General features: G+C 64.9%; 51 protein-coding genes and 4 tRNA genes (2 of these 55 only partly in view). 29 read left to right on the top strand and 26 right to left on the bottom strand.

Annotation, left to right across the window (positions count from 1 at the left end; genetic code table 11):
• Both GVL61_RS01515 and GVL61_RS01520 read left to right on the top strand, forming a co-directional pair.
• Positions 1-215, top strand: partial view of a nuclear transport factor 2 family protein gene (locus tag GVL61_RS01515; RefSeq protein WP_159976135.1) — the 3' end only. It extends 313 nt beyond the left edge of the window; the window shows 215 of its 528 coding nt (coding positions 314-528); its start codon lies off the left edge, out of view; its stop codon occupies positions 213-215.
• A 125-nt stretch (positions 216-340) separates the two neighbouring features.
• Positions 341-1,408 (top strand): ABC transporter substrate-binding protein, encoded by a 1,068-nt coding sequence (locus GVL61_RS01520; protein ID WP_159976138.1) that lies wholly within the window; start codon positions 341-343, stop codon positions 1,406-1,408.
• A 117-nt stretch (positions 1,409-1,525) separates the two neighbouring features.
• On the opposite strand, the gene GVL61_RS01525 is transcribed toward GVL61_RS01520, so the two are convergent.
• Positions 1,526-2,329 (bottom strand): SDR family NAD(P)-dependent oxidoreductase, encoded by an 804-nt coding sequence (locus GVL61_RS01525; RefSeq protein WP_159976141.1) that lies wholly within the window; start codon positions 2,327-2,329, stop codon positions 1,526-1,528.
• 239 nt (positions 2,330-2,568) lie between these two features.
• On the opposite strand from GVL61_RS01525, the gene GVL61_RS01530 reads away from it, so the two are divergent.
• Positions 2,569-3,357, top strand: a complete 789-nt coding sequence (locus GVL61_RS01530; protein WP_159976144.1) for an SDR family NAD(P)-dependent oxidoreductase — start codon at positions 2,569-2,571, stop codon at positions 3,355-3,357.
• A 56-nt stretch (positions 3,358-3,413) separates the two neighbouring features.
• On the opposite strand, the gene GVL61_RS01535 is transcribed toward GVL61_RS01530, so the two are convergent.
• Genes GVL61_RS01535 through GVL61_RS01545 form a run of 3 tightly spaced genes read right to left on the bottom strand, consistent with a single transcriptional unit; the run spans position 3,414 to position 6,505 of the window.
• Positions 3,414-4,661, bottom strand: coding sequence for an MBL fold metallo-hydrolase (locus tag GVL61_RS01535; RefSeq protein WP_159976147.1), 1,248 nt, complete (start codon positions 4,659-4,661; stop codon positions 3,414-3,416).
• 1 nt (position 4,662) lies between these two features.
• Entirely contained in the window at positions 4,663-5,676 is a 1,014-nt protein-coding gene (locus tag GVL61_RS01540) for a zinc-binding dehydrogenase (RefSeq protein WP_159976150.1), read from the bottom strand.
• Positions 5,677-5,713: 37 nt separating this feature from the next.
• The gene (locus GVL61_RS01545) at positions 5,714-6,505 is read right to left on the bottom strand and encodes an SDR family NAD(P)-dependent oxidoreductase (protein ID WP_159976153.1); all 792 of its coding nucleotides are present in this window, start codon (positions 6,503-6,505) and stop codon (positions 5,714-5,716) included.
• Positions 6,506-6,670: 165 nt separating this feature from the next.
• Here GVL61_RS01545 and GVL61_RS01550 point away from each other — a divergent pair, with 165 nt between their 5' ends.
• The 3 genes from GVL61_RS01550 to GVL61_RS01560 all read left to right on the top strand — a co-directional run bounded on the left by GVL61_RS01550 (position 6,671) and on the right by GVL61_RS01560 (position 9,371).
• Positions 6,671-7,543: an AraC family transcriptional regulator gene (locus tag GVL61_RS01550; protein WP_159976156.1), complete on the top strand. Its 873-nt coding sequence runs from the start codon at positions 6,671-6,673 to the stop codon at positions 7,541-7,543.
• 171 nt (positions 7,544-7,714) lie between these two features.
• Positions 7,715-8,893: a sulfotransferase gene (locus GVL61_RS01555; protein WP_159976159.1), complete on the top strand. Its 1,179-nt coding sequence runs from the start codon at positions 7,715-7,717 to the stop codon at positions 8,891-8,893.
• 1 nt (position 8,894) lies between these two features.
• Positions 8,895-9,371 (top strand): VOC family protein, encoded by a 477-nt coding sequence (locus GVL61_RS01560; RefSeq protein WP_159976162.1) that lies wholly within the window; start codon positions 8,895-8,897, stop codon positions 9,369-9,371.
• 140 nt (positions 9,372-9,511) lie between these two features.
• On the opposite strand, the gene cofH is transcribed toward GVL61_RS01560, so the two are convergent.
• From cofH to cofE, 3 genes are read right to left on the bottom strand one after another with little or no spacing between them, the layout of a single operon-like run.
• A complete protein-coding gene (gene cofH / locus GVL61_RS01565; RefSeq protein ID WP_159976165.1) occupies positions 9,512-11,836 on the bottom strand; it encodes a 5-amino-6-(D-ribitylamino)uracil--L-tyrosine 4-hydroxyphenyl transferase CofH in 2,325 nt (774 codons plus the stop codon).
• A gap of 2 nt (positions 11,837-11,838) precedes the next feature.
• Positions 11,839-12,792 (bottom strand): 2-phospho-L-lactate transferase, encoded by a 954-nt coding sequence (gene cofD / locus GVL61_RS01570; protein WP_159976168.1) that lies wholly within the window; start codon positions 12,790-12,792, stop codon positions 11,839-11,841.
• Complete coding sequence (gene cofE / locus GVL61_RS01575) at positions 12,789-13,574, bottom strand: coenzyme F420-0:L-glutamate ligase (protein WP_159976171.1); 786 nt, start codon at positions 13,572-13,574, stop codon at positions 12,789-12,791. Before cofE ends, cofD begins: the two co-directional genes overlap by 4 nt.
• Positions 13,575-13,657: 83 nt before the next feature.
• On the opposite strand from cofE, the gene npdG reads away from it, so the two are divergent.
• From npdG to GVL61_RS01600, 5 genes are read left to right on the top strand one after another with little or no spacing between them, the layout of a single operon-like run.
• A complete protein-coding gene (gene npdG / locus GVL61_RS01580; RefSeq protein WP_159976174.1) occupies positions 13,658-14,308 on the top strand; it encodes an NADPH-dependent F420 reductase in 651 nt (216 codons plus the stop codon).
• Positions 14,305-14,913 (top strand): 2-phospho-L-lactate guanylyltransferase, encoded by a 609-nt coding sequence (cofC, locus tag GVL61_RS01585; RefSeq protein WP_159976177.1) that lies wholly within the window; start codon positions 14,305-14,307, stop codon positions 14,911-14,913. The genes npdG and cofC overlap by 4 nt, the downstream gene beginning before the upstream one ends.
• Positions 14,914-14,958: 45 nt before the next feature.
• Positions 14,959-15,816 (top strand): SDR family NAD(P)-dependent oxidoreductase, encoded by an 858-nt coding sequence (locus GVL61_RS01590; RefSeq protein WP_235037492.1) that lies wholly within the window; start codon positions 14,959-14,961, stop codon positions 15,814-15,816.
• A 12-nt stretch (positions 15,817-15,828) separates the two neighbouring features.
• The gene (locus tag GVL61_RS01595; protein WP_159976183.1) at positions 15,829-16,749 is read left to right on the top strand and encodes a TIGR03619 family F420-dependent LLM class oxidoreductase; all 921 of its coding nucleotides are present in this window, start codon (positions 15,829-15,831) and stop codon (positions 16,747-16,749) included.
• The gene (locus GVL61_RS01600) at positions 16,749-17,555 is read left to right on the top strand and encodes a sugar phosphate isomerase/epimerase (RefSeq protein ID WP_159976186.1); all 807 of its coding nucleotides are present in this window, start codon (positions 16,749-16,751) and stop codon (positions 17,553-17,555) included. The genes GVL61_RS01595 and GVL61_RS01600 overlap by 1 nt, the downstream gene beginning before the upstream one ends.
• A gap of 83 nt (positions 17,556-17,638) precedes the next feature.
• On the opposite strand, the gene thiE is transcribed toward GVL61_RS01600, so the two are convergent.
• A complete protein-coding gene (thiE, locus tag GVL61_RS01605; protein WP_159976189.1) occupies positions 17,639-18,277 on the bottom strand; it encodes a thiamine phosphate synthase in 639 nt (212 codons plus the stop codon).
• Between the two features lie 102 nt (positions 18,278-18,379).
• Between thiE and GVL61_RS01610 the strand changes: the two genes are divergently transcribed.
• Entirely contained in the window at positions 18,380-19,003 is a 624-nt protein-coding gene (locus tag GVL61_RS01610; RefSeq protein WP_235037493.1) for a hypothetical protein, read from the top strand.
• Positions 19,004-19,067: 64 nt separating this feature from the next.
• On the opposite strand, the gene GVL61_RS01615 is transcribed toward GVL61_RS01610, so the two are convergent.
• The 5 genes from GVL61_RS01615 to tkt all read right to left on the bottom strand — a co-directional run bounded on the left by GVL61_RS01615 (position 19,068) and on the right by tkt (position 25,580).
• A complete protein-coding gene (locus GVL61_RS01615; RefSeq protein WP_159976192.1) occupies positions 19,068-19,979 on the bottom strand; it encodes a fructose bisphosphate aldolase in 912 nt (303 codons plus the stop codon).
• Positions 19,980-20,056: 77 nt separating this feature from the next.
• Positions 20,057-21,160, bottom strand: coding sequence for an acyltransferase (locus tag GVL61_RS01620; protein WP_159976195.1), 1,104 nt, complete (start codon positions 21,158-21,160; stop codon positions 20,057-20,059).
• A 36-nt stretch (positions 21,161-21,196) separates the two neighbouring features.
• Positions 21,197-22,396, bottom strand: coding sequence for a phosphoglycerate kinase (pgk, locus tag GVL61_RS01625; RefSeq protein WP_159976198.1), 1,200 nt, complete (start codon positions 22,394-22,396; stop codon positions 21,197-21,199).
• Between the two features lie 172 nt (positions 22,397-22,568).
• A complete protein-coding gene (gap, locus tag GVL61_RS01630) occupies positions 22,569-23,576 on the bottom strand; it encodes a type I glyceraldehyde-3-phosphate dehydrogenase (RefSeq protein ID WP_159976201.1) in 1,008 nt (335 codons plus the stop codon).
• A 15-nt stretch (positions 23,577-23,591) separates the two neighbouring features.
• Entirely contained in the window at positions 23,592-25,580 is a 1,989-nt protein-coding gene (tkt, locus tag GVL61_RS01635; RefSeq protein WP_159976204.1) for a transketolase, read from the bottom strand.
• Positions 25,581-25,838: 258 nt separating this feature from the next.
• Between tkt and GVL61_RS01640 the strand changes: the two genes are divergently transcribed.
• The 4 genes from GVL61_RS01640 (at position 25,839) to GVL61_RS01655 (ending at position 27,368) form a co-directional block, all read left to right on the top strand.
• Complete coding sequence (locus GVL61_RS01640) at positions 25,839-26,030, top strand: hypothetical protein (RefSeq protein ID WP_159976207.1); 192 nt, start codon at positions 25,839-25,841, stop codon at positions 26,028-26,030.
• Between the two features lies 1 nt (position 26,031).
• Positions 26,032-26,340, top strand: coding sequence for a cell division protein ZapA (locus GVL61_RS01645; RefSeq protein WP_159976210.1), 309 nt, complete (start codon positions 26,032-26,034; stop codon positions 26,338-26,340).
• Positions 26,341-26,496: 156 nt separating this feature from the next.
• Positions 26,497-27,129 (top strand): 5-formyltetrahydrofolate cyclo-ligase, encoded by a 633-nt coding sequence (locus tag GVL61_RS01650; RefSeq protein ID WP_159976213.1) that lies wholly within the window; start codon positions 26,497-26,499, stop codon positions 27,127-27,129.
• The gene (locus GVL61_RS01655; protein ID WP_159976216.1) at positions 27,129-27,368 is read left to right on the top strand and encodes a DUF2842 domain-containing protein; all 240 of its coding nucleotides are present in this window, start codon (positions 27,129-27,131) and stop codon (positions 27,366-27,368) included. Before GVL61_RS01650 ends, GVL61_RS01655 begins: the two co-directional genes overlap by 1 nt.
• Positions 27,369-27,602: 234 nt before the next feature.
• Here the strand turns inward: GVL61_RS01655 and GVL61_RS01660 are convergent.
• Both GVL61_RS01660 and GVL61_RS01665 read right to left on the bottom strand, forming a co-directional pair.
• Positions 27,603-27,679: transfer RNA gene (locus tag GVL61_RS01660), tRNA-Asp, on the bottom strand.
• Between the two features lie 116 nt (positions 27,680-27,795).
• Positions 27,796-27,872, bottom strand: a tRNA-Asp gene (locus tag GVL61_RS01665).
• A 221-nt stretch (positions 27,873-28,093) separates the two neighbouring features.
• Here GVL61_RS01665 and GVL61_RS01670 point away from each other — a divergent pair.
• Positions 28,094-28,552 (top strand): hypothetical protein, encoded by a 459-nt coding sequence (locus GVL61_RS01670; RefSeq protein WP_159976219.1) that lies wholly within the window; start codon positions 28,094-28,096, stop codon positions 28,550-28,552.
• Positions 28,553-28,569: 17 nt separating this feature from the next.
• On the opposite strand, the gene GVL61_RS01675 is transcribed toward GVL61_RS01670, so the two are convergent.
• From GVL61_RS01675 to thyA, 5 genes are all read right to left on the bottom strand, one after another.
• Complete coding sequence (locus GVL61_RS01675; protein WP_159976222.1) at positions 28,570-29,154, bottom strand: YdeI/OmpD-associated family protein; 585 nt, start codon at positions 29,152-29,154, stop codon at positions 28,570-28,572.
• A 235-nt stretch (positions 29,155-29,389) separates the two neighbouring features.
• The gene (locus GVL61_RS01680) at positions 29,390-30,700 is read right to left on the bottom strand and encodes a dihydrolipoamide acetyltransferase family protein (protein ID WP_159976224.1); all 1,311 of its coding nucleotides are present in this window, start codon (positions 30,698-30,700) and stop codon (positions 29,390-29,392) included.
• A gap of 4 nt (positions 30,701-30,704) precedes the next feature.
• Positions 30,705-31,763, bottom strand: coding sequence for an alpha-ketoacid dehydrogenase subunit beta (locus GVL61_RS01685; protein ID WP_200844789.1), 1,059 nt, complete (start codon positions 31,761-31,763; stop codon positions 30,705-30,707).
• Positions 31,756-33,066 carry a 3-methyl-2-oxobutanoate dehydrogenase (2-methylpropanoyl-transferring) subunit alpha gene (locus GVL61_RS01690; protein ID WP_159976227.1) on the bottom strand — a complete coding sequence of 437 codons (1,311 nt, stop codon included), beginning with the start codon at positions 33,064-33,066 and terminating at the stop codon, positions 31,756-31,758. Before GVL61_RS01690 ends, GVL61_RS01685 begins: the two co-directional genes overlap by 8 nt.
• 94 nt (positions 33,067-33,160) lie before the next feature.
• Positions 33,161-34,129 (bottom strand): thymidylate synthase, encoded by a 969-nt coding sequence (gene thyA / locus GVL61_RS01695; RefSeq protein WP_159976230.1) that lies wholly within the window; start codon positions 34,127-34,129, stop codon positions 33,161-33,163.
• A 309-nt stretch (positions 34,130-34,438) separates the two neighbouring features.
• On the opposite strand from thyA, the gene GVL61_RS01700 reads away from it, so the two are divergent.
• Positions 34,439-34,515 (top strand) — tRNA-Pro (locus GVL61_RS01700).
• 57 nt (positions 34,516-34,572) lie between these two features.
• On the opposite strand, the gene GVL61_RS01705 is transcribed toward GVL61_RS01700, so the two are convergent.
• Together GVL61_RS01705 and recG are read right to left on the bottom strand one after the other, a co-directional pair.
• A complete protein-coding gene (locus GVL61_RS01705; protein ID WP_159976233.1) occupies positions 34,573-35,367 on the bottom strand; it encodes a FadR/GntR family transcriptional regulator in 795 nt (264 codons plus the stop codon).
• 124 nt (positions 35,368-35,491) lie between these two features.
• The gene (gene recG / locus GVL61_RS01710; RefSeq protein WP_159976236.1) at positions 35,492-37,549 is read right to left on the bottom strand and encodes an ATP-dependent DNA helicase RecG; all 2,058 of its coding nucleotides are present in this window, start codon (positions 37,547-37,549) and stop codon (positions 35,492-35,494) included.
• Between the two features lie 110 nt (positions 37,550-37,659).
• Between recG and GVL61_RS01715 the strand changes: the two genes are divergently transcribed.
• The 3 genes from GVL61_RS01715 (at position 37,660) to GVL61_RS01725 (ending at position 38,730) form a co-directional block, all read left to right on the top strand.
• Entirely contained in the window at positions 37,660-38,082 is a 423-nt protein-coding gene (locus tag GVL61_RS01715; protein ID WP_159976239.1) for a host attachment protein, read from the top strand.
• A gap of 59 nt (positions 38,083-38,141) precedes the next feature.
• Complete coding sequence (locus GVL61_RS01720) at positions 38,142-38,414, top strand: succinate dehydrogenase assembly factor 2 (RefSeq protein WP_159976242.1); 273 nt, start codon at positions 38,142-38,144, stop codon at positions 38,412-38,414.
• Between the two features lie 166 nt (positions 38,415-38,580).
• On the top strand, positions 38,581-38,730 hold the full coding sequence (locus GVL61_RS01725) for a hypothetical protein (protein WP_159976245.1): 150 nt from the start codon (positions 38,581-38,583) through the stop codon (positions 38,728-38,730).
• A gap of 37 nt (positions 38,731-38,767) precedes the next feature.
• On the opposite strand, the gene GVL61_RS01730 is transcribed toward GVL61_RS01725, so the two are convergent.
• A complete protein-coding gene (locus GVL61_RS01730; protein ID WP_159976248.1) occupies positions 38,768-39,514 on the bottom strand; it encodes an SDR family oxidoreductase in 747 nt (248 codons plus the stop codon).
• A gap of 212 nt (positions 39,515-39,726) precedes the next feature.
• Here GVL61_RS01730 and mfd point away from each other — a divergent pair, with 212 nt between their 5' ends.
• The gene (gene mfd, locus GVL61_RS01735) at positions 39,727-43,218 is read left to right on the top strand and encodes a transcription-repair coupling factor (RefSeq protein ID WP_159976251.1); all 3,492 of its coding nucleotides are present in this window, start codon (positions 39,727-39,729) and stop codon (positions 43,216-43,218) included.
• Between the two features lie 164 nt (positions 43,219-43,382).
• Here mfd and GVL61_RS01740 read toward each other — a convergent pair whose 3' ends face one another.
• Positions 43,383-44,765 carry an EAL domain-containing protein gene (locus tag GVL61_RS01740; RefSeq protein ID WP_235037494.1) on the bottom strand — a complete coding sequence of 461 codons (1,383 nt, stop codon included), beginning with the start codon at positions 44,763-44,765 and terminating at the stop codon, positions 43,383-43,385.
• A gap of 98 nt (positions 44,766-44,863) precedes the next feature.
• Between GVL61_RS01740 and GVL61_RS01745 the strand changes: the two genes are divergently transcribed.
• Complete coding sequence (locus tag GVL61_RS01745; protein WP_159976640.1) at positions 44,864-45,637, top strand: NAD kinase; 774 nt, start codon at positions 44,864-44,866, stop codon at positions 45,635-45,637.
• A gap of 141 nt (positions 45,638-45,778) precedes the next feature.
• A tRNA-Asn gene (locus GVL61_RS01750) sits at positions 45,779-45,853 on the top strand.
• A gap of 409 nt (positions 45,854-46,262) precedes the next feature.
• On the opposite strand, the gene GVL61_RS01755 is transcribed toward GVL61_RS01750, so the two are convergent.
• A complete protein-coding gene (locus GVL61_RS01755; protein WP_159976254.1) occupies positions 46,263-47,147 on the bottom strand; it encodes a LysR family transcriptional regulator in 885 nt (294 codons plus the stop codon).
• Positions 47,148-47,299: 152 nt separating this feature from the next.
• On the opposite strand from GVL61_RS01755, the gene bla reads away from it, so the two are divergent.
• The 5 genes from bla to GVL61_RS01780 all read left to right on the top strand — a co-directional run bounded on the left by bla (position 47,300) and on the right by GVL61_RS01780 (position 54,700).
• Entirely contained in the window at positions 47,300-48,217 is a 918-nt protein-coding gene (gene bla / locus GVL61_RS01760; RefSeq protein ID WP_159976257.1) for a class A beta-lactamase, read from the top strand.
• A gap of 261 nt (positions 48,218-48,478) precedes the next feature.
• Positions 48,479-50,641, top strand: a complete 2,163-nt coding sequence (locus tag GVL61_RS01765; protein ID WP_159976259.1) for a M3 family metallopeptidase — start codon at positions 48,479-48,481, stop codon at positions 50,639-50,641.
• 198 nt (positions 50,642-50,839) lie between these two features.
• Positions 50,840-52,177 (top strand): anti-phage deoxyguanosine triphosphatase, encoded by a 1,338-nt coding sequence (locus GVL61_RS01770; RefSeq protein WP_159976262.1) that lies wholly within the window; start codon positions 50,840-50,842, stop codon positions 52,175-52,177.
• Positions 52,178-52,244: 67 nt separating this feature from the next.
• Positions 52,245-54,080, top strand: a complete 1,836-nt coding sequence (locus GVL61_RS01775) for a sodium:proton antiporter (protein WP_159976265.1) — start codon at positions 52,245-52,247, stop codon at positions 54,078-54,080.
• On the top strand, positions 54,077-54,700 hold the full coding sequence (locus GVL61_RS01780) for an OmpA family protein (protein WP_159976268.1): 624 nt from the start codon (positions 54,077-54,079) through the stop codon (positions 54,698-54,700). Before GVL61_RS01775 ends, GVL61_RS01780 begins: the two co-directional genes overlap by 4 nt.
• A gap of 115 nt (positions 54,701-54,815) precedes the next feature.
• On the opposite strand, the gene GVL61_RS01785 is transcribed toward GVL61_RS01780, so the two are convergent.
• On the bottom strand, positions 54,816-56,005 hold the 3' portion of the coding sequence (locus GVL61_RS01785; RefSeq protein ID WP_159976271.1) for an indolepyruvate oxidoreductase subunit beta family protein. The gene runs 283 nt beyond the window's last position; 1,190 of the gene's 1,473 nt are visible here — the last part of the coding sequence; its start codon lies beyond the right edge, outside the window; the stop codon is at positions 54,816-54,818.

The following is a 56,005-nucleotide window of genomic DNA, read 5'->3' on the forward strand; positions in this document are numbered from 1 at the left end:
AAGGCAGCAGCGAAGAAGACTTCATGGCGGTGCGCTACGTCGACAACTACCGCCGCAGCCCGGATGGCCGCTGGCGGTTTGCCAAGCGCGTCGTGACCTACGACTTCAAGCTGCGACGGCCCTTCGAAGGCGGCGGACTGCTTGGCCTTGCCGAGCGCGATCCAAGTTACGCGGTCTGTACGCAGAAACTGTTCGCGCGGGGTGTGCGCGGCTGACGGACACGCTCCGCAGCGTTTCACGCTGCCGCCATGCATCCTTTTGCCTGCTGGCTCATTGCTAGGCGCGGGCGCGGTATGCGGCGGCAATCGTGCGCGCCGGGGGCCGCGCCCGGAGGACATCCATGCCAGAAATCGTAAAAGTCGGCATTCTCAACGACATGGCCGACTTCTCCGATCTGGACGACAGTGCCCCTGTTCCCGGCGACGTCACTGGCTGGCTTGAGCGGGAAATAGCAGCCCTGCACGAAGCGGGCCGCTTCCCCGCCGCAGTGGAGTTCATCCACGCCTATGGCCTGGGCCTGCCCTCGGGCACGGCCGAGGCGGTGGAGACCGCCTATCGCCAACTGGCCGACGCGGGCGTCAGCCTCATCGTCGGCCCGGCCATTGGCGACAATGCGCTGGTGGCCACGCCGCTGGCCGAACAGTTGCGCATCCCCACCATCAATTGGGCCGGGGCCGAGCGCGCGCGGGGCCGCTACATGTTCCATCATCAGGTCGGCAGCCATGAGGACGAATCGCTGGTGATCGCGCGGCACATGGCGATACTGGGCTGCCGCCGCCTGGCCGTCGCCTACGACATCTCGCCGATCGGGACACGGCACCTCAAATATCTCGAAAGCGAAGCGCGCATCCTCGGCATCGAGATCATCGCGAAAGAGGGTATGTCCCCCCTCACCGACGATGCCTCTGCGCTGGTTGACGCCCTGCTGGAAGGCGGGCCGGACGGCGTGGTCTATCTCGGCCTTGGCGTCTCTGCGCCCGCAGTGGCGAAGGCACTCTCGTCCTGCGCATGGCCGGGGCCGAACATCATGAACACAGCGGGCCTGCGCGGCTATCATGGCACTTTCGCGCACGACTGCGACGGCTGGTTCTACATCGACATGCATTCAGACTCGAACAGCACCCTGCAGGCGCAGATGGCGCTGCTTGGTGCACCGCGCCAGCAGGCGCTCGCCGTCGCCAAGGGGCATGACCTGGGCCGCCTTGTTGCCGAGGGTCTGGCCCGCGCTACCGACCTTTCGCGCGAAGGCGTCCGCATCGGACTGGAACAGGTGAAGTGGCTCCCCGCCGCCGAGGGCTGCGAAGGCACCCTGCTCGGCTTCGGCATCCAGGATCGCGGAGCGCTCCATGGCCGCTACCTCGTGGTCCGCCAATGGCTGGGGAGCGAGACGCGCGAGGTCACGGCCTGATCGGGCCAGCGACACCATGCCCCGCGAACACCCCGCTCCGCTCATCCCAAGCCTGTCGAACGATGGCCCCCCTCTCGTGACCGCCGACAAGCTCAGGCTGAGCGGGCGGAGGTGTATTTACATCGAAGGCGCGTAGCCGCCGTTGAGCGGGTAAGTCTGCCCGGTGATCCATTCCGCCGCGTCGGAGCACAGGAACGTCACAAGCCCGGCGACATCGGCCGATTTGCCGTAACGGCGGATGGTGTAACGCGCCAACTGCGCCTTGGCGTGATCGCTGGCCATCAGTTCGGCCAGCTTATCCTCGGGCATGTCGGGCATCAACGAAGACAGCGACACCGCGTTCGAGGTCACATTATAGCGCCCCAGTTCCTTGGCGATCGAGCGCACGAAGCCTTGCGCGCCCGCCTTGGCCGAAGCGTAGACCGCCAGCTTCGGTTCACCCACGCGGCCGGAATCCGACACGATGGTCACGATCCGCCCCCGCTTCGCCGCCACCATGTTAGGGATGAATGCGAAGCAGGCGTTGTAGACGCCGTAGAGGTTGGTGCGCAGGTAACGGTCCCAGGCCGCCGGGTCTTCCTCCCAGAAGTTCAGCGTCGGGCGCAGCGAGCCCCCCGGCCCGGCCATGCCGGCGTTGTTCACAAGGATCGTCGCGGCCCCCAGCTTGTCCTTGATCGCGGCATCAGCTGCCTTGATAGCGTCGAGATCGCCCACATCGAAGGGCACCGCTAGCGCGGGAACGCCGGTTGCGCGGATCTCTTCGGCCACCGCCTCTGCACGTTCGGGTACGAAGTCGTTAACGGCAATGCCCCCTGCATTGTGCCGCGCCAGTTCGAGCGCGATGCCGCGCCCCGCGTTCTGTCCCGCGCCGGTGACGACGGCGACTTGTCCGCCAAGGTCCAGAATATCGTGCGTGCTCATTCCATCCGCTCCCATTCGTATCGTTGTGCCGATTATAGATAGCACTTACTATCCAATGCGAGCCTCATCGGGTTAGTCTTCCCGACCATCCCCCAGACGATGCCCGCGCTGATCGGCGCTGCATTCCGGGGCAGTTAGAAACGGCTGCGCGGCGAATTGCCAAGGCTCTTCGCCCGCGGACCGGCGATATCGCGCCGACGCTGCCAGAGCCGGCAAGTACGGTGCAGGAGGAGAGAAAAATGCTCGACGGATTCGACCTAACTGGCCGCATAGCCGTGGTGACCGGCGGCGGCACCGGCATCGGCAAAGCAATCGCGATGCTGATGGCGAAGCGCGGTGCCGACCTTGTGCTGGCGGCGCGGCGCGTAGAGGCGCTTGAAGATGCCGCCGCTTCCATCCGCGCCGAGACGGGGCGCCGGGTGGAAATCCTCCCCACCAACGTCACCGATCCGCAGGCCGCGCAGGCGCTCGTCGACGGGGCGGTCGAACGGTTCGGGCGGCTCGACATCCTCGTCAACAACGCGGGGCGATCGAGCTATTCCGGGTTCGCGAAAATGCCGCCTGCGCTTTGGGACAAAGACATCGCTCTCAATCTCAACGCCGCGTTCTACTGCGCGCACGCGGCCTTTCCGCACCTGAAGGCGAGCGGCAACGGGGCTGTGGTGAACATCTCGTCGCAAGCGGGGCTGACAGGTACGCCGGGCTGCGGCGCCTATTCGGCAGCGAAAGCAGGGTTGCAGATGTTCACCAAGGTCGCGGCGGCGGAATGGGGCGGCGCGGGCGTGCGCGTCAACTGTGTGGCGCCCGGCATGATCGCCACCGAACTCGCGCAGAAAAGCTGGGCCAAGACCGGCTTCGACGCACTAGGCTCGGCGACCACGGCCTTTGCCCTGGGCCGCCCCGGCAAGCCCGAGGAGATCGCCCAGGCCGTAGTCTTCCTCGCCAGCGACGCGGCGAGTTACATCACCGGCGAGACGCTGGCGGTAAGCGGCGGGCCGGGGCAAAAGGGCATGATCGATACCGATTAAGGCTGAGCTGCCCAGCCGATCGTCGCCCCGGACCTGATCCGGGGCGACAGTTCGACTCAGCCGCCCAGCTTCACCTCCATGGCAGCGATTTCGGAACGCAGCCACATCGTCTCGGAGAGGTTCTTGCCCCCGCTGGCCGCGAGCAGCGCTTCATGCGCGGCCTTGCGAACCGTAAGCGCCTGCGCATTACCCGGCTCGGCATTGAGGGCGATGTCGGTCAGGTGAACCGCCTCCAGCGCCGCGCCGGCATCTAGCTTTGCCTGCGCACGCTCGGCCAGTTTCGCCGCGCCGCCCGCCAGTTCGGCCAAGTCCGCATCGACGCTGCTGCGCGGCACCCCGTAGAGCGCGGTAGTGCCGTCCTCGTAGTGCAGCCAGCCCGAATATTCACGCCAGATCGACTTGACCGCCCAGCTGCCCTTGCCGTGGAATTCGCCGATCTGCAGCCCTTCCGGCCACGCGAATTCGCGCATCAGGGCATGCACGTCCTTGCCTGCCTTCATGCCGTCCAGCGTATAGTCGCGCACATAGCTGACGGCGGCGTGCAGCTTGTCGAGATCGTCGCGGATGCGCTCCTTGCCCCGAATTGCCTCGCCGTGCCCAGTAACGATGATCTCAGCCCCGAGCGCGCGCACCGTCTCAAGCGATTTCAGGTAATTGCGCACCAGTCGCGGCTTGTCGCCGCGCAGGGTATTGAGGAATGGCATCGAAAGCCACACCGGCCCGAAGACATTGCCAGTGAAGGCGATCTTTTCCTTCGGCATCCACACCGTGAGGCTGTCGATCGTCTCGCCCTCAGGGGTAGAGATCAGCTCGAAAGTGCGCCCACCCAGTTCCACCGTCAGGCGGCGGTCGACGAGAATATCCGGCTCGACATGCGGCGGTGCCTTGGGCGCGGAGCCGCGCTTGAGGGTGGAGCCCCAGAGCTTTCCGCTCCTGGGCCCGAAGAACGACTGAAGGCCGTTCATGTCCGCCAGCGCTTCGTTGAAGCCGGGTCCGCCGATGACCTGCGTGCCCTCCTCGACGAATTCGGGTAGGCCGCCGTAGTGATCGGCGTGGCTCTGCGTGAGCATCACGAAGGCCAGCGGCCCGGTGCGGTGCGGTGTCAGCAGACGCCGGGTCCGCTCGGCATTGTCCATGAAGCCGGTGTTGATCATCACGTCCCCCTCGCCGGTGGTGACGAGATAGGCGTTGGAGATGTCGTTGGCTTGGAAAATGAAGTCGGTGACGGCGATCGCCTCCACCTGCTCGTCTCCCGAACGAACGAGGTCGGCCAGCTTCGGGGCAGATTCCTTGGTCTCACTCATGTCAGGCTTCCTCGAACTGTATCATGACTTTCGCCGACTGCGGCGTCGCGGCGATTTCCAACCCGTGCAGCACGTCGCCAAAGGGCAGCTTGTGGCTTATCATTGCCGCTATCTGATCCTTGAGGCGCGGCATCGCGGCGATCACGTCGGGCATTTCAGTGGGATAACCGACCGCCGTGGTGATGGTCATCTCGCTGGTCAACATGCGGCCGACCGGGAACTCGATGGGCTTCATGTAGGCCGCCGTAATCACTAGCCGGGCGTGGAACTTGGCCATCATGATGACCTGCGTCAGGATGTGCGGCGCGCCTGCCGCATCGATGAAGGCATCGGTGCCAACGCCCACACGATTGAAGCTGGGCACTTCGCCGTGCAGCCTCGCCAGTTCCGCGCGCAGGTCCACCTTGCTCGGGTCCAGCGCGGCCTGCACGCCGATGGCACGCGCGCGTTCCAGCCGCTCTTCCGAGAGGTCCAGCGCCACGACATCGGTGATGCCCCGGTCTTTCAGCCATAGTAACATGCCGAGGCCAATCGGACCGCAGCCGAACACCACGACCTTGTCGCCCGGCTTCACCTCGGCGCGGTTCACGCCGTGCATGGCGACCGCCAGCGGCTCGCACATCGCGGCGACATCGAAATCGACGCCTTCCGGGATCGGCAGGATCGATATGCCCAGCTGCGCCTCGCGTACCAGCAGTTCCTCGGTGAAGGCGCCTTCCGGGCCGCCCGAGCCGATGTTGCTGGGGGTCATCATCGGATTGACGATCACCGCATCGCCCACGGCAATGCCGCTGACACCGGAGCCGACCTGAAGCACTTCGCCCGCGCCTTCATGGCCCAGCGCCGTCTGCCCGCCCGGCTCGGCAGGCATTCCGCCGATCTTGATATAGGACAGGTCGCTGCCGCAGATGCCCACCGACTTCATCCGCACGACGACGTCGTTGGGACCGGCCTCGGGCCGCTCGTATGTATCGAGGCGGACATCGCCGACGCCGTGAATGTTCAGTCGCTTCATCGCTTCTCTCCTCTCACGTTCTCGTCAATCGGCGCCGTTACGGCCGCACCATGTATCCACCGTCGATCGCGATGGTTTCGCCCGTCATGAAGCTGCTGGCGTCCGAGCACAGGTAAGCGCCGATGCCCTCGAAATCGGCCGGACGGCCGGTGCGCTTCATCGGGATCGTCGGCGCGAAGTGCTGGGCGACGGCATCGGCGCGGGGGCCCTCTCCCATCATCGGCGTGATGATGAGGCCCGGCGCAACCACGTTGGCGCGGATGCCCAGGGGCGCGAGTTCGACTGCAAGACAGCGGATTGCCGCCGCCACGGCCGCCTTGGACGAGGCATACTCCATCTTGCCCGGCAGCCCCTGGAACAGCGAGAGCGAACCGCAGGCGACCAGCGAGCCGCCAGTTTCATCGCCCGCTTCCACGCGCTCCTTCATCAGCCGCGCGCCTTCGCGCAGAGTAAAGAAAGCGCCGTGCAGCGCGGTTTTCTGAAATTCGTACCAGTGCTCTGTCGGCATATCGAAGACCGAGTTGTAGCGCGGGGACGCCCCCGAATTGGCGAAAACGCAGTCGACGCGGCCGAAGTCCGCCATGACCTGCGCGAAGCCGGCCACGATGTTCGCCTCCTCGGAAACGTCGACCTGATAGGCGATCACCTTGCCCGCGCCCGCAGCCTCAAGCTCCGCCTTGGCCTTGGCGCTTTTCTCGGCGTTGCGGGCCCAGATCGCCACGTCGCCGCCCATTTTGGCGACGCCCATGGCGAAGCCGAAGCCGATGCCCCCATTGCCGCCGGTCACTACCGTCACTTTGCCCGTGCAGTCGAAAAGGCCCGTCGCCATCAATTTTTCCCTCGATCCCAGTCGCACGGCTTTTTCGCTATGCTTTCGTGGCCGCGATGTTCCTCGCCGGCGGCTTGTCCGGCAAGGGCGCGGGGCATAGAGTTTCAGCCCTAAGATAGCGTCCGGGACACATTCACCCCATACACGCCGAGGGAGGCAGGAGGCATGACTGCAAACGAGGCTGTGCGCCCAACGATGTGCATCGATGCACATCTCGAAACGGATGGCGTGCGTGCCGAGATCGTGCGCTTCGACATCCCCGAACCGACCGACAGCCGCCATGCAGTGGGCCAGGGATACCATGTCAACATGTGCCTGACGCCGCGCCCGCTGCAATCGCGCGGCGGTTATCGCCACCGCTGGGGCCCTCACCGACTGGAGCGTCTGGGCGACGTCTTCGTGCTCCCTCCCGGCGAAGAACTGTTCGTGAAAGGCGGCAGTGGGCGGCAGGCCTCACTGATCTGTACCATCGACTCCGGGCTGGTGCATGAATTGCTGGGGCGCGAGCTGACCTGGGACGATCCGCACCTTGCCGCCGCGCTCGATATATCCAGCGCGCAAATGCGGGCGCTGCTGTTCCGCATCACCGCCGAAGTGCGCCACCCCGGCCTCGCGGCGCACAAGATGCTGGGGTTCCTGGGGTGCGAACTGGCGATCGAACTGGGCCGTCATTGCCTTGAAGTGGCGGAGCGGCCGATGACGGGCGGCCTTTCCGGCTGGCGTCTCCGGCTGATCGACGAGCGCCTCGCCGACGATCTCAGCGCGCCGGGACTGGAGGAACTGGCGGCGCTTTGCGCACTGTCCGTGCGTCAATTGACGCGCGGCTTCAGGGTCAGCCGCGCCTGCTCGATCGGCGACTATATCGAGCAGCGCCGCATGGAAGCCGCAAAGCGCCTGTTGATGGAGGGCGAAAGCGTAAAGACCATCGCCTTTTCGATGGGCTTCGCCTCGCCTTCCAGCTTCACTTTCGCGTTTCGCCGTTCGGTAGGCGCCAGTCCCAGCACCTTCCGCCAGCGGCAGGGCCGAGTGCTGGCCTGATTTCGGCATTGCTTCGAAGGCAGGGATGACCGCGAGCGTCGGTCTTGACCGGAACTCTACACTACGTCCCGATCTCGCAGGCCATATGCATTGCCAAGCCTTGGCCACGGCGCGCTATCCTTGCCCCATGAACGGCTGCCCAAGCGGCCGCGCCGGGAAGAGGACAACCACATGGCAAGCACCGTAACCGACCAACTCGTCGCCGATGCGCTCATCGAACAGGCGATGGCTGAAACCGGCATCGATGCCTTCGACAGCGACACCTACCGCGAGGGCCTCGATGCCTTCACGGCCTCGTTCAACGAGGGCATCGCCAAGGGCTGGATGAGCGAAGGCGGCATTGCCCGCGCGCGAAACGACACGCTCCACTACCTGCGCGGCCGCCTCAAGGTATCGCAGTATTTGCGCGATAATCCCGAGGTGCTGGACCGCCCGGTGGAACGCCCCGTCTTCGTCATGGGCGTGCCCCGCACCGGCACCACGCTGATGTCGAACCTGCTCGCAGCCGACCCCACGCGTCGTTCGCCGCTGACATGGGAGATCGACGATCCGGTGCCGCCGGTCGCCTCTGACGCGCTGCTCACCACCGATCCGCGCGCAGTGGGCCGTCTGGCGCAGGAGAAAGCCGCACTGGAAGCCAACCCCGGCATGGCCAAGTATTATCGCGGCTCGGCGGTCTATCCCAACGAATGCGTGTTCTTCATGGCGCACGATTTCAAGACGCTGATGATCGAGTCCAAGGGCAAGCTGCCCGCCTACAAGGATTTCATCTTCTCATGCGACATGACCAGCGCCTATGAGTACCACAAGAAGTTCCTGCAGGTGCTGCAGCACCACACCGGCGGCGTCTGGAACGTCAAGAAGCCCAGCCATGCGCTGTGGCTGGAGACGATCTTCAAGGTCTATCCCGACGCCCGCGTGATCTGGACCCACCGCGATCCTTTCACCGCGACCGGCTCGCTGTGCTCGATCATCTCGCTCAGCCATCAGGCGCATATGGGCCGGATCGACGCCGAATGGCTCAAGGCAGACTACCCCTGGCAGGCGGCGGAGCACGCCAACCGCATCATGGATTTCCGCGACAAGTTCGGCGAGGACAAGATCATCGACGTTCACTACGCCGATCTCGTGGCCGACCCGGTAGGCGCGACAAAGAAGGTCTACGCCCAGCTCGGCGACGAATGGACCGCCGGTGCCGAGGCCGGCGTGCAGAAGTGGGTGGACGACAACCCGCAGGACAAGTTCGGCCGCCACGAATACAAGCTGGCGCAATACGGCCTGACCAAGGCAGAGCTGGAGCCGATGTTCGAACGCTACCTGTCGCGCTACGACATCGCGCGGGAGGGCTGAAATGCTCGAAGGCATCCACTACCAGAACGCCTACATGTGCGATGACATCGAAGCGGGCGTAGACCTGTTCCGGGGCCGCGGCATGACCAGGGAACCGGTTATCATCCCCGTCGACCAGACGGTGATGACGCCGTCGGGCCCCAGGCGGCAGAAGGGCCGCATCTGCTTCATCTGGATCGGCGAGCTGCAATACGAGCTGATCGAGAACGAGATCGACGAGGTCGGCATTTACGCCAACTGCCTCTCGAACGGCGGCCCCTTGCGCTTCCACCACATATGCTTCCGCGTGCCCGACTGGGAGGACTTCCGCGCCCGCGTCGACGCACAGGATTTCCCCGTGGCAATGGAGCGCGACCTTACCGGCGAACCGGAGGGCGGGCTGAAGTTCCTGTACCTAGATGCCCGCAAGGTGTTCGGGCACTACATCGAATATACCTGGATGCCTGAGCCGATGTGGCAGCATATCCGGGCGATGTGAGAATACGTTCGACCTGCGAGCTACATCGTCATCCCTGCAAAGGCTGTGACAACTGGCAAGGCGCATGGTTCGCTATCACCTAAAGCATACACCCGTCATCCCGGCCTTCGCTGGGATGACGGGTGTATGCGCGCTTCCAATCAAGCCATCTCGTCGGCAACCACATTCTTGTACAGCGTCGTTCTCTGACGCAGCTTGCGCCCCACGCTTTCCGCTGCGCTGCGCATATCCGCCACGTCTGCCAGTTGCCCATGCGAAGCGCCGGCCGCGCGGCTGATGCTTTCGTCCATCAGCACCCCGCCGAGGTCGTTGGCGCCCGCCGCCAGCACCGCCGCCGCGCCGTCCATGCCCAGCTTGCACCACGACACCTGGATCGACGAAATCGCGCCGTGCAACGCCAGCCGCGCCACTGCGTGCATCATCACCGCCTCGCGCCAGGTCGGCCCCTTGCGGCTCTGCCCCTTGCGGTAGAACGGCGCTTCCATGTGGACCAGCGGCAGCGGCACGAATTCGGTGATCCCGCCGGTATCGAGTTGTAGGCGACGCAGTTCAGCCAGGTGCCGCGCCCAGTGGCGAGGGCTTTCGAGGTGCCCGAACATGATCGTCGATGTGGTCGGCAGCCCCACCCGGTGCGCCGACCCAACCACGTCGAGCCATTCGCCGGTCGTCAGCTTGTCCGGGCAGATTTGCGCGCGGATATCGTCGCACAGGATTTCCGCCGCCGTGCCCGGCAACGAGCCGAGCCCCGCATCACGCAGGCGCGCCAGGTAGTCCGAAACCGGCATTCCCAGCGTGCGCGCGCCTTGGCTCACTTCGAGCGGCGAGAACGCATGGACGTGCAGGTCCGGGCAGGCATCCTTCACTGCGCGCAGGATCGCAAGGTACGTGTCGCCGGTATAGCTGGGGTGGATGCCGCCCTGCAGGCACACCTCGGTCGCTCCGCGTTCCACCGCCTCACGGGCACGGGACGCGATTTCGGAGAGGTCGAGGTTGTAGGGTTTGTCGCGGAAACCGCCCTTGCTGCTGGTCTTGCTGAAGGCGCAGAACGAGCAGGAGTGGGTGCAGATGTTGGTGTAGTTGATGTTGCGATTGACGACGTAAGTCACGACCTCGCCGTTGACCTCTGCCCGTAGCGCATCAGCCGCCTCGACCACCGCCTGCGCCGCGCCGCCACGGGCCGCGAAAAGCGCCGTGATGTCGTCCTCGCCGATCCCGCCGCCGCCCGCAGCACGGTCGAGGATACGGTGGATGCGGCTGGCGACCGGGCCCTCATAACGCCGCCCCAGAGGCGCGTGAACACTGCCGGGCACGGGCTGGGCCATGCCGGGGCTCCAGCGGCTGTCACGGCCCAGCCCTTCGGCGTCGGCAAGACGCAGCACGGCGGGGCGGATCGCCGGGTCCAGCCAACCGTCTTCCGCGATGAAGCGCGGGTAAACGGTCAGCCGCTCCACCAGCGGCATTCCGGCGCGGGCGCAGATGGCTTCGAGGCGCGCGATCTCGGGCCAGGCGGCCTCGGGATTGACGTGATCCTGCGTTACCGGGGAGATGCCGCCCCAGTCGTCGATCCCGGCATCGATCAGTTCGCACAGGCGTTCGTCGTTGAGGTTGGGCGGAGCCTGCACGGAAACATCTGCGGGCAACACGATGCGCGCGGCCGCGATGGTGCGCAGGAAATCCGCCTCGCTCGCCTCCACCGCGCCGGACATCTTCGTGCCGGGCTTGGGGCAGAAATTCTGTACGATCACTTCCTGCAGGTGCCCATGACTCAAGTGCAGGTCACGCAGGGCGAACAGCGCCTCGACGCGTTCCTCCGCCGTTTCACCGATGCCGATGAGGACGCCGCTCGTCGTCGGCACCCCCGCCCGGCCCGCCGCTACCAGCGAGGCCAGGCGCACCGCCGGCACCTTGTCGGGCGAGCCGTGGTGGCACATGCCCTTGTCCATCAGGCGATTTGACGTGCTCTCCAGCATCAGCCCGACAGAAGCCGCAACCGGGCGCAGCATCCGCCAGTCGTCCTCGTCCAGCACACCGGCATTGATGTGCGGCAGCAGGCCGGTTTCCCTGATCACCATTGCCGCGCAGTGGCGCACGTAATCGATGGTGCGGGCAAAACCATGATCGGCCAGCCATTCGCGCGCTGCCGCGTAGCGCCGCTCGGGCGCATCGCCGAGGGTGAACAGGGCCTCCTTGCACCCCGCCGCCGCCCCGGCACGCGCGATCTCCAGCACCTCTTCCTCGGTGAGGTAGGGGGCGGCCAACCGAGAGGGCGTGGTCGCGAAGGTGCAGTAGTGGCACACATCCGCGCAGAGGCGCGTCAGCGGGATGAAGACCTTGGGCGAATACGTCATCCGCGCGGGTGTCAGCGGCCCGGCACGCGTATCGCGCCGGGTGCGGGCCTCAGCCAGCAGATCGTCCAGCGGCGTGGAGAGGAGTCGGGTTTTCAGCGCTTCGTCGTCGCGAGCCATGGTCATCCTGTTTCGATACGGGCTGCGGTCAGTGCTACGCGCGCAAGCCGCTCCCGATCCTCGGCCCCGCACATGACTGTTGGGGTAACGGTGACGCAAAGGCCCCGGGCTCGCAAGCCCCCCTCATCGCCCGCGTCGCCCGCATCGATCACCAGATGGTCGAGAAGATCGCCGTAGTGATCGGCGATCGAGGCATTGCTGACCGGCTTGCCAAGCTCTCCCAGCAGCTTGGCGAGTGGCCCTTTTAGCGAGGTTCCCCCAACCAGTGGCGACACTGCGACGAGCGGCACCCGGCGCTGCGCCAAAGCCTCTCGCACCCCGTCCACGCTAAGGATCGGATCGACGCTGAGGTACGGATTCGAGGGGCAAATGACGATTGCGCCAAGGTCTTCACGCGCCAATGCTGCTGCGAAGGCCGGCGACGGCGTGGCACCGGGCGCACCCTCGAAACGCACCCCCGTAGCGACCGGTCGGCACTGCTCGGCAACGAAGTAGCGCTGAAAGTCCAGCCACCCTTCGTCAGTGCCCACCTGCGTACGCAAAGGCGCGTCACTCATAGGAACTATCGCGTGTGCGATACCGAGGTTGCAAGTCAGACGGGCAGTCACCTGCGAGAGCGTTTCACCTTCGCGCAGCCGCCACGAGCGAGCGATGTGCATCCCCATGTCGCGGTCGCCAAGGTTGAACCAGTCCGCCTCGCCAAGACCGCGAAGCATTGCCATCGTTTGCCACGTTTCGCCTTTCACGCCCCAGCCGCGCACCGTGTCGTTCAGCCCGGCAAGCGCATACGTCACGGAGTCGATATCGGGGCAGATCGTCAGACCCAGATGCTCGAAATCGTCGCCGGTATTGACGATTATTGTCAGGTCCTCCGGCGCGAGTACCGCCGCGAGGCCGGCCGCCAGCTTGGCTCCGCCCACCCCGCCTGAAAGCGCCAGAACGTGCTTCTTCGTCATCGGAACATATCCTGTTCAATGGGCCGCAGCCCCGAGGCTGCGCCGGGTCCGTCTTCCTCGCAGGTCCAGCGCGCCGCGCCGCGCACGAGCGCAACAGGCGTGCCTTCGTCCCCCTCACCCATCGCAAGCGCCGCCATAGCGGCGACCGAATCCGCGACCGCGATCACGGTCGCCTGCAAAGTGCGGCCATAGAGATCCACCGCCCTGCCCCGCCGATCCTCCAGCACAGTGATGCCAGCACATCCGATGGCCGTGCCCACCGTGCCGATGCGCCATGCCCGGCCCATGGAATCTGCGATGACGACGGCCACCTGCACACCGCAGGCTTCCTGCAATTCGCTGCGGATCGCCCGCGCTGAGGCATCGGGATCGACCGGCCAGAGCAGCACTGTGCCGGCATCCCCTCCCTCGACGTTGCTGGCGTCGATCCCGGCATTGGCAAGTACATGCCCGGTCTTGTGCCGCGCGATGATTGCGGCGGGGTGTGGGCGCATGATCTCGGCGCTTTCGTCCAGGATCGCCTGCGCCATCTCAGCTTCCCGCCCGGTGCGCGCGGCTAGTTCCTGCGCTGCCGTACCCGGCGCCAGTGCGGCGAGGTCGATGGTGCGTCCTTCGCTCTTGGACACGATCTTCTGCGCGATCACACAGATATCGCCGCCGCGTAAGCCGTCCCCGGAAGCCGCGAGCGCGGTGCAAATCGCTTGCGCAATCGACTGCCCGGAGGCGAACATGGGCAACCCGGCGAGCGGCCGCACGGTAAGTTCTGGAATTGCGGTGTTCATCGTGTTCTCCCGAACGGCACCTTACGTCCGCCGCCGACAACGACAATCACAAGACCCGAGAATTCGCGGGGGAGATAATCGAAATGGTAGCAATCGCGGTGATTGGCGGCACGGGCGCGCTCGGCAAGGGTCTGGCGCGCAGGCTGGTGGCGGCCGGACACGATGTGACCATAGGCTCGCGCTCGGCGGAAAAGGCCCAGGTCACGGCGCAGGAACTGGGCGCAGCTGGTTTCGCGGCCAACGCCGATGCGGCCGAGGGCAAGGACGTGGTGATCGTCGCCGTACCGCACGCCTCGCAGGCCGATACCCTGGCCCAGATCAGGGACCGCGTGGGGCAGGCTGTAGTGGTCGATACCACCGTGCCCCTGGTTCCGCCCAAGGTCATGCGCGTTCAGCTTCCCTCCGAGGGCAGCGCCGCCTTGCAGGCGCGTGAGCACCTAGGCCCGGATGTGCGGCTGGTCACGGCGTTCCACAACGTTTCTGCGCACCACCTCGATTCCGACCACGCGATCGACTGCGACGTGCTGGTGTTCTCGGACGACGTCGAGGCGCGCAAGACAGTGGTAGAACTGTGCCCCGGCATGGGCATTCGCGGGCTCTCGGGCGGTGCGCTCGCCAATTCGGCGGCGGCTGAGGCGCTGACCTCGATCCTCATCTACATGAACAAGACCTACAAGGCAGACGGTGCCGGCATTCGCTTCACCAACCTTGCTCAGGCCCCCGCGATCCCGTGAGCATCTTGCCCGCCAGCATCTGGGCGCTGATCCCGATCAAGGCGCGCGGCGCGGGCAAGACCCGCCTCGCAGGCGAGCTTCGCGCGGACGAACGCGACAGGCTGGTCGAGGCGATGCTCGGACATGTGGTGCGGGCGGCGGGGGAGACGGTCGGGCGCACGGTGGTCGTAGGACCGCAGCGTTCGGGTGTCGGCGCAAACATCGAACGGATCGAGGAACCGGACGGCGGGCTCAACGCGGCACTGGGCCACGCCCTCGCGGTGATAGCGCAGGTGCCCGGTGCGCCCTCGCGCCTGATCGTGATCGCCGCCGACCTGCCCTGCCTTCAGGCAGAGGAAATCGTCCGGCTGGCAGAACTTCCGCCCGGGACCATCGGCATCGCCCCCGATCGGCACGGAAGCGGCACCAATGCGCTTTCACTGCCCTTGCCCGAGGCGGCAGGGTTTAGCTTCCACTACGGCACGAACAGCGCCGCTCTGCACCGCGAAGCCGCACAAACGCTGGGCCTCAGCGCGGTGACGATCATCGCTGACGGCCTCGCAAAAGACATAGACGAGCCATGCGATCTGGCTAATGCTGCCCACTTGTTCAGCCTCATGACCTGAGGCGAGCGGATGCCGAGAACGGCACCGCACGGGGAAAGAGGGATCGTGCAGGCAAGCGACATCGATCTTACCGGCCAGGTGGCCTTCGTGACCGGCGGCGGCGGCGGCATCGGCCGTGCCACCGCGCTGTGCATGGCCGACATGGGCGCCGATGTCGCCATCATCGAGGCCGTGCCCGAACGCTGCGAACAGGTCGCCCGAATGGTCGAGGAACGTGGCCGCCGCGCCCTGTGCATACCCGGCAACGTCATGGACGTGGAGGCGCTGCAGGCCGCCATCGCAAGCGCCGCGGATACCTTCGGCCGTCTCGACATTCTGGTCAACAACGCCGGCGGCGTCACCCGGCGCAGCTTCCTCGACCTCGCCGAGAAAAACTGGCGGCGGCACATCGACCTCAACCTCGTCAGCAACCTCGCCGCGACGCAGGCCGCCGTGCCGTTTATGATCGCAGGTGGGCGCGGGGGAGCGATCGTCAATGTCACCAGCATAGAAGCCAGCCGCGCCGCGCCCGGATACGCCGTCTACGCCGCGTGCAAGGCGGGTATCAACAATCTGACCCGCACCCTCGCCCTCGAATTCGCCGAACACGGCATCCGCGTGAACGCCATCGCGCCCGACTACACGGTCACGCCCGGCACCCGCGGCCAGTTCACCGGGCCGGTCGATGAAGCCGCATGGCATCAGCCCAGCCCGGCTCAAATCGAAGGCATCCGCAAACGCATCCCCGCAGGCCGCGCCGGGATCGACGAGGAATGCGGCCGTGTCGCGGTGTTCCTCGCCTCGCCCATGGCAAGTTACGTCACCGGCACGATCATCCCCGTCGACGGCGGCTCCTGGGCCTCGGGCGGCTGGGTGCGCGACCGCGGTGACAAGTGGGTCCTTCCCCCGGAAATCACGGAATAACGAGAGAGAGCGATGACCTTCACCCTCAGCACCAGCCTGCCTTTCGACCACATCGACAAGCCTGCCGAGTGGGGCACCATGGAAGCGCTGCACCAGATCGCGAAGGCGGTCGAAGCGGCCGGCTTCTACGCGGGCACCGTCACGGACCATCCGGTGCCGTCCTCGCGCTGGCTCGATAACGGCGGGCACTATGCGCAGGATCCGTTCGTGATGCTCTCGATGCTGGGCGCGGCGACGACCACCTTGCGGCTGCAGACCAATATTCTCGTCCTGCCCTACCGCAACCCGTTCATCACTGCCCGGGCGGTCTCCAGCCTAGACCACTTCACCGGCGGGCGCGTGATCCTCGGCCTGGGGGCGGGCTACATGAAGGCGGAATACAAGGCGCTCGGCGTCGATTTCGACAGCCGCAACGACATCATGGACGAATACATGAAGGCCATGAAACTGGCCTGGACCGGTGAGGATTTCACGTTCGAAGGCAACGGCTACACCGCGCTGGGCAACCGCGTGCTGCCCACCCCGGTCCAGACGCCGCACCCGCCGCTGCTGGTGGGCGGAAACTCGAAGCGCGCCCTGCGCCGGGCGGTGGAACTGGGCGACGCGTGGCATCCCTTCTTCGTCCCCAAGGCCATCACCGACACCGCCCGCACTGCCAATCTCGAAGGCGACGAGGACATCCTTGCCGCCATCGCCTACATGGCCGAACACTGCGTGAAAGTGGGCCGCGAAGTGCCGCCCAAGGTCATCGCCTCTTCCACCTATTCGGTGAAGGCCGGCTGGAACGCACAGGAAGCGCTGGACCACTTCGCCAACCTAAAGTCGCTCGGCGTCGACGGCTCCGGGGCGACGATCTACACCGAGACGCGCACCGAATACCTCGAACAGGCGCAGAAGTTTGGCGAGGAAGTCATCGCCCGAATCGACTTCTGATGCCGGGTCACGCCGATTGCATCGCCATAGAGTTCATCAGCGTCCTCGGACTGCCGCCGGTCGATTTCGTCCGACTGGCGGCGGACCTCGGCGTCACACGCATCGGCCTCGGCCCCCGGCCGATCACCGGGAACCCTCACGGCTATCCCGGCTGGGACCTGCTGGCGGACGCGGCGCTGCGCCGCGAAACGCTGAACGCAATGGCCGATACCGGGGTAAGCGTGGCGCTGGGCGAAGGCTTCCTCGTTCGCGAAGGGCTGGACGGCGATGGTTTCTCGGCCATGCTCGACTTGTTTGCGCAGCTTGGCACGCCGGTGGTCAACGCAGTGAACATGGCCGCTTCGCCCGAACCTTTCGCCCGCTTCGCCGAGATGGCCGGTGAACGCGGAATGCTGGCGACGGTAGAGTTCCTGCCGCTGATGCCGCCTGCCTCGTTCGCGCAGGCACTGGCCTTCGTCGATGAATGCGGAGCGGAAAATGCGCGGGTGCTGGTCGATGCGATGCACTTCTTCCGGGGCGGCAGCACGCTCGGCGAACTGGCCGCTGCCGATCCGTCCCGCATCGGCTATGTGCAGCTATGCGACGTGCCCATGCCGGCGCGCGTCGCGGACTATGGCCTGGAAGCGCGCGAGGAACGGCTGGGACCGGGCGAAGGCGACCTGCCACTGGCCGATTTCCTCGCCGCCATCCCGGCCGGTAGTCTGGTCGGTCTGGAAGTGCCGGAAGTTGCCAAGGCCGCTGCCGGTATCGGCCCGGCAGAACGGCTGGTGCCAATCATCGCAGCGACGCGCGCGTTGCTGGGTTAGGAACGCGATCCGGGACAATTGACCAGACACGCGGGTTCGGGACCACCCCAATTCGGGCGGAGCGGTCACCGATCCCCGGAAACTCAGAACTCGCCCGCGATCGCTGCGTTGAAGGCGCGAACGGCGGCTTCCTCATCGCCATTCCACACGGCGGCCGACACCGCCAGGAAGTCCGCGCCCGCGCGCACCAGGGGCACGCAGTTCTCAGGCGTCACGCCGCCGATGGCGACGCAGGGAATTTCGAAAATGCCCTGCCACCATTCCAGCAGTTCCAGCCCGGCAACATGCTTGGTTTCCTTCGTAGTGGTCGGGTAGAACGCGCCGAACGCCACGTAGTCTGCCCCGGCATCCCCCGCTTCCATAGCGAAGTGGCGGCTGTCGTGGCAGGTGACGCCGATCTGCGCGTCGCGGCCCAGTTCGCCGCGCGCTTCCTCGATTGAATCGTCGTCCTGCCCGAGATGCACGCCGTCCGCCGCGAGGCGCTTGGCCAGGGCAACCGAATCATTGACGATGAAGGCCACGTCGCGGTCGGCGCAGATGCGGCGCAGCGGTTCGCCGAGCCTTGCGGCTTCGTGCTGGTCCACGTCCTTGACGCGAAACTGGAACGCCGCGACAGGCCCGGCATCAAGCGCGCGGGCAAGCCGATCGGCGAAGACCCCGCCGACGTCGAGCGGCGAGATCAGGTAAAGCTGCGTGGGTTCGCGAGGGATTTCATCGGTCATCTGCGCGCTCTAGCCTTGCGCAGCCGCCGCGCCAAGCGTTCTGGCGACATCCCCGCCCGGAACCGTCCATGTTCGGGAACCATTCAGGCAAGGGCGTGTTGCATGGCCGCCATGAAACTTAGCGCCCCGAACTCCCACAGCGTCCCGGCGCGTCTGAAGTCATCGGCCATCAAGCCCTTGGCCGCCGCCCTCACCGCAGCAATGGCGCTTGCCGGCTGCACCGTGATCCCGCCGGCTGACCCATCTCGGGTGCCTGCAGCCTATCCCCAGGTGGCGCCGACAAGCTATCCCCAGCCCGCGCCAAGCAATTACCCCGAGCCCGCCCCGATGGCTCAGGCGCCCACTCAGACCCCGCCTCCGGCGCCCGCACAGCCCTATCCGTCAGAATTGCCCGCAGCGGGAACCGGCGCACCGCTGACGTTTGCCGCGCTGGGCCAGACGGTGACGGTGGACGGGCCTCGCGTGACGCCGCTGGCAGTGCTGGAAGACAGCCGCTGTCCGATGAACGCCCGCTGCGTCTGGGGCGGACAGCTGCGCCTGCGCCTGCGGATCGACAACGGGCGCGGCGGCGAAGTCGAGATCACTTCTGGCAAGCCGATCACCGTGGCTGATGGCACCCTCGAACTGGTCGAGGTGCGCCCGGACAAGGTCGCGGGTGCAGCGAACAACGGCACGGTGAGAGCCTCGGATTACCGCTTCGGATTCCGCTTCATGGGCGGTTATTGACCCCCCCAAAAGAAAAGGCGGCGCCCCCCGGCACCGCCTTTTCCCTTTCATATCAACCTGAAGATCAGGCGGCAGCTGCCGCTTCCGCCTTCTGGGTAGAGCCGGCGTAGATCGCGTCGATCGCTTCGCCGAGCGAGGCGTTGAACTCGGCATCGCTCATCTGCGAGCGCAGGTCCGACAGCAGCGCGCGGCTGAAGCTGGCGATGATGCCCTTGTTCTTCGCCAGTTCTGCGCAAGCCTCGGGACGCGCATAGCCGCCCGACAGCGCGACGACGCGCAGCACCTTGGGATGCGCGACCAGTGCGTCGAACGTACCCGGCACCACCGGCAGCGAGAGCTTGAGCATGACCTGCTTGCCCTCAGGCAGAGCGTCGAGATTCTTGAGGATCTCATCACGCAGGATCGCATCGCACTCAGCGCGCGTCTCGCTCTTGATGTTCACTTCGGGCTCGATGATCGGCATCATCTCGTGGCTCAGGACCTGCAGGCCGATCTCGAACTGCTGCTTGGCGACGGCGGCGATGCCGGCTGCATTGGCCGAGTTGATGACCGAACGCTCCTTGGTGCCGAACACGCCAAGCTTCTTCGAACGCGCAAGCAGTCCGTCGAGCGTGGGATTCGGCTTCATGAGCTGGCAGCCGTCGGCTTCGTCTTCAAGACCCTTGTCGATCTTGATGAAAGGCACGATGCCCTTGGCGAGCAGCGCCTCGGGGGTCGGTACGCCGTTGACAAGGCCGTCCATGGTCCGCTCGAACAGGATGGCACCGATGACCTTTTCGCCGGTGAAGACGGGCGATGAAATGATCCGCGCACGCATTTCGTGGATCAGGCCGAACATCTCCTCCTCGCTCGACCAGGCATCGTCCTCGATCCCGTAACCCTTGAGGGCCTTGGGGGTGGAACCGCCACTCTGGTCGAGCGCGGCGATAAATCCGTCGCCGTCTGCCATCTTGGCGGTCATGTCTGAATACTGCATGGTTTCTCCTCCTGAGTTGTTCAGCACTTGAATTCGAGCCTACGCCGCGACCCCTTATGTCGCAACTGCGGCATGACTTAGTTCGGTGCGGCGCTCCCCTCCAGCGATGGGGCGCGGCTCGCCCTTTCACGCAGCATGGTGCCGATCTTCCGGCGCATCGGCCCGTCGACCCAGCGCACGGCCGCCCAAGCCAGAGCGACGCAACACGCAAGATAAATGGCGCCCATCAACACGGGGTTGTAGCCAAGATCATCCTTGAAGTAGCGCAACGGCTCCATCAGCGCCCAGTGCACCGCGTAGACCGCGTAGGATACCTCCCCCAGAAACCAGGCGATCGGTGCAAGGGCGCGCGGCGGCTCGCAGCGCGCGCCGAACCAGACGAGCAGCGGCGAGACGACAATGCTGCAGGCAAGGTCGTAGTACGCATCGGGAACCCCCTCGATGTCGAGCATCAGCATCGCCGCGATGGCAGCGAGACAGGCGAGGCCCATCCACCCGGCAGGACGGATCGTCGGCACCGGAAACCGTGCCAGCAGGACGCCGGCAGTGAACGACATGGTCGTGCGCACCATCGAAATGCCGAGCTGGTGCCATACCGCGCCGATGTTGCCGCCATCGTTCTCCAGCACGGCCAGCGAGAACCACCACGCCGCCGCAAGCGCTACTGCCAGCAAGGCGATCCGCGGCAGCCGGAACAGCAGCAGCACAAGGCCCAGGTTCGCCACCAGTTCGAAGAACAGCGACCATGCCGGCACGTTGAGCGGAAACAGCGTGTTCGTCACCGGCGAGGGCAGCATAAGCAGGTTGAACGGCAGCGCCCGCGCCATCATCCCATAGCTGTACAAATTGCCCTGCCCGGTAAAATGGTTCGATATCGCCGAAAGCGTGGTGACGACGATGCCGACAAGGAACAGCGGATAGAGCCGGATCACCCGCTGCTTCATGAACGCCCAGGTGGTCAGCCCCGCCTGCCAGCGCGGCAGGTAGGTCTTGCAGAGTACGAAGCCGGACAGCGCGAAGAAGAAGTCCACCGCGACATAACCATGCGGGGCCTCCGAGATGTTGTAGTGAAACAGCGCCACGGCAAGCGCGGCGATCCCGCGCATACCGTCGAGCGTGACGTGGCGCCCTTCCCAGGGCGGAACGGCCGGATGCGGCCTAGCATGGTCACGTTGGGTCATGCGCGCCGCATCCATCGTCGTCCCGTCAGTCCCGGCTCAGGCCGAAAGCGCTGCGACGCCGGGCAGTTCCTTGCCTTCCATCCATTCAAGGAAGGCGCCGCCCGCAGTCGAGATATACGTGAAGTCCTGCGCCGCGCCAGCATGGTTGAGTGCCGCAACGGTATCGCCGCCGCCTGCAACCGAAACCAGCGAACCTTCGGCCGTCAGCGCTGCAGCCGTCTTGGCGAGAGCGACAGTGGCAGCATCGAAAGGCGCCATCTCGAACGCGCCGAGCGGGCCGTTCCACACCAGGGTTCGGCAGTTCTTGAGCACATCGCCCAGCGTTTCGGCAGCGGCCGGTCCAGCGTCGAGGATCATCTCGTCGGCTTCGACTTCGTGAACGTTGCAGGTGCGCAGGGACGGCGGGTTAGCCGCGAATTCCTTCGAGACAACCACGTCGTAGGGAAGGTGCACGGTGCAGCCTGAGGCATCGGCCGTGGCGAGGATTTCGTTGGCGATATCCGTCAGGTCATGCTCGCAAAGCGACTTGCCCACGTCCACGCCCTTGGCGGCGAGGAAAGTGTTGGCCATGCCGCCGCCGATGATGAGGTGATCGACCATGGTGACGAGGTGCTTGAGCACTTCGAGCTTGGAGGAAACCTTGGCGCCGCCGACAACGGCCGCCACCGGCTTCTCGGGGCTGCCCAGCGCCTTGTCGAGCGCTTCCAGTTCGGCCTGCATCGAACGGCCGGCGTAAGCGGGCAGCACGCGGGCAAGGCCTTCGGTCGTGGCGTGAGCGCGGTGAGCGGCGGAGAACGCGTCGTTGACATAGAAGTCGGCGTTGGCGGCAATCGCCTGCGCCAGTTCGGGGTCGTTCTTTTCCTCACCCTTCCAGAAGCGCGTGTTCTCAAGGATGGCGATGTCGCCGGCCCGCAGGATGCCGACCGACTGTGCGACCACCGGACCGGCAATCTCGGGCACGAACATCACTTCCTTGCCAAGCGCTTTCTCGACCGCGCCGACCACCATCGACAGCGACATCGTGGACGAACGCTCGCCCTTGGGACGGCCGAAGTGTGCCAGCAGCAGGACCTTGGCGCCCTTCCCGGACAGTTCGAGGATCGTCGGGAGCGCAGCGCGAATGCGGGTGTCATCGGTGACGGCGCCGTCCTGCATCGGCAGGTTCAGGTCGACGCGCACGAGCGCGACCTTGCCATTTACGTCACCAAGGTCGTCCAAGGTCTTGAAAGCGCTCATCTCTCGATCCTTATCTCGTCGCCCACGGCGATCTTTGCATCTTCACGTCCTGCGCCCGGCGGATCGCGGGCTCCGGACGCACCGCGCCGCGAAAGTCCTTAGAGGACTCCCGCGGCGGCAGGTACAACGGCGGCGTACAGGCCCTTTGTTGGGCCAGTCGCCGCCGGGTTTATCAGAGCAGGCCGCCCATCACGCCGGCCGTGTCGACCATGCGGTTGGAGAAGCCCCACTCGTTGTCGTACCACGAAAGCACGCGCACCAGCTTGCCTTCGAGAACCGAGGTCTCGAGGCTGTCGATGGTCGACGAGTGCGCGTCGTGGTTGAAGTCGATCGAAACCAGCGGCTCGTCGGTGTAGCCGAGAACACCCTTCAGTTCGCCTTCGGCAGCGGCCTTCAGAAGCGAGTTCACTTCTTCAAGCGTGGTGTCGCGGCTCGGCACGAAGGTCAGGTCGACGACCGAGACGTTCGGGGTCGGCACGCGGATCGACGAACCGTCGAGCTTACCGGCCAGATCCGGGAGCACGAGGCCAACGGCAACGGCGGCGCCGGTGCTGGTCGGGATCATGTTCATCGCGGCAGCGCGCGAACGGCGCGGGTCGGAGTGGATCTGATCGAGGATCTTCTGGTCGTTGGTGTACGAGTGGATCGTCGTCATCAGGCCGCGCTCGATGCCGATGGCTTCGTGCAGGACCTTGGCGAAGGGCGCCAGGCAGTTGGTGGTGCACGACGCATTCGAGACGACCAGGTGGTCGGCGGTCAGCTTGTCGTGGTTCACGCCGTAGACGACGGTAAGGTCCGCGCCCTTGGCCGGAGCCGAGATCAGCACGCGCTTGGCGCCTGCTTCGATGTGCTTCGAGGCAGATGCCTTGTCGGCGAAGAAGCCGGTGCATTCCAGCGCGATGTCGATGCCGTTGGCGGCATGCGGCAGGTTCGCGGGATCGCGCTCGGCGGTCACCTTGATGCGCTTGCCGTTGACGACCAGGTCGTCGCCGTCAACTTCGACGGTGCCCGCAAACGCACCGTGAACGCTGTCGCGCTTGAACAGGAGAGCATTGGCCTTGGCGCTGGCTAGATCGTTGATCGACACCAGTTCGAGGTCATGGTCGGTACGCTCGAGAATGGCGCGGGCGACATTGCGCCCGATACGTCCGAAACCGTTGATCGCAACCTTGATCGCCATAATCCTAATCTCCTCTTAGGTGCTGAGCTTTTCCAGAATCTTGGGCACGATGGCTTCGGCGGTGAAGCCGAAACGCTCGAACAGAACCTTGGCGGGGGCGGATGCGCCGAAGCGGTCCAGGCCAATGTTCAGGCCGCCATTGCGGCTGAAGGCGGTGTAACGTTCCCAGCCCTGCGTGACGCCGGCCTCGATCGAAACGCGCAGAACTGCGGGATCGTTGGGCAGAACTTCGCGCTGATAGGCTTCGTCCTGCGCCGCGAACAGTTCCATGCACGGCATCGAGACGACATCGGCGCCGATGCCCTGTGCCTGCAATTCGCCCTGAACCCTGACCGCCAGTTCGACTTCCGAGCCGGTGGCGATGAGGATAACCTTGCGGTCTCCTTCAGCGCTGCGCAGCGTGTAGGCACCGCGCGCCGACAGCATATCGCCCGAAGTGCGCAGCTGCGGCAGGTTCTGGCGGGTCAGCGCGAGAACCGAAGGGGTTTCCTTGGATTCCAGGGCGATGGTCCAGCACTCGGCGGTTTCCACGGCATCTGCCGGGCGGAACACGTAGAGGTTGGGGATCAGGCGCATCGACATGACATGCTCGACCGGCTGGTGGGTCGGGCCGTCTTCGCCAAGGCCGATGCTGTCATGCGTCAGCACATAGATAGCGCGGGTCTGCTGCAGCGCCGAGAGACGGATCGCATTGCGGCAGTAGTCCGAGAAGATCAGGAAGGTGCCGCCGTAAGGGATCACGCCGCCGTGCAGCGCCATACCGTTCATCGCGGCGGCCATGCCGAATTCACGGATACCGTAATAGACGTAGCGGCCCGAGTAATCCTCGGGGTTGAACGGCGCCTGGCACTTGGCCTTGGTGTTGTTCGAGCCGGTGAGATCGGCCGAACCGCCGACCATTTCCGGGATCGCCGGGGCCAGTACGTTCAGCCAGTTCTCCGATGCCTTGCGGGTGGCGACATTGGCGTCGCCGGCAACCCACTCGGCCAGCGCCGCACGAATGCCGTCCATTTCGGGAAGCTCGCCGGCCATGCGGCGGCTGAATTCACCCGCCTTGTCGTTGGCGGCGGCGCGCGCATCCCACTCGGCGTGGGTGGCAGCGCCCTTTTCGCCCAGCGAACGCCAATCGGCCATGATCTCGGCGGGGATCTCGAAGGGAGCGGATGTCCAGCCGAGGTATTCGCGCGCGGCTTCGATCTCAGCCGCGCCCAGCGGCGAGCCGTGAACGTCGTGACCGCCCTGCTTGTTCGGAGCGCCCTTGCCGATCAGCGTGCGGCAGGAAACGAGGCTCGGCTTGTCCGATGCAGCGGCCTCGGCCAGAGCACGCTCGATGTCGGCGAAGTCATGGCCGTCGCAGTCGAACACGTCCCAGCCCGAAGCGCGGTAGCGTGCAGCGATGTCTTCGGTGGTCGACAGCGAAGTGTCGCCGTCGATGGTGATCTTGTTATTGTCCCACAGGACCTTGAGACGGCCCAGCTTCAGCGTACCGGCAAGGCCGATCGCCTCGTGGTTGATGCCTTCCATGAGGCAGCCGTCGCCGGCGATCACCCAGGTATTGTGGTCGACCAGATCGTCGCCGAAGGTGGCGTTGAGATGACGCTCTGCCATCGCCATGCCGACGGCCATCGCCACGCCCTGACCCAGCGGGCCGGTGGTGCATTCCACGCCTTCGATCAGGAAGTTCTCGGGATGGCCGGCGCAGACCGAACCCATCTGGCGGAAGTTGCGTATGTCATCCAGCGAGGGGCTGGCGTAGCCGGTGAGGTGCAGCAGCGAGTAGATGAGCATCGAACCGTGACCGGCCGACAGCACGAAGCGATCGCGGTCAGCCCACTTGGGGGCTGCGGGGTCGAACTTGAGGAACTTCGCGAACAGCACGGTAGCGACGTCCGCCATGCCCATCGGCATGCCCGGGTGGCCGCTGTTGGCAGCCTGAACCGCATCCATCGACAGTGCCCTGATGGCGTTGGCCATCGGCGCGAGACGGTCGGAAGAAAGGGTCATGGATCAGCTCCGGGTAGGCGAAGTTTATGGGACGATTCGTAACTTGCGACCCCCTTTAGGGAGAGGCGGCGGCGCGTCAAGTTTACCGCCCCAATTCCCGCGAGCCGGGGCAGATTCCACGCCCGGCCGTATAATAACCGCAGGTCACGGGCGGCCCGTCGCATGTCAGGCACCAATCGAGCCGATGCAAGTGACAAGATTGTGAACAACGCCGCACAAGTGCTTGCCAGTTGACCACTATGCGACCAGCGAGACTGGATGAACGAGGCTCCTGCCCTGCTGGCGCTCGACCGGATCGAGCTAGCACTGGCGCGTATCCAAGGCGCCGCACACCACATCAAGGCCGGTGAGGACGCAGACCTGCGCCGCCGCCACGACGATCTCAAGGCCTGCGTCGCCCAGTCGCTTGCCGGGCTGGACGAACTGCTCGCAAGCAAGGGCAACCGCTGATATGGGCAACGTCACCCTTTCGGTCGGCGGTCGCAGCTTCACACTGGCCTGCGCGGACGGTGAGGAAAAGCATGTCACCCGCCTGGGCCGGCTGATCGACGAAAAGGCAGCGGCCTCCGGCGCCGAAGGCCAGACCGAGACGCGCATGCTGCTGTTCGCCGCACTAATGATGGCAGATGAACTCGACGAACTGCGAAAACGCCCGAAAACGGCGGAAATCTCGGCCGATTTCACCGAAAGGCTGGGCAGGATCGCATCGCAGGTCGAAAATCTTGCTTCTCTCCTTGAGAGTAACGCCGCAAGCGCCTAGATAGGTGCGTGACGGGATCTGCCCGGCACGTGCCGTTCGAACATCCCTGAGGCTATAAGCAAATCCTTTGGGGGCTGTCCCTGCCCGGATCCTGGTCCGACGCACATGGTTCCCACCTGACGTCAAACGCGTCAGAGGATTTCTAGGAAACGACCCATGGTGGACCCGTCACCCCCCATTTCTTCTGATCCCATTCAGTTCGCTGACAAAAAGGCCGCCCTCAGGCGGAGCTATCGCCAGGCCCGCGCAGAGCATGTCGATACACTGCCGGCGGGCCTGCGCGCCCTCATGCTGAGCAGGCCGCCCGCCCCTCTGGTGGAGATCATCCCCGAAAGCGCGACCGTGGGCGTCTATCACCCCGCGGGGTCCGAGGCTTCCGCGCTCGGCTGGGCACGCTGGCTGGCCGAGAACGGCCGGCAGGTCGCCCTGCCCTGGTTTGCCTCGCGCGGGAGTCCGATGGAATTTCGCATTTGGGCCAATCCATGGGACGAAAGCCAGCTCAAGGCCGGCCCATGGCGCGCGCTGCAACCGGGCAAGGGCAGCGAGGCTGCGACCCCCAACCTCGTCGTGGTGCCGCTGCTGGCCTTTACTGCGGGCGGGCACCGGCTTGGCCAGGGCGGCGGGCATTACGATCGCTGGCTCGCGGCGCATCCGGACGTACCGGCAATCGGCCTTGCCTGGGATTGCCAGATCGCCGAGGAACTTCCCGTCGAAAGCCATGACCGCGCCCTCGCCGCAGTGGTGACACCGACGCGGATCTACGAAGTGCAGCCGCTGGAGAGAACCTGATGCGCGAGACCCCGACCTGGCGGATACCGATAGGCGTCCTTGCGCTGGTACTCGCACTGATGGTTTACGGAATCGCCGTCGCCATCCTTGTCCCTCCGCTGATCGGTGAGTGGAACGCGCTCGCCCAGACGCCCATTTACGTGGCGCTCGGGATCGTCTGGATCATGCCCCTGCGGCGATACCTGATGTGGATGGAAACCGGCCACTGGAGCGCTCCGGCGGAGAAGGCCTCGAAGTAGGACCTGCAGGAGCCAGTCCATGCGACTCGCTCTACAAACCCTTTCGTAATTGCGAACCTGGCGAAGCGACCAGCGCTGTTACGCGCCGACGGGTTTTCACCTGCGCGCATTGATGCAGGCCGAGAACGTACTAACGCCGCCCGGCACGATTATATTTTGCTGAAACGAAAAAGGCCGGGACTAAGCCCGGCCTCATCTTCATCCTGTGCGGTTACCACTTCTCTTTAAGAGAAGTGGCGCGAGTGACGGGGCTCGAACCCGCGACCTCCGGCGTGACAGGCCGGCACTCTAACCAACTGAGCTACACCCGCGCAGCGATGAAAAGGCCAAGAAGAACTCAGCCTTGAATATGCTTCCGGCTTCCCGGAAATTCCAAGCCTTGTCAGAGGCATGGAATGTATCTTTCCCCGAAAGGAAAGATCCCAAGTGGCGCGAGTGACGGGGCTCGAACCCGCGACCTCCGGCGTGACAGGCCGGCACTCTAACCAACTGAGCTACACCCGCGTACTTTGCGGCGGTTGCGTCCGCTTGGGAGCGCCGCCACTAGGCCAGCCACCGGGGGCTGTCAACCGCCTTGCCAGAGCCTTTTGGACTTTTTTCAACGCCCCCGCAAACGGGCCCCGAACGAGCGCCGTTTGATCATGGCCAACGGCGATTAACCCTATCCTGGCAAGTGCGGGGAATGCTGTGCCCCTGCCGCGACTGGACAGCCTGAGGCTTCTATAGTGAACCTGAACAAGCAACTTGTTGCGGCTGTCTCGCTTGCGATCGCATCCGCCCCGTCCGCCGCCGCGCTCGCGCAGAGCGGCCCTGCAGTAGCCACATACAGCGCTGTCTTCATCGAGCGCATCGCACCGGGCAGCGACCGCAGCCTCGAACCCGCCAGCGCGCTTGCGCGGGGCGACCAGGTATTCACGGTGGTGACATGGTACAGGATGGGCGGTGACGGGGGTTTCGTCCTCACCAACCCCCTACCCGCGCGACTTGCCTACCAGCGCAGCGCCAGCGACATGCAGGAAGTCTCTGTGAACGGAGGTCGCTCCTGGGGTCGCCTGGAGAACCTGCGCATGGGAACCCGGCAGGCGACGGCCGAGGACGTCACGCATGTGCGCTGGCGCATCCCTGCCAGCAGCGCAGCGCGAGGGCGGGGGCAGATCGCCTATAGCGGTATAGTGCGGTCATGATTGGGCGCCGACTCGCATCAGCACTTCTCGTACTTCCAGTTGCGCTTCTTGCCCTCTGCCACCCATTCGACTGACTGGGCCATGCGCCTACCGCGCGTAGCGGGTGCCTTGGCCTCGGTGATCCATTCTAGATAGTCGCGCTGCTGCGCCGGGGTGAAGGCGCCGAAAGCCTCAAGCGCCGCCGGAACCGCAGCGAGCGCCGCAGCAAAATCTTCCGGCATGGCAATTTCGGGTTTGGGTTTGTGAGGCTTTCCCGGCTTTCGGGCCGTCCCCGTAACCTCGACACGGGCCTGCGCCGCCTGCAACTTCTGCGCGAGATCCGATTCGCCGGGCAGGTCAGAAAGAGCTGTGATGCGTCCGAACTGCCCCATCGCATCGCCTTGACGCCCATCGCCGTGGATGACGAACGTGCAGTGGGCCTTGAACGCAGCCATGCCAGCAACGTTCTTGCCGCTTACCAGAAAGTGCGGCATGCCCCACTTGATCGCCTCTTCAGCGCCTGGAAGCGCGCGGTGGGCAAGTTCCCGTAGATGTTCGAGGATAGGGCGGGCAAAATCCGCCGACCTGGCGATATAGTCGTCGACACGCGCGTCTCGGCTCATGGTTTGCTCCCCACGATTCGGTCGCAGCCATCATGCAGCATCGCGGTCGATTGCGCATCACCGGCCCGCTGCTCGAACAGGACGATCTGACCTGGCCAATTGCGCGCGCCCCGGGCCGTACCCTTCCGGGAGCGATTCCCCCGCCACGCAAGTTTTACAGCAGCACACGGACCAGGAGCGAAGCAGCGGCGATATATTCGTCCCCGCGCGGTTCCCGGTCCATGTCCTGCTCGCTTTATCCGGCGAGAATGAGCGCCGGCGCCTCGATCAGTTTCTTGAGGTCCTGCGCGAAGCTGGCAGCGTCCCAGCCGTCGACCACGCGGTGGTCGCAGCTCATCGATATGTTCATGATCTTGCGCTTCTCGATGCGCTCCACGCCGCTGGCGTCTTTCACGAACATCGGCCGCTCTACGATGCGATTGGGGCCGATGATGGCGACTTCCGGACGGTTGATCACCGGCGTCGTCGCCACACCGCCCATGGGGCCGAGCGAGGTGACGGTAATCGTCGAGCCCGAAAGCTCGGAAGATTTTGCCGACCCATCGCGCGCAGCCTGCGCGAGGCGGGTGATCTCGGCGGCAAGCTGCCATAGGTTGCGGCTCTGCGCATCGCGGATCACCGGGACCATGAGGCCGCCGGGCGTCTGCGCCGCTATGCCCAGATGCACCGAGCCGTAACGCGTCACCACGCCCGCCTCATCGTCATAATGCGCGTTGAGCATCGGGTACTTCGGCAGCAGCTTGCAGATCGCCGAGATCAGGAACGGCAGCATCGTCAGCTTGGGGCGCTCTCCGCGTCCTGCATTGAGCTGGGCGCGGGTTTCCTCCAACGCCGTGACGTCGAATTCCTCGACATAGGCGAAGTGGGGGATGTTGCGCTTGGACGCCGCCATGTTCTCGGCGATGCGGCGGCGCAGGCCGATGACGCGGACCTGCTCGTCCTTGCCCTTCAATCCCGCAGGCTGGAAACCGCCGCTGGCATTGTAGGACAGGAATGCGTCGAGATCGGCATGGCGCAGGCGGCCGTCTTCCGCCGGGCGGACTTCGGCAAGGTCTATGCTCAGGTCTTTCGCGCGCTGGCGGACTGCGGGGCTGGCGAGAACCTTAGCCGCCGGGGTGGGCGTGCGGACTTCGACAGGCTCAGCCTGAGCGGGGGTGGGTTTTGGGGCCGGAGCGGGTTCTACGACAACGTCCGCTTGCGCTGAGCCTGTCGAAGCACCAGCCGCAGCGGGCGTCTCCGCCTCGATCCGTTCCTCGACCACGGCAGCCTTCGGAGACGGCGCATGACCGCCCTCCTCCGCCAGACCCTCAACCTCGATCACGACCAGCGCCGAGCCGATGGCGATCACATCGCCCTCCGCCCCTGCCACTTCGACGACCACGCCCGAAACCGGGCTTTCCATCTCAACCGTGGCCTTGTCCGTCATCATGTCGGCAAGGCGGCCATCTTCCTCGACCGTATCCCCGACCTTGACGTGCCAGGCGACGATTTCGGCCTCGGCAATGCCTTCCCCGATATCGGGAAGCGTGAAAACATAACGTCCCATCGGATCAGTCCTTCATCAGACGGTCGACCGCTTCGCCGATGCGAACGGGACCGGGAAAATAGGCCCACTCGAGGCTGTGCGGATAAGGCGTGTCGAACCCGGTCACGCGCTCGACCGGCGCTTCGAGATGGTAGAAGCAGCGCTCCTGCACGAGCGTCACGAGTTCGGCGCCGAAGCCGGAAGTGCGAGTCGCCTCGTGTATCACCAGACATTTGCCCGTCTTCTGCACAGACTTTTCCACAGTCTCTATGTCCAGCGGAACAAGACTGCGCAGGTCGATGATTTCGGCGTCGATACCCTTGTCGGCCAGCACCGCTTCGGCGACGTGAATCATCGTGCCGTAGGCCAGCACCGTCAGCGCCTCGCCCTCGCGCACGATGCGCGCCTTGCCGAGCGGGATTTTGTAATACCCCTCGGGCACTTCGCCGCCGGGGTGGCCCTTCCAGGTGCGCGACGGCTTGTCGTAGTCGCCGCCGAAGGGGCCGTTGTAGATGCGCTTCGGCTCGAAGAACATGACCGGGTCATTGTCCTCGATCGCGGCGATCAGCAGGCCTTTGGCGTCATAGGGCGTGGCAGGGATGACGGTCTTGAGGCCGGCGACATGGGTGAACATCGCCTCTGGGCTCTGGCTGTGGGTTTGCCCTCCGAAGATACCGCCGCCGAAGGGCGAGCGGATCGTGATCGGCGCAGTGAACTCACCCGCCGAACGGTAGCGCATACGCGCTGCCTCGGACACGAGCTGGTCGAGGCCGGGGTAGATATAGTCCGCGAACTGGATTTCCGGCACCGGGCGCAGGCCATAGGCAGCCATGCCCACCGCCGCGCCGATGATGCCGCATTCGTTGATCGGCGCATCGAACACGCGGTTGCGGCCGAACTTCTTCTGCAGGCCCGCGGTGGCGCGGAAGACGCCTCCGAAATAGCCCACATCCTCGCCCAGGATGACGATATCGGGATCACGGGCCATCATGACGCCCAGCGCGTCGTTGATCGCCTCGATCATGTTCATCTGGCGCGAGGGTGCCTGCGTTTGCGTGTCGGTCACGGGCTTCTCCTCAAGCATCGTCCCGCTCCTTCCATTCCGGCCATTTTATGCCGCGTTCGCGCATGGCCTGAGCGGCCTGTTCCTCAAGGTGCCAAGGTAGTTCCTCGAAGACGTCCTCGAACATCGTGTGGAACGGGTGGTGCATGCCGTGGCCGAGGATGCCGTTCTTCTCGGCGTCCTTCGTGGCGACCTTGACCTGCTCCACCAGTTCCCGGTCCATCGTCTCCTGCTGCTCCTCTGACCATTCGCCAAGGGCGATCAGGTGCTTCTTGAGGCGCATGATCGGATCGCCCAAGGGCCATTCCTCGCGCTCCTGCGCCGAGCGGTAGGCGGATGGATCGTCCGAGGTGGAGTGGCCCTCGGCGCGGTAGGTGAAGTGCTCGATCAGGGTCGGGCCTTGATTGGCGCGGGCGCGGTTGGCGGCCCACTCCATCGCCGCATAGACCGCCAGCGCATCGTTGCCGTCGACCCGCAGCCCGGCAATGCCGTAGCCTGTGGCGCGCGCGGCGAAGGTCGTGCGCTCCGCCCCGGCAAAGCCGGAGAAGCTGGAGATCGCCCACTGGTTGTTGACGACGTGGAGCACGACCGGCGCATTGTAGACCGCAGCGAAGGTCATCGCCGCGTGGAAGTCGCCTTCCGCGCTCGATCCCTCGCCGATGAAAGCGGTGGCGATGCGGGTGTCGCCCTTGATCGCGCTGGCCATTGCCCAGCCCACCGCCTGCGGGAACTGCGTGGCAAGGTTGCCGGAGATAGAGAAGAACCCGTAGTCCTTGGCCGAATACATGATCGGCAACTGGCGGCCCTTCAGAGGGTCGGCGCGGTTCGAATAGATCTGGTTGATCATGTCGACCAGAGGATAGCCGCGCGAGATCAGGATGCCCTGCTGACGATAGCTGGGGAACACCATGTCGTCGCCCGCCAGCGCCATGGCGCAGGCAACCGAGATCGCCTCCTCGCCGGTGCACTTCATGTAGAAGCTGGTCTTGCCCTGCCGCTGACTGCGGTACATCCTGTCGTCGAAGGCGCGGGTCAGCGCCATCGTGCGCAGCATCCGGCGCAGCGTCTCGGGATCGAGACCGGGGTTCCACGCGCCGACGGCCTTGTCATCCTCGTCCAGCACGCGGACCATGTCGAGGGTCAGCGGCCATGTCTCGCTGGCCGGGCAGGCCTCGTCGGGACGGGCCAGCAGGCCGGCAGGCGGCACCGGCAAATGCGAATAATCGACGACGTCGCCGGGCCGGTATTTCGGCTCGGGTACATAGAGCTCGAGCGGCGGCAGATTGCCGCGCACGACGCCTTTTTCAACGGGGCCTTCGGCCATTATCATGCTCTCCCGCCAGTGTGCGGCCGCGAGAACTTTGAGTATCAAAATTCTACGGTTCGGTCATAATATTTCAAGTTTCAGCAATGTCAATTCAGACCGCAACCGGCGCGGCGATATGCGCCTGGGGTGCATATCCGGCCACTTCGAAGTCCTCGATCCGGTAGTCGAACATCGAATCGGGACGGCGCAGGATCGACATATGGGCTTCGCCGGAAGGCTCGCGCGCAAGCTGTTCTTCGACCAGCGGCGCATGGTTGAGGTACAAATGGACATCGCCGCCTGTCCAAACGGCCTCACCGGGTTCAAGGTTGCATTGCTGCGCGATCATGCGGGTCAGCAGTGCCAGCGACCACATGTTAAACGCAAATCCCAGACCCAGGTCGCAGCTGCGTTGATAAAGCAGGCACGATAGCCGTCCGTCCGCGACATGGAACTGATAGGTCTTGTGGCACGGCGGCAGCGCCATCGCATCCAGTTCGGCGACGTTCCAGCCTTCGATAATGTGGCGGCGGCTGCCTGGATTGGCCTTGAGGCTATCGATCACCTGCGTGACCTGATTGATGCCGGGCCCGCTGCGGAACAGACCCTCACCCGCCGGCTCATATGTCGGCCAGTCGACCCACTGCTTGCCATAGACCGGACCCAGACCACCCCACTGGAGGGCAAAGGCTTCATCGGCGACGATTCGCGCGGAGAAGTCCCTGCGCTCGATCTGATGGCCGGTTTCGCGGCGATAGCGATCCAGCGGCCAGTCGGTCCAGATTTCCACGCCCTGCGCGCAAAGAGCGCGGATGTTGGTCTCGCCGGTGAGGAACCACAGCAGTTCGCGCGTCGCGGTCTTCCAGTAGACGCGCTTGGTGGTGAGCAGCGGCATCGCCCCGCCCGACATGTCGAAGCGGATCGTCGCCCCGAAGACCGATCTGGTGCCCACGCCGGTACGGTCTACACGCTCGTCGCCCTCGGTCCAGATGCGGCGCATGAGGTCGAGGTACTGGCGCTCCCAATGCGGCGTCTGCGCGGCGGTGAAAGCGGGGTCTGCGTTAAACGTGGTCGTAGTCATGCGGGAAAACCTATCGCTCCGGGCCGCGCAGGGGAAGACGGTTGCGGTATTGGTCCCCGGCGGCACCATGCCTGGGGAGCTGGGACAGGCTCGGCAGAAGCGCGGTTCAACCGACACTTTATGCTGTTTTTATCCAGAATCAGCCTTCCAAAGGCCCCTGCCAAAAGCCACCTGCCCCCACACAAACGGCGGATTTCCGAGGATTTTGCAATCTCGGCAACAAAATCCACAAAGCCCTCTTGCCACCCCCGGAGTCGCCCTATATAGGCGCGCTCCTGCCCAGGGCGGTCTTCGGATCGCCCCTCCGGTCGGGGAATAGCTCAGCCTGGTAGAGCACTGTCTTCGGGAGGCAGGGGCCGGAGGTTCGAATCCTCTTTCCCCGACCATTTATTCGCAAAGGGCGCGTCTCTCGGGACGCGCCCTTTGTCGTTTCAGCGTCCGGTCTACACCGACCCGCCAGCGAAATAGCGAGCCCGAATTTCCGCCACACGCGCCCGCGCGTCCGAAACCGCGCGTTCTTCGATCGCCATCAGGACGTGGTTGATCGAGCCTTCCAGATGCATCCGCACCGCCGCCCGCGCCCTTACCGCGTCCCGTGCATGCAGCGCCGCGAGAATCTCGATGTGCTGCTCCAGACTGTGGCGATAGTTGTGGTTGCGCGCATCCTCCAGCATCCGGCGACACTCCGGCGAGCGCGAGCGCATGTCCCACAAGTCGCGCACGCCGCGTTCCACGGCGATGTTGCGGGTGGCCTGCGCCAGGGTCGTGTGGAAAACGGTGAGCGCGGCCTCCCAGTCCTCGAAACTGCCGTCCTCCCGCCGCATATCGGCCACCGCTTGGTCGAGACGAAGGAGTTCCTCGTCGCTGATGTTGGTCGCCGCCAGAGAGGCCGCCTCGCCCTCGAAGATGAGACGCGCCTGGGCGAGTTCGATCGGTGTCACCGCCGCCGCGTCGGCCACTGGCGGCTCATCGTCCGGCTGACGCAGGACATAGGCCCCGGACCCGATCCGCACTTCGACCACGCCCATCACTTCCAGCGCCAGCAGCGCCTCGCGCACGATCGGGCGGCTGACGCCCATGAGCACGGCCAGTTCACGTTCCGCCGGCATCCTTGCGCCGACCGGATAGCGTCCTGCCCGCACTTCCTCCATCAGCGCTGCAGCGACCCTCCGATAAAGGCGCGGCGCGTGCGGTTCTTCCTGCCCGGCCTCACCGGCCTTTTGTTCTTCATGGTTCAACGGCCACTCTCCCTGCGGTCCGACCGATTTATCGGTTTTTGCAGGGTCGGTAATACCAGTCGAGGCATGGGGGCCGCAAGCCGCTCTCCCGATCAGTCAAGCGCAGCTGCCGGTTGGGACAGGCTCAGCCCGAGCGCAGCAGCTGCACGCCCCAGTCGCGCTCGAACAGATAAAGCAGCAACCGCGCCGCCTCTCCGCGTGGACCGGCAAGGCCGCCGTCGCGTTCGATCAGCAGGCGCGCATCGTCGTGAGCGAGCGGGAGCAGCTTCTGGATCTGCTCCAGGCTGGCGATGCGGAACGGCGTATCACCCGACTGCCGGGTGCCGAGCAGTTCGCCGCCGCCGCGCAGTTGCAGGTCCTCCTCGGCAAGACGAAAACCGTCCTGCGTCTCGCGCATTAGGGCAAGCCGCTGGCGCGCGGTTTCGGACATCTGGGTACCGCGCAGCAGCAGGCAGGTGGACTTCTCCGACCCGCGCCCCACGCGCCCGCGCAACTGGTGAAGCTGGGCCAGGCCGAAGCGTTCCGCCTGCTCGATCACCATCAACGTGGAATTGGGCACGTCGACGCCGACCTCGATCACCGTGGTCGCCACCAGCAGGCTGGCCTCACCGCGCGCGAATCGCTCCATCGCGGCGTCCTTGGCCTCGGGGCGAAGCTGGCCGTGGACCAGCGCCACGGTATCGCCGAATCGCTCCTTAAGCGCGGCATAGCGCGCCTCGGCGGCGGCGAGGTCTTCGTTTTCGTTCTCATTGACCATCGGGCAGACCCAGTAGGCCTGCTGCCCGGTCTCGATGTGGCGAGCGATGCCGCCGATGACATCGTCCATCCGCTCGACCGAGATCACGCGGGTATCGATCGCCTGACGACCCGGCGGCAGTTCGTCGAGCTTGGAAACCTCCATTTCGCCGTATTGCGCCAAAGTCAGCGTGCGCGGGATCGGCGTTGCCGTCATCGCCAGCGTATGCGGCGCGCGGCGGCCCTTGCGCGCCAGCATCAGCCGCTGGCCGACACCGAAGCGGTGCTGTTCGTCGATCACCACCAGCGCGAGATTGCGATAGGCCACGCTGTCCTGGAAGATCGCATGGGTGCCCACGACGATCTGGATTGAGCCGTCCAGCAACCCCATCAGGATCGCTTCGCGGGCCTTGCCCTTGTCCCGGCCGGTGAGCAACGCGATCTCCACCCCGGTGCCCTGCAGCATCCGGGACAGCGTCTCGTAGTGCTGGCGGGCGAGGATTTCGGTCGGCGCCAGCAGCGCGCCCTGCGCTCCGGCCTCCACCGCGATCAGCAGCGAGGACAGCGCCACCACCGTCTTGCCCGACCCCACATCGCCCTGCAGCAGCCGCAGCATCGGCGAGGGCTGCGCAAGGTCGCCCTCGATCTCGGCGATGGAGCGTACCTGTGCGCCGGTCAGCGCAAACGGCAGGCGCAGTTTTGCGCGCAAGGTTCCATCGCCCACCAGCGGCGTGCCGCGCTGCGAGCGGTTGCTTTCGCGCACCAGCATGAGCGCCAGCGCATTGGCGAACAGTTCGTCATAGGCCAACCGGTCGCGCGCGGGCGCATTGACGCCCCGGTGCGCCTCGCCCAGCGCCTCGCGCCATGCGGGCCAGTCCTTCTGGGCCATCAGGCCATGCTCGATCCATTCGGGAAGCTCGGGCAGCCCCTTGAGCGCCTGCGCCACCAACGCGCCGATGCGTCCCTGCGTCATCCCTTCCGACAAAGGATAGATCGGCTCGCACAGCTTGCCGATTGGGGCGGCAGAATCCTCCGAGACATGCTCGGGGTGCACGATCTGGAGCATCTGGCCGTACTGGTCGATCCGGCCCGCCACCCAGCGCAGTTCACCCACCGGGAGTTGCTTCTTCGCGGTATAGGAAGCCCGGCCGAAGTAGGTGATCGTGCATATGTTACCGACCGCATCTTCCGCCATCACGCGAAAAGGACCGCGTCCGCTGGGCGAGCGATGTTCGCGCGGGGTCAGCGCGATAATGACGTTCTCGCCTACCCCCGCCTCGTCGAGATTGGCGATGGCGCGGCGCTCCACGAAGCGGTCGGGCAGGTGATAGGCAAGGTCGCGAATCCGGGTGAGGCCCAGTTTCTCCAGCGGACGCCGGAGTTTAGGCCCCACGCCATCGAGGGCATCGGTTTCGACGAACAGGGAATTGAGCGCTTCGGGCCGCATGCGCGCCTCTTAGCGCGACTGTGCACCGTTTCACCAGACAGCATGGAACACCCCTCCACATCGGTCCGTTGGCAATTTTCAAGCATGCACCAAAAACCAAGGAGAAGCCCATGCTCTTGCCCCACGGAACCGTGTTCGCGATCGTCGACGGAGAGAACTTCGAACTTTATCGCAACTCGGGCGCCGAAGCCGAGCCGAAGCTGACCTCGATGGAAGCGCCGACCCTCGAAGCCACGAATTTCAGCGCCGGAAACCGCAAGACCGACGGCCAGACCCGCCATCAGGCTCGCACCGGCGACGGCAGCCGTGACGGTCTCGACGAAGCCGCTCATGTCGCAGCGGTAACGGGCTGGCTCAACGAACAGGTGCTGTCGCGCGAGATCGAGCAGCTTGTGGTCGTGGCGGATCCACGCTCGCTGGGCGAGATGCGCCGGCATTATCACAAGCAGCTCAAGGATGTGCTGGTCGGCGAAGTGCCCAAGACCCTGACCGGACGGCCCAGCGCCGAGATCATCCGCGTGCTGCACGGCTGAGCGCCACCTTATTCCCGCGAATCTTGCTCATGACCGCGCCGCGCTGTAACGGCGCGGTCATGACCGTATTATCGCCCCGCCTCGCCCGTCTGAAGTTCCGCGCCTGGCACCGCGGCACCCGCGAGGCCGACTACATGATCGGCTGCTTCTTCGACCGCTTTCACGCCGAATGGTCGGAAGAAGAGATCGTTCTGTTCGAAAAAATGATCGACGAGGAAGACGTCGATATCATGGGCTGGGCGCTCGGCACCCTGAGCATTCCCGAGGAATATCGCGGCGCGCTGGTGGAGCGCATGATGCAACTCGACTACGTGGTGATCCCCCGCGACTGACCTGAATTCCTCCCCGAGCTTGTCTTGGGGAGGAGCGCGCCTTTCGCAAGCAATCGGCGCGTTTTGTGCAACTGCGGTATACTACCGTGCATTTGCGATACGAACCTCGGAACGTCATAGGCTCCGGCGATGCTGCGATGCAGCAAAGTTTATCCTTGAGGTTTCTATGTTTTCGTTTCTCTCCCCCGTGGCTGTCCGTTTTGCCTTCCGCAGCGATGTTGTCGTCGCCGAGCGCTATATGCCCGCTTTCGCCGAGAAGAAGCCTGCCTTCGATCGTGCAGCGCCTCTGGTCGAAGAACTGAAGCGCGCCGCCTGAGGATCAAGCGCGGACGGGAAGCACAAAATCCTTCCCGTCATAACGCGCTGAGTACATGCCCGCCGTCGACCGGGATGACTACGCCGGTCATATAGCGCGACGCTTCCGAGCACAGCAGCAACAGCGGCCCGTCGAGGTCCTTGAAGTTGCCGAATCGGCGCTGCGGAATCCGCCGAGCCATCGCCTCACCTAATTTGCTGTCCAGAAAATCGCGGTTCATGTCGGTGGCGAAGTAGCCCGGCGCCAGGGCATTCACGCGGATGCCATAGCGCGCCAGTTCCAGCCCCATCTGCTTCGTCATCTGCACAATTCCGGCCTTGCTCATCGCATAGACCGTAAGTTGCCCGCCTTGCCGCAGCCCGAGGATCGAGGCGACGTTGACGATCGCCCCTCCCTTGCCTGCGCCGTGCATCCCTCGCGCTGCCTCCGTGGCGACGAGGAAAGCACCGCGCAGGTTCGCGGACATGATGTGATCGTACTCCTCCACGCTCACATCAAGCAGGGCATGAGCGCCCGAAACCCCCGCATTGTTCACCAGCACGTCGACCGAGCCGACTTGCGCCAGCGCCGCCTGAATGCTCACGGGATCGGTGACGTCTATCTGCATTGTAGACGCTGCCGCACCGATCTCGGCCGCCAGTTCCTCCAGCGCTTCCATCCGTCGGGCGGCAAGAATGACCTCGGCCCCCGCACCGGCAAGAACGCCCGCAAAGTGCCGGCCAAGCCCACTCGATGCGCCGGTTATGAGAACGCGCTTGCCGTCCAGCCTGTCGATTGCAGCCATATCGCCTCCCTGATCCGTTTGCCCGCCGATAAACCCGTCGTCATTCCCGTTAAGGCAGCGATGACGAGACAAGGGCGGATCAATTTCAGGATGCACCGTTGCAAGCTGCAATCCCCAACGCAACTCGCAACATGACCAACCGCAGTGACATGTCGGCGCCTCAATATGATTGTATTTCCCGCCGGTGCCGCATATCCCGCCACGCATCCCGCATGACTGATTTTTCCCGCATCCTCTCCGCCACGACGCCGCTGACGCTGGCTTCGGTGACGCGTGGCTCCCAGCCGCTGGTCATGGCCGACCTCGCCCGCGCTGCCGACAGCGCCAAAAACAGCGGGCGCGCCGTCTTCGTCGCCGACAACGAGGCAGCGATGCGCGCTGTCGCCGAGGCGGCGCAGTTCTTCGCGCCCGAACTCGACGTCATCGAGTTTCCGGCGTGGGACTGCCTGCCCTACGACCGCGCCAGCCCGGCGCTTTCGGTCAGCGCGCGGCGCCTTGCCGCGCTGCACCGGCTGCAACTGAAACGCAGCGGCCCGCAGCTTCTCGTCACCACGACGAACGCCCTGCTCCAGCGCGTGCTCACCCCGTTCCGCATTCGCGAATCGGTGCGGCTGCTGAAGCCCGGCATGGAAGTGGGCCACGAAAGCCTGATCGCGCTGCTGCGCCGTCAGGGCTACCAGCGCACCGACACCGCGATCGACGCAGGCGAATTCGCCGTGCGTGGCTCGATCTTCGACATCGTGCCCTCAGGTCTCGAAGGCGGCCTGCGCCTCGACTTCTTCGGCGACGAGCTGGAAACGCTGCGCCTGTTCGACACCGGCACCCAGCGCTCCACCGGCACCGTGCCCGATCACCTGCTGCTGCCGGCGAGCGAAGCGCTGCTGGACGACGACACCGTCAAACGCTTCCGCAGCCGCTACCGCGAGATGTTCGGCGCCAACGCCACCGCCGATCCGCTATATCAGGCGGTCAGCGACGGGCGCCGCCTTGCCGGCATGGAACACTGGCTGCCCCTGTTCGAGGACCGGCTGGTCACCCTATTCGACCATCTGGCCGACGACGACCTTGTCATCATCGACAGCCCGGCCCTCGGCGCGGTCGACGAGCGTTTCACCGATATCGCCGACTATCACCGGGCGCGCACCGAAACCTCGGGACAGAAGGCCGGTTCCTACCGCCCGCTGCGGATCGATTCGCTCTACCTGAACCGCGAAGAATTCGACTTCGCCGTCACCGCGCTGCCGGTTCACCGCGCCGATCCTTTCGCCCAGCCCGAATCCGCCAAGGTCATCGACTTCGGCTTCGGCAACGCCCGCGATTTCACGCCCGAACGCGCGCGCGGCGACAATGCCTACGAAGCCGCCGCCAAACATCTTCAGGCCGTTGCCAAGTCGGGCCGCAAGGCGATCCTCGCCGCCTACTCCACTGGCAGCCGCGCCCGCCTCGCCTCGATCTTGGGTGAGGGACAGGGCCCCGAACCGCGTCTTGCCGATACCTGGCAGGAAGCGCTGGGCCTTGCCGTTCAGGGCCGCTCCGCCGCGCTGGTGCTGCCGCTCGAAACCGGGTTCTCGAACCAGTCGGTCGAGGTCATCACCGAGCAGGATATCCTTGGCGACCGCCTTGTCCGCCGCAAGAAGCGCAAGAAGGACTCCGACGCCTTCCTCGCTGAACTGGCGGCGCTGACGCCCGGCGACCTGATCGTCCACATGGACCACGGCATCGGCCGTTACGAGGGCCTGCAGTCGATCCCGGTCGGCAAGTCCCCGCACGACTGCGTGATGCTGACTTACTCGGGCGGCGACAAGCTCTACATCCCGGTCGAGAACCTCGACGTCCTCTCGCGATACGGCAGCGAAAGCGAAGGCGCCGTGCTCGACAAGCTGGGCGGCGAGGCATGGCAGAAACGCCGCGCCAAGCTGAAGGAACGCATCCGCGAGATCGCCGGCGAGCTGATGAAGACCGCCGCCGAGCGCGCCCTGCGCGTCGCCCCGGCACTCGTGGCCGAGGAATCCAGCTTCAACCAGTTCATCGACCGCTTCCCCTGGCAGGAAACCGAAGACCAGGAAGCCGCCATCGGCGACACGCTGGAAGACCTTGCCAGCGGCAAGCCGATGGACCGCCTCGTCTGCGGGGACGTCGGTTTCGGCAAGACCGAGGTGGCACTGCGTGCCGCCTTCGTGGCTGCCATGGCCGGCCAGCAGGTCGCCGTCGTGGCGCCGACCACCCTGCTCGCCCGCCAGCACTATTCCGGGTTCGCAGACCGCTTCGCCGGCTTCCCGCTCAACGTCGGCCGCCTCTCGCGCCTCGTCCCCGAAAAGGAGGCCAAGGCCACCCGCGACGGGCTTTCCGACGGCACGATGGACGTCGTTTGCGGCACCCATGCGATCCTGTCCAAGACGGTGAACTTCAAGCGCCTCGGCCTCGTCATCGTCGACGAGGAACAGCGCTTCGGCGTCAACCACAAGGAAAAGCTGAAACAGCTGCGCGCCGACGTCCACGTCCTGACGCTTACCGCCACGCCGATCCCGCGCACGCTGCAGATGGCGATGTCGGGCCTGCGCGAACTTTCCACCATCCAGACCCCGCCGGTCGACCGCCTCGCGGTGCGCACCTATGTGATGGAATGGGACGAAATGGTGATGCGCGAGGCTTTGCTGCGCGAACACCACCGCGGCGGACAGAGCTTCATCGTCGTCCCCCGCATCGCCGACATGGCCGAAGTCGAGGACTGGCTGAGCAAGAACGTCCCCGAAGTGAAGGTCATCTCCGCGCACGGCCAGATGTCAGCGGGCGACGTGGAAGAACGCATGAGCGCCTTCTACGAGGGCAAGTACGAGGTGCTGCTCTCCACCACGATCGTGGAATCAGGGATCGACATTCCGCGCGCCAACACCATCATCATCCACCGCGCCGACCGCTTCGGCCTGGCCCAGCTCTACCAGCTGCGCGGCCGCGTCGGGCGTTCGAAACTGCGCGCCTATGCCTACCTGACCACGCCGCCCGGCCAGGCCTTGAGCGAAGTTTCAGAGAAGCGCCTCAAAGTGCTGGGCGACCTCGATTCGCTGGGCGCAGGCTTCCAGCTGGCCAGCCACGATCTCGACATTCGCGGTGCCGGTAATCTCCTTGGCGACGAACAGTCGGGCCACATCCGCGAAGTCGGTTTCGAACTATACCAGTCGATGTTGGAAGACGCGATCCTTGCCGCCCGCGCCGGCGGCGTCGGGCTGGAGAAGGACACCAGCGGTCTGTCTCCGCAGATCACGGTCGAAGCCCCGATCATGATCCCGGAGGAATACGTCCCCGACCTCGCGGTGCGCATGGCGCTCTACCGCCGCCTCAACGACGCGGATTCGCGCGCCGAGATCGAATCGCTCTCAGCCGAGATGATCGACCGCTTCGGTCCTCTGCCGCAGCCGACGGCAAACCTCGTCCAGCTCATCCAGATCAAGCGGCAGGCCATTGAGGCGCACATCGCCAAGATCGACGTCGGCCCGCGCGGCACGCTGGTCAGCTTCCACAACGACAGCTTCCCCAACCCGGAAGGCCTCATCGCCTACGCGGACAGGCTGCAGGGCGCCATCAAGCTGCGCCCGGACAACAAGCTGGTTCTGCAGCGCGCGTGGGGCGATCCCAAGAGCAGGTTGAACGGATTGCTGCAACTGACCAAGGGTCTCAGCGCGGTTGCGCGCAAGGGACAAGAGTAGGAGCAGGGGAGCATAGCCCCCCTGCACCCCCATTAATGTCGTCGTTGTTCGTGCAGCGGCGCTGTGCGCTCCTTGCTGCCGCAGGCTTTATGTCTCCCGGCTCGAAGTGGGCGCGGAAACGTATCTACGCGCGTGACCTCGACATTCCCGGGGGTGCAGGGGGGCTATGCTCCCCTGCTTGCTTCCTTAGCTTCTTCCGCCCGCGCCAGTTTGTCGAACATAGCCGCACTCATCGGCTGCGCCCGCAGGAACCCCTGAAAATAAGCGCACCCCTCGCGCGCCGCGACAACGCGCTGGCCTTCTTCCTCGATCCCCTCGGCGATCACCTGAAGGTCCAGCGCCCGCGCCATCGCCACGATCGCGCGCAGCACCGCCACGTCGCGGCGGTCTGTGGTGATCCCGTCGATCATCGAGCGGTCGAGCTTCAGGTAATGGATCGGCAGGACCTTGAGATAGCGGAAGTTGCAGAACCCCGCTCCGAAGTCGTCCAGCGCGATGCGAATGCCCTGCGCGGAAAACTCCGCCATCGTTTGCGCGGCCAGCGTGATGTCACCAATCAACGTCTGTTCGGTCACTTCCAGCGTCAGGCGGCGCGGCGGGAACCCGCTTTCGCGCACAAGGTCGAGCATCTGGCGGGTGTAGCTGCCGAACGCCAGGTCCGCCGCCGTCACGTTGATAGAGAGACGCAGGTTCCCCGGCCATTCCTTGGCCGCCCACATGGCCTTGTGGGCGATATGACGTGACAAGGGGCCGACATAATCCGCCCGTTCGGCAATGGCGAACAGCGCACCGGCTCCGATGCGGCCCAGCTGCGGGTGGTTCCACCGCGCGAGGGCTTCCGCGCCGGTGAGGCTGTCGTCTGTCAAATCGAACTGGGGCTGGAACAGCACCTCGATCTCGTCATTGTCGATGGCGATAAGGAGGTCGGCTTCCAATTGCTGGGCCGAACGGCCCGGCGGCGTAACTTCGCCGTCCGCCCACGCCAGGCGCGACCCATGCTGTTCATGCGCGTCGCCCAGCGCATGACCGAGACGGTCGAGCATCGATTCAACGCTTTCGCCGGTCAGCGCCCGGATCAGCGCCACGCGTGGGGACAGGCGCAGAATGCCGGTGGAGATCGGGATAGGCCGCGCGATCATGTCGGCAAGCTGGTCGGCGACAAGCTGCCAGCGTTCGCGGCTACAGGCTTCGTTGGCGACAAGGAGGAAGCTGCCGCCCCCGGCGCGGGCGAGCAGCCAGGGTCCGTCGAGTTCCTCTTCGGCGAAATGGCCGATGCGCGCAGCGACTTCTTCCAGCGCGCCGTCACCAGCGGCAGCGCCGTAAGCCATGTTGATCGCATCAAGGCGGCGCAGGCTGAGCAACATGGCGTGGACGTGCGCCATGTGCGGCATAAGCACAGGATCTTGGCGCCAGGCGGCGACGCGGTCATGCACCGCCTCTATTCCCGGAATGCCGGTAAGGCGGTCCGTGATCCCTTTGGCGGCTATCCCTTTGGCAGCTATGCTCTTGGGACCTTTGTGAACCTGATCGTCTCGTTTTACGCCCATCGAGCCGCCATAACCCAAAGGCCTTGCAAAACCTTTCAAAATTCGACAGCCCCGGTCCCGGAATTGGACGCAATCGTACGCCGGAGATACAAGTGAGCATGGATGCGAAACTGGCGCTGATCGTGTCGGACAGCGCCAAGGCGCAGGCCGGCGCCGCGGCGCTCCGCGAATCGCACGCCTGGGTATCTCCCGAGGAGGCCGACGTGCTGGTCGTACTGGGGGGTGACGGTTTCCTGTTGCATGTCCTGCACGAGATGCTCGACAGTTATCCGATCAAGCCGGTCTACGGCATGAATCTGGGCACAGTGGGCTTCCTGATGAACGGCCCGCACGACGACGTGCCGATCGCCCGCCGCGTAGCAGAGGCGCATGGAGTCCCCGTCCGCCCCCTTATCATGCACGCCACCGGGCGAGATGGGCGCGAATACAGCTATTACGCGATCAACGAAGTCTCGCTGCTGCGCGAGACGCGCCAGACCGCGAAAGTCGAAATCCGCATCAATGGCCGTGTGCGCATGGAGGAACTGGCGGGGGACGGCATTCTCGTTGCGACCCCGGTGGGCTCGACGGCCTACAACCTGTCCGCCAACGGCCCGATTCTGCCCCTGGGCTCGCGCATGCTGGCGATGACCCCACTGAGCCCCTTCCGCCCACGCCGCTGGAAAGGCGCGATCCTGCCCGAGAGCGCGGAGGTGGAATTCCACATCCGCGAACCCGGCAAGCGCCCCGTCGCCGCCGTCGCCGACCAAAAGGAAGTGCGCGACGTCGCCACAGTGCGCATCGTCGCCTCGGCGGAGAAGGAACTGACGCTGCTGTTCGACCCCGGCTTCACACTGGAAGAACGCATATTTGCCGAGCAATTTCAGGTCTAACCCGCAGGTTTGCGTGGGTCTTGAAAAATTGATCAAAAATTCTGCCTCGACGAGCAAATTTCTGACCCTTCGGGGTTGCCAATCTTTCTGGCGCTGTTATAGGCGCACCCCTGCCCAGCGGTGGTGACATTGCCGGGCCGCTCCCTGATAGCTCAGCGGTAGAGCATTCGACTGTTAATCGAATGGCCGTAGGTTCGAATCCTACTCAGGGAGCCAATTTTTCCAAATAGACCGGCATTATCAATCCCTTCGGGGTGTGATCTGTCTCACCTTGAAAACCGGTGAGTCATTCGGTCCTTCGCGGCAACTTTGATCGCGAGACCGCCGGCACTGGCGCTCACCGACATTTTCCAAACCAATAGTCTGGCCATCGCTCAGCCTTCTCGATATTTTTGCGAAGACTTTCTCGCTGCCGCGCGGAGCATGAACGAACGCGCACTTTTATTACGCGCAGCTGCCAAGCAGAATAATTTTCATACCATGCTCGCGGGATACCATGGGGAATCGGCGTGACTATCAGCCGGCTGTGTCCCTTGGGTCGTAATTACGATGCCAGGAAACTGGCCCGAGGCTTACCTTCGCAAAGCTCGGGCACTTTCACCAGCATGGCCGAGCCAAGATGCGCTCACCCGCATCCGCCGCCCTCACCAGTCGCATCCAGCAGCCATTCCGAGAATGCCGACATCGCAGCCGAAACCGGGCGCGAGGACAGGCGGGTAAGCCAATAACCGCCCCGGTCCACTACGACATCGAAGGGATTGACGAGTTGTCCGTTTGAACGTTCCCGCTCGAACATCGCCAATGGCAGCAGCGCGGCGCCCATGCCCCGGATCGCAGCCATAGCCATCAGGTGCGAGGCATCGAATATCGGGCCATTGGCGGGTACGCCAGTTACTCCTGCAGCGGCGAACCAGGCGGGCCAGTCCTGCAGGCGATAGGAGCGTAGCAGCGGCAAGCGCCCGAAATCGCCGAGGCGCGAGAGGCGGCTGGCGATTGCCGGACTGCACATCGGCGTCATTGGCGCGGGCATCAGCAGTTGCGCGCTGACCCCGTGCCAGCCGCCGTCGCCGAAGCGGATCGCCAGATCGAGGCTCTCGGCCCACAAATCGACGGTGTTGTTGTTGGTCAGCAGGCGCACGTCGATGCCCGGGTGCAGCGCCTGAAATTCCGGCAGCCGCTCCATCAGGAAGCTCAGCGCGAAAGTGCCGACCACGCCTACGGTCAGGACCTCGCGCGCGCCTGCGCCGCTGACGACAGCAAGCGCGCCGCTGACCCGCGCCAGCGCATCAGTCACCACCGGGGCCAGCAAGGCGCCCTCGTCGCTCAGTACCAGTCCACGGGTGGTTCGGCGGAACAGCGCTTTTCCAATATGGATTTCCAGCATCTTCACCTGCTGGCTGACGGCGGCCTGCGTTACACACAGTTCGTCTGCCGCGCGGGTAAAATTGAGGTGCCGGGCGGCGGCTTCAAATGCGCGCAACGTGTTGAGCGAGAGCGCTTTGATATCCATACTCGCTCCAAGAATATCTAGGGACACACCTCAGAAACCATCGTTTGCCCGATCGGTCAAGCAAAGGCCAGAATGCCCCGCATCACACCTGACATCACAGGGAAACGGGAGGTTTTTCAATGCTGGATCGACGAAGTGCGCTGGCAGGGGCCATGGCTGTACTGATGACTGCCTGCGCACGGCACGAATCAACCACCATCGCAAAAACCGATATCGACAAAGACGCGGTCGACGCCCTGCGGGCCATCGAGGCACGGGCCGGCGGGCGTCTGGGAGCCTATATACTGGACCCGGCGCGCGGTAGCGGTGTCGGCTGGCGCGAAAACGAACGCTTCGCCCATTGCAGCTCGTTCAAGATGTCGCTGGCGGCGATGGTACTGGCCGGGGCAGAGCGAGGCGAAATCGACCTCGACGAAGTCCTGCGCTGGTCGGCTCAGGACCTGCTGTCGCACAGCCCGGTCACCTCCGGCGCGGTGGACGGCGGCCTCCCGGTGAAAGCACTTGCCCATGCCACGCTGGTGACGAGCGACAATACCGCGGCCAACGTGCTGCTGCGCCGGTTCGGCGGCCCGGTGCAGCTGACACACTTCTGGCGTTCGCTGGGCGATACGGTCAGCCGGCTCGACCGCTACGAGCCGGAACTCAACCAGATACCGGCCGGATCCGAATTCGATACGACTACCCCGGCGGCAATGGCTGCGACCGTAGCCCGTCTGCTGCTTGGCGACCGGCTGTCGCCGCAAGGGCGCGGGACCCTGAAAAGCTGGATGATCGAGGTGGAGACCGGCAGCGACCGCCTTCGCTCAGGCTTCCCGGCTGACTGGATTTCGGGAGACAAGACCGGAACCGGCATCAGTAAAGGGCAGCAGACTTACGTCGACCTGGCCTTCGGCGGACCGGCGAAGGCCACGCCGCTCATCGTCGCCTGCTATCTTCAGACCGCGCGCGATACCAAGGGCATGGACCCGCTCGCCCTTGCCGCCATGGCCGAGGTCGGGCGCCTGTCCGCCGCAGGGCTTGGCACGACGCCCCGGGACGCCCTTCGCACATCCTCCCGCCAGTTGTTGTAACTCGGCCGGAGGCAGCCGCAGACCGGCGCGCCGAAATTTGATTGCGCGCCGGGCCGGATTCGCGGGTGATCGGCCAACGGCTGCCTGCAGATTGCGCAACCGTTCTCCCCGGCGCCGACTTGTTCTTGCAAGTGCCCGTTTTCTCGGCTTGAAACCTGCACATTGACCACCCCGGCGCCCGGCCGGTCGCAGGGCACGTTGCCACTTTCAGGCACCGCGCCATGCCGTTGCACGGGTAGCCGAAGGCAGGAGAGACGTTACATGAAGACCCGGCTCATGGCCGCCGCCGCCCCCCTCGTTCTCGGTGCCGGCCTGCTTGGAGGATTTCCGATGACGGCACTTGCCAAGGAAAAGACGGCTGCGGCTACCCCGGCCTACACCGGCCCGTTCGCCCAGCCGAGCACCCTGCCCTTCCAAGCGCCGAACTTCCCCGCCTACAAGGACAGCGACTGGCAGCCCGCAATCGAGGCCGGCATCGCTGCCAAGCGCGCCGAGATCAAGGCCATCGCCGCAAACAAGGCCAAGCCCACTTTCGAGAACACGATCGTCGCGAAAGAACGGACCGGGCAATTGCTCAGCCGGGCCTACAACACCTTCGGCCAGCTCACTTCGGCCAACACCAACGATACGCTCGACGCCGTCGATACTGCGGTCAGCCCGCAAATTTCCACACTCAACGATGACATCTATCTCGACCCGGCGCTGTTCGCCCGCGTCAAGGCCGTACACGACAGCGCCGCCGGAAAGGCGCTGACGGGCGAAGACGCCATGCTGCTGGCGACCACGTACGACGAATTCGTCCATCGCGGCGCGCTGCTCACGCCTGCGCAGAAGACCGAGCTTAAGGCCATGAACCTTGAGATCGCCAAGCTCGAAACCGCGTTCTCTCAAAAGTTGACCGCAGCCACCGCAGCCAAGGCCCCTGTGTTCGACACGGAGGCACAGCTTGCGGGCCTCTCCCCTGCCGAGATCGCCGCCGCCGCAAAGCTCGCGGCTGAAAAGGGCAAGCCGGGCAAGTTCATGCTGGCGCTGGGGAACACCACCCAGCAGGCCGCGCTCACCAGCCTGACCAACCGCGCCAGCCGCAAGGCCCTGTGGGAAGCCAGCATCAACCGCACCTCGGGCGGCGACCAGTACGACACCACAGGCATGGTCACGCAGATGGCCACGCTGCGCGCGAAGAAGGCGAAGCTGATGGGCAAGCCCGACTTCGCGACGTACCAGATGTATGACCGCATGGTGAAGACGCCGGCCAAGGCGATGGAGTTCATGAACGGCTTCGTTCCCGCCCTGCGCGCCACGCAGGACCGTGAGGCCGGAATGCTTGAGGCCGCTGCCAAGGCGGAAGGCCAGAACATCAAACTGGAGGCGTGGGACTGGTCCTACTACGCGGAGAAGGTCCGCAAGGCGAAGTACGACCTCGACGAGAGCCAGATCAAGCCGTACTTCGACGTCTGGCGCACGCTGGAGGACGGCGTGTTCTACGCCGCCAACCAGACGTATGGCCTGACCTTCAAGCGCCGCACCGATCTGCCCGTCTACCATCCGACAATGCGCGCCTACGAAGTGCTCGACGCCGATGGTAGCGAACTCGCAATCTTCTACTTCGACCCCTTCGCCCGGTCGAACAAGAAGGGCGGCGCCTGGATGAACAACTTTGTCGAGCAGTCCTACCTGCGCGGTGAAAAGCCGGTCATCTCGAACACTCTGAACATCGCCCCGCCCGCGGAGGGCCAGCCCGCGCTTGCCAGCTTCGACGATGTGGAGACGATGTTCCACGAATTCGGCCATGCGCTGCACGGCTTCTTCGCCAGTCAGAAGTATCCCTCGCTGTCGGGCACCAACACCGCGCGCGACTTCGTGGAATTCCCCAGCCAGTTCAACGAGAACTTCGCTACCCTGCCCGCCGTGCTGAACCACTACGCCAAGCACTACCAGACCGGCGCCACGATCCCGGCCGAACTGGTCGCCAAGATCAAGGCGGCGAAAACCTTCAACCAGGGCCTCGGGCTTGGCGAAACGCTGGAAGCGGCGATGCTCGATATCGAGTGGCACAAGCTCTCCCCCGAGGAGGCGGCGCAGCCGCCGATGGCGTTCGAAGCCAAGGCACTGGCCGCCACGGGCCTTTCCACGGATCTCATCCCGCCGCGCTACAAGACGCCGTACTTCCGCCATATCTGGGACAACGGCTACGCCTCCGGGTACTACTCGTACATCTGGACCGAGATGCTGGCCCATGACGGCTGGGATTGGGTGGAAAAGAACGGCGGCATGACCCGCGCCAACGGCGACCACATCCGCAAGTCGTTCCTGGGCCAGGGCCACACCAAGGACTTCGCGCAGTTGTTCCGCGATTTCACCGGCCATGATCCGGAAGTCGAACCGATGCTGGAAGCACGCGGGCTCGCACCCGAGACAAAGTAAGGACGTAGGGAATGCGGCGGCCTGTCAGGCCCGCCGCATCCCAGACGTTCCACTCACAAGAAGACAAACCCCGTTGCCCTCACACGAGGACGGCGGGGTTTTGTGTTCAACCCATTCGCAAGATCATGCCGGTATATCCACGGCAAGCACCCTTGCCCTGCGCCCCGCCAGCTGGAATAGTCGGTGCATGGTGAATGCATGAGTTGGCACGCGCGCCGCGAGAACTGGAATCCCCAGGCGGAAGATGCCCGCGAAGACGGCGACATCGACTATGCCCGCGTCATCCACTCCGCCTCGTTCCGCCGCCTCCAGGGCAAGACCCAGATCCTCAATCTGGGCGACAGCGATTTCTACCGCACTCGCCTGACCCACTCGCTCGAAGTCGCGCAGATCGCCGGTGGACTGGCACGGCAACTGGCCAAGTCCTTTCCCGACCACGCCGCCGCCCCGCTCCTGCCCGATCGCAGCCTGATCCACGCGATCGGCTGCACCCACGACTTCGGCCACCCGCCGTTCGGCCACGGCGGCGAAGTGGCGCTCAACTATTGCATGCGAAACGACGGCGGGTTCGAGGGCAACGGCCAGACCCTGCGCATCCTCGCCCGGCTGGAGACTTTCTCTGCCAATGCGGGCGCCAACCTGTGCCGCCGTACCCTTCTGGGCGTGCTCAAGTATCCCGCGCCCTGGTCCGCCGCCCGAAACGCGGACATCGCGCCCCGGCTGCTGGACGGCCCCTCGACTATCCGCGTGCTCGATCCCCGCGCCTGCAAGCCGCCCAAGTGCCACTTCGACAGCGAGCAGGACGTGGTTGACTGGATACTCGCCCCGCTCTCCCCCGCTGAACGCGCCAAATTCCAGACGCTTGAGACGGTGCCCGGCAAGCACGCGCGCACGCTGCACAAGTCGCTAGACTGCACGATCATGGACGTCGCCGACGACATCGCTTACGGCGTCCATGATCTTGAGGACGCCATCGCCCTGGGTCTAGTCACCAAGGACACCTTCACCGCCGCAATTGAGGGGCGATGCGCCTCGTTCCTCGACGCGCTCAAGGAAAAGTACCCCGGCGAGAGCGAGAACGACGTCTTCTCGCACATGGTCGAGAGACTGTTCGGCGGCGCCAACAGCCGCAAGCGCTTCGTCAGTCGCCTCGTCCACCATTTCCTGACCGGCGCACATTACGTAGAGAAGAAGGGCTTTCGCGAACCGCTGCTGCGCTGGCGCGTGGCGCTCTCCGGCCCGCGCCGCGATTTTCTCGATGTGCTGAAGGGCTTTGTCGTGCGCGAAGTCATCGAAAGCCCCGAAGTCCAGCAACTGGAATTCAAGGGGCAGGCGATGGTCGTCGCCGTTTTCGAGGCGCTAGCGGCCGACCCTAAGCGCCTGCTCCCGCGCGATGAGCGAGACCGTCTCGATGCCGCCGACGGCGACCTGCGGGTGATCTGCGATTACGTCGCCGCGATGACCGACACGCACCTGCTACGCACCTATGAGCGCCTGTTCAGCCCGCGCATGGGCTCGGTATTCGACCGGCTCTGACGATCCACCTGTAGAAAGGTCGCCGCCGCAGGTTACCTTTCGCGGGATTGTTGGTTAAGCCCTTCATATGGAGCAACAAGCCCTCGTCTTCGCGCTGATCGGCATTCTCGGGATCGGCGCGCAGTGGATCGCATGGCGTACCGGCTGGCCCGCCATCGCCCTCATGCTGGCCGCCGGTGTGATCGCCGGGCCCATCACGGGTCTCGTCATACCCGAGCACACCTTCGGCAACCTGCTGGAACCGATGGTTTCCGTGGCGGTGGCGCTGATCCTGTTCGAGGGCGGCCTCAGCCTCAATTTCCGCGAATTGCGCAAGACCGATGGGGCCGTTGCGCGATTAATGCTGATCGGCATCCCGCTCGGATGGGTGCTCGGCGCGATCGCTTGCTATTACGTGGCCGGGCTGGTCTGGCCGGTGGCGATCCTCTTCGCCGGCATTCTCGTGGTGACCGGTCCCACGGTCGTCATCCCCCTGCTGCGCCAAAGCAATGTCGCCCCCAGGCCGCGAGCGATCCTCAAGTGGGAAGCGATCGTCAACGATCCCTTCGGCGCCCTCTGCGCGGTCGTTACCTATGAATACCTGCGCCGTTCAGGCGAAGGCGGCACCCTGATAGCGGTACTGGCCTCGTTGCTGGCCGCCGCCGCGGTGGCCGGACTGATCGGCTACCTTGTCGCCAAGGCCATCGCCTGGGCCTTTCCGCGCGGACATGTGCCGGAATACCTCAAGGCCCCGGTGCTGCTGGTCGCGGTTATCAGCACGTTTGTGCTGTCGAACCTGATCCAGCAGGAAACCGGCCTTCTGGCCGTGACCGTGATGGGCATCGCCATCGCCAACATGCGGCTCGATTCCCTGCGCGATATCCATCCGTTCAAGGAGAACATCACCGTTCTCCTGATTTCGGGCGTCTTCGTGCTGCTGTCGGCTTCGCTCAACCTCGATGTGCTTCGCCAGTTCGAATGGCGCTTCATCGCCTTCCTGCTCGCGCTGCTGTTCCTGGTCCGCCCGGCGACCGTTCTGGTGAGCCTCGCATTCAGCAAGATTCCGTGGAAAGAGCGCCTGCTGATCGCCTGGATCGCGCCGCGCGGCGTCGTTGCAGTCGCCGTTTCAGGTCTTTTTGCGCTTCGGCTCGACCAACTTGGCTACGGCGACGGCTCGATTCTGGTGACGCTGTCGTTCTCGGTAGTGATCGCCACGATCATCGCTCACGGCTTCAGCATCCGCTACGTGGCCCGCTGGCTGGGCGTAACCGGGGCGCCACAGAAAGGGCTGCTGATCGTCGGCAGCACCTCGTGGAGCCTGTCTCTCGCCCGGCAGCTAAGTCAACTCGACCTGCCCGTAATGATCGCGGACAACAGCTGGCAGCGCCTTTCCGGCGCGCGCCAGGCCGGTATCTCCACCTATCACGGCGAAATCCTGGCCGAGGCAACGGAAGAACGGCTCGACCTCACCCAGTTCCAGGTTCTCGTCGCGACGACCGAAAACGAGGCCTACAACGCCCTCGTCTGCAGCGAGTTCGCGCCCGACATCGGCCGCGATTCGGTTTACCAGTTGGGCGGTATGGGCGACGACGAGGACCATCGCAGCCTGCCCGAGGCGCTGCGCGGCCGCGCCATGTTCGGCTCCGGTCACGGCGTCACCGAGATCATGGAGCGCGAGGCGGCGGGCTGGACCTTCCGCAAGACCCGCATCAGCGACCAGTTCGATTTCGCCGATGCGCAGGCCGCGCTTTCGAACGAAGCGGACATGCTGTTCGTGTTGCGCAAGGACGGCAAGATCCGCTTCTTTACCCACGCCTCGCGCCCGGCACCGCAGCCGGGCGACGTGGTCGTTTCCTATGGCCCGTCCCGCCACGGCGAGCCCGACACTCCCCGCCAATCCCCGCAGAAGGAGGCGAATGCATGAGACGTCTGCCCGCAATTCCCTCCGCTCTGGTGCCTGCCGCGCTCGTCGCAGCGCCGCTGCTGCTGGCTGGCTGCCAACCCGGCCAACCCACGAGCGGCGAAGCGTCCGAAGCAGCCTCCACCGATGCGCAGGGCAGCGTCATGGCAGAGCCGGAAGCCGACGATACCATCGTCAAGAAATCGATCATCCGCGCCGAGGTGGACGCCGGCACGGTCGAGGCGCCGCTGCTGGGGCCTATCCAACTGGTGATCCCCTACCCGGCCAAGGGCGCCAGGCCGGACGCGGCAGGCACCGCGCTGATCGACGGATTGATGACAAGGCCGACTTTCCTGACCGGCGGCCCGATCACGATCTGGGGCCACAGCGATTCACGCGGTTCCGATGCGGAAAATCTCGCCGCCTCGCGCCGCCGCGCTGAAGCTGCGCGTGACTATCTCGAAAGCAAGGGCGTGGCGAAAAGCCGGATCACCGTGATCGCGCTGGGCGAAAGCCGCCCCATCGCGCCTAACCGCAAGCTCGATGGCAGCGACGATCTGGAAGGCCGGACAAAGAACCGGCGGGTGGAGATCAAGGTCGATATTCCGCCCCCGCCTGCCGCGGAACCACAGGCGTCGAACTGAAATCTCTCCATACTTCAGATGATTGGGTGCAGCCATATCTTCGGCACCGACGGCAACCCCCGCCGTCCCCGCAATGGCAGGAGCGACAAGGCTTTTTATCTCGGCAGCCCAATAGTCAGCTGGCGAGCGCCTCGACGAACGCGACCGATTTGTCATCCGCCAGAGCAAGATCGCGCAGACGGCGTATTTCACTCGCACCGCGCGGGGCACGGCGGTGTTCGGCAACGATGCGCTCATAATTCGCAAGGCCCCGCTCGAAAGTGTCGCCGTAACCCTTGATCAGGCGCTGGCACTTGACCAGCTCCAGCGCGACGGCAAGGTCGCAGGGGGCCTCGCTGCGGACCAGTTCGAGCCACTGCTCGATGCGCTCCTGCTCCTCGATGTAGCGCAGCGAACGCGGGCGCATCCCGCGCATCTTCGCCAGCGCGCGTAGTGCCAGGAACCAGCGCAGGCCGGTCGTCTCGACGTGGCGGCCTTGCGTGAAGAAGCGCCCCAGCAGGTCCGTCATGCGCTTGCTACCGAGTATCCTGCGGCCGATCCCGGCGGGCAGCGTCTCGCACACTTCCTGCAGGCGCGGGTGCATGAATTCCGTAATCGAAAGGATCTGGTCATCCTGCGCCTTCACCTCGCCGCGCACACGGGCGATGCGGCTGCCGCGCGTTTTTAGATCGGCGACCCGGATGGTGTCCTCATAGCCCATCCACAGCGCGAGGTGGCGCGCGGCCTCGGCCGTCATCTCGAACGGCGCGGCGTCGAGCGCGGCAACGGTTGCCAGACGGTCGAGGTAAAGCGCGGCGTAGTCGCCGTCCTGATAGTCCATCAGCTTGGCGACGCCGTGCAGCGCGTTGACATGCGCGGGGACCGGCAGCTCGGCAGTGATGCGCGCAGCCAGTTCGCGGCCTCGGACCGTGGTGGGAACCGGAACTTCGTGGACGTCCTCGACCGGCGTGGCGACCGGGGCTTGCGCCAGGTCGAAACCTTCCTGGAAGCCCTTGAGGTTGCTTTTTACCGCGATGCCGCTGTGTTCGATGGCCTTGCGGAACGTCTCGGTCGGAAACGGCAGCGCGCCGCTGCCCGCCAGTGCGCCGAACATGATCGCGCTGATGACGCTGCCTGAGCGCTCGGTCGCCGCTTCCATGTCGAAACCGACGAAGCGTTTGGAGCGCTGGTGTGCGGCCTCGATGATCTTCTCGCCGTTACCGCGCCCGTCGCCCATCGCCTGCTTTTCCCCGATGGCGTAGATGCGGTGAGTCGAGCCGATCAGCGTGGTGCGCTGGGCAGTTGAGAATCCGCGTAGCAGCGCAC

The sequence above is a fragment of the Novosphingobium sp. 18050 genome (assembly GCF_902706195.1).
Taxonomy (GTDB): domain Bacteria; phylum Pseudomonadota; class Alphaproteobacteria; order Sphingomonadales; family Sphingomonadaceae; genus Novosphingobium.

Excerpts from the sequence above, each read along its gene's own strand:
- GVL61_RS01520 (WP_159976138.1), top strand. The coding sequence starts at position 341 with ATGCCAGAAATCGTAAAAGTCGGCATTCTCAACGACATGGCCGACTTC.
- GVL61_RS01525 (WP_159976141.1), bottom strand. The coding sequence starts at position 2,329 with ATGAGCACGCACGATATTCTGGACCTTGGCGGACAAGTCGCCGTCGTC.
- GVL61_RS01530 (WP_159976144.1), top strand. The coding sequence starts at position 2,569 with ATGCTCGACGGATTCGACCTAACTGGCCGCATAGCCGTGGTGACCGGC.
- GVL61_RS01535 (WP_159976147.1), bottom strand. The coding sequence starts at position 4,661 with ATGAGTGAGACCAAGGAATCTGCCCCGAAGCTGGCCGACCTCGTTCGT.
- GVL61_RS01540 (WP_159976150.1), bottom strand. The coding sequence starts at position 5,676 with ATGAAGCGACTGAACATTCACGGCGTCGGCGATGTCCGCCTCGATACA.
- GVL61_RS01545 (WP_159976153.1), bottom strand. The coding sequence starts at position 6,505 with ATGGCGACGGGCCTTTTCGACTGCACGGGCAAAGTGACGGTAGTGACC.
- GVL61_RS01550 (WP_159976156.1), top strand. The coding sequence starts at position 6,671 with ATGACTGCAAACGAGGCTGTGCGCCCAACGATGTGCATCGATGCACAT.
- GVL61_RS01555 (WP_159976159.1), top strand. The coding sequence starts at position 7,715 with ATGGCAAGCACCGTAACCGACCAACTCGTCGCCGATGCGCTCATCGAA.
- GVL61_RS01560 (WP_159976162.1), top strand. The coding sequence starts at position 8,895 with ATGCTCGAAGGCATCCACTACCAGAACGCCTACATGTGCGATGACATC.
- cofH (WP_159976165.1), bottom strand. The coding sequence starts at position 11,836 with ATGGCTCGCGACGACGAAGCGCTGAAAACCCGACTCCTCTCCACGCCG.
- cofD (WP_159976168.1), bottom strand. The coding sequence starts at position 12,792 with ATGACGAAGAAGCACGTTCTGGCGCTTTCAGGCGGGGTGGGCGGAGCC.
- cofE (WP_159976171.1), bottom strand. The coding sequence starts at position 13,574 with ATGAACACCGCAATTCCAGAACTTACCGTGCGGCCGCTCGCCGGGTTG.
- npdG (WP_159976174.1), top strand. The coding sequence starts at position 13,658 with ATGGTAGCAATCGCGGTGATTGGCGGCACGGGCGCGCTCGGCAAGGGT.
- GVL61_RS01595 (WP_159976183.1), top strand. The coding sequence starts at position 15,829 with ATGACCTTCACCCTCAGCACCAGCCTGCCTTTCGACCACATCGACAAG.
- GVL61_RS01600 (WP_159976186.1), top strand. The coding sequence starts at position 16,749 with ATGCCGGGTCACGCCGATTGCATCGCCATAGAGTTCATCAGCGTCCTC.
- thiE (WP_159976189.1), bottom strand. The coding sequence starts at position 18,277 with ATGACCGATGAAATCCCTCGCGAACCCACGCAGCTTTACCTGATCTCG.
- GVL61_RS01610 (WP_235037493.1), top strand. The coding sequence starts at position 18,380 with ATGGCCGCCATGAAACTTAGCGCCCCGAACTCCCACAGCGTCCCGGCG.
- GVL61_RS01615 (WP_159976192.1), bottom strand. The coding sequence starts at position 19,979 with ATGCAGTATTCAGACATGACCGCCAAGATGGCAGACGGCGACGGATTT.
- GVL61_RS01620 (WP_159976195.1), bottom strand. The coding sequence starts at position 21,160 with ATGACCCAACGTGACCATGCTAGGCCGCATCCGGCCGTTCCGCCCTGG.
- pgk (WP_159976198.1), bottom strand. The coding sequence starts at position 22,396 with ATGAGCGCTTTCAAGACCTTGGACGACCTTGGTGACGTAAATGGCAAG.
- gap (WP_159976201.1), bottom strand. The coding sequence starts at position 23,576 with ATGGCGATCAAGGTTGCGATCAACGGTTTCGGACGTATCGGGCGCAAT.
- tkt (WP_159976204.1), bottom strand. The coding sequence starts at position 25,580 with ATGACCCTTTCTTCCGACCGTCTCGCGCCGATGGCCAACGCCATCAGG.
- GVL61_RS01640 (WP_159976207.1), top strand. The coding sequence starts at position 25,839 with ATGAACGAGGCTCCTGCCCTGCTGGCGCTCGACCGGATCGAGCTAGCA.
- GVL61_RS01645 (WP_159976210.1), top strand. The coding sequence starts at position 26,032 with ATGGGCAACGTCACCCTTTCGGTCGGCGGTCGCAGCTTCACACTGGCC.
- GVL61_RS01650 (WP_159976213.1), top strand. The coding sequence starts at position 26,497 with ATGGTGGACCCGTCACCCCCCATTTCTTCTGATCCCATTCAGTTCGCT.
- GVL61_RS01655 (WP_159976216.1), top strand. The coding sequence starts at position 27,129 with ATGCGCGAGACCCCGACCTGGCGGATACCGATAGGCGTCCTTGCGCTG.
- GVL61_RS01675 (WP_159976222.1), bottom strand. The coding sequence starts at position 29,154 with ATGAGCCGAGACGCGCGTGTCGACGACTATATCGCCAGGTCGGCGGAT.
- GVL61_RS01680 (WP_159976224.1), bottom strand. The coding sequence starts at position 30,700 with ATGGGACGTTATGTTTTCACGCTTCCCGATATCGGGGAAGGCATTGCC.
- GVL61_RS01685 (WP_200844789.1), bottom strand. The coding sequence starts at position 31,763 with ATGCTTGAGGAGAAGCCCGTGACCGACACGCAAACGCAGGCACCCTCG.
- GVL61_RS01690 (WP_159976227.1), bottom strand. The coding sequence starts at position 33,066 with ATGGCCGAAGGCCCCGTTGAAAAAGGCGTCGTGCGCGGCAATCTGCCG.
- thyA (WP_159976230.1), bottom strand. The coding sequence starts at position 34,129 with ATGACTACGACCACGTTTAACGCAGACCCCGCTTTCACCGCCGCGCAG.
- recG (WP_159976236.1), bottom strand. The coding sequence starts at position 37,549 with ATGCGGCCCGAAGCGCTCAATTCCCTGTTCGTCGAAACCGATGCCCTC.
- GVL61_RS01715 (WP_159976239.1), top strand. The coding sequence starts at position 37,660 with ATGCTCTTGCCCCACGGAACCGTGTTCGCGATCGTCGACGGAGAGAAC.
- GVL61_RS01720 (WP_159976242.1), top strand. The coding sequence starts at position 38,142 with ATGACCGTATTATCGCCCCGCCTCGCCCGTCTGAAGTTCCGCGCCTGG.
- GVL61_RS01725 (WP_159976245.1), top strand. The coding sequence starts at position 38,581 with ATGTTTTCGTTTCTCTCCCCCGTGGCTGTCCGTTTTGCCTTCCGCAGC.
- GVL61_RS01730 (WP_159976248.1), bottom strand. The coding sequence starts at position 39,514 with ATGGCTGCAATCGACAGGCTGGACGGCAAGCGCGTTCTCATAACCGGC.
- mfd (WP_159976251.1), top strand. The coding sequence starts at position 39,727 with ATGACTGATTTTTCCCGCATCCTCTCCGCCACGACGCCGCTGACGCTG.
- GVL61_RS01740 (WP_235037494.1), bottom strand. The coding sequence starts at position 44,765 with ATGGGCGTAAAACGAGACGATCAGGTTCACAAAGGTCCCAAGAGCATA.
- GVL61_RS01745 (WP_159976640.1), top strand. The coding sequence starts at position 44,864 with ATGGATGCGAAACTGGCGCTGATCGTGTCGGACAGCGCCAAGGCGCAG.
- GVL61_RS01755 (WP_159976254.1), bottom strand. The coding sequence starts at position 47,147 with ATGGATATCAAAGCGCTCTCGCTCAACACGTTGCGCGCATTTGAAGCC.
- bla (WP_159976257.1), top strand. The coding sequence starts at position 47,300 with ATGGCTGTACTGATGACTGCCTGCGCACGGCACGAATCAACCACCATC.
- GVL61_RS01765 (WP_159976259.1), top strand. The coding sequence starts at position 48,479 with ATGAAGACCCGGCTCATGGCCGCCGCCGCCCCCCTCGTTCTCGGTGCC.
- GVL61_RS01770 (WP_159976262.1), top strand. The coding sequence starts at position 50,840 with ATGAGTTGGCACGCGCGCCGCGAGAACTGGAATCCCCAGGCGGAAGAT.
- GVL61_RS01775 (WP_159976265.1), top strand. The coding sequence starts at position 52,245 with ATGGAGCAACAAGCCCTCGTCTTCGCGCTGATCGGCATTCTCGGGATC.
- GVL61_RS01780 (WP_159976268.1), top strand. The coding sequence starts at position 54,077 with ATGAGACGTCTGCCCGCAATTCCCTCCGCTCTGGTGCCTGCCGCGCTC.